General features: G+C 63.1%; 52 protein-coding genes and 1 tRNA gene (1 of these 53 running past the window's edge). 41 read left to right on the forward strand and 12 right to left on the reverse strand.

The window, feature by feature from the left end:
• A partial coding sequence (locus Q8R81_RS09810; protein ID WP_305617318.1) for a twin-arginine translocase subunit TatC occupies nt 1-362 on the forward strand: 362 nt, incomplete at its 5' end.
• On the opposite strand, the gene Q8R81_RS09815 is transcribed toward Q8R81_RS09810, so the two are convergent.
• Both Q8R81_RS09815 and Q8R81_RS09820 read right to left on the reverse strand, forming a co-directional pair.
• Nucleotides 352-2,073, reverse strand: a complete 1,722-nt coding sequence (locus Q8R81_RS09815; RefSeq protein ID WP_305617320.1) for an amidohydrolase — start codon at nt 2,071-2,073, stop codon at nt 352-354. The genes Q8R81_RS09810 and Q8R81_RS09815 overlap by 11 nt on opposite strands.
• A complete protein-coding gene (locus Q8R81_RS09820) occupies nt 2,070-2,990 on the reverse strand; it encodes an NAD(P)-dependent oxidoreductase (RefSeq protein ID WP_305617322.1) in 921 nt (306 codons plus the stop codon). Before Q8R81_RS09820 ends, Q8R81_RS09815 begins: the two co-directional genes overlap by 4 nt.
• Nucleotides 2,991-3,075: 85 nt before the next feature.
• Here Q8R81_RS09820 and Q8R81_RS09825 point away from each other — a divergent pair, with 85 nt between their 5' ends.
• The 6 genes from Q8R81_RS09825 to Q8R81_RS09850 all read left to right on the forward strand — a co-directional run bounded on the left by Q8R81_RS09825 (nt 3,076) and on the right by Q8R81_RS09850 (nt 13,659).
• Nucleotides 3,076-3,453, forward strand: coding sequence for a hypothetical protein (locus Q8R81_RS09825; RefSeq protein ID WP_305617324.1), 378 nt, complete (start codon nt 3,076-3,078; stop codon nt 3,451-3,453).
• 62 nt (nt 3,454-3,515) lie between these two features.
• A complete protein-coding gene (locus Q8R81_RS09830) occupies nt 3,516-4,766 on the forward strand; it encodes a threonine ammonia-lyase (RefSeq protein ID WP_305617326.1) in 1,251 nt (416 codons plus the stop codon).
• 210 nt (nt 4,767-4,976) lie between these two features.
• Complete coding sequence (locus Q8R81_RS09835) at nt 4,977-5,834, forward strand: arginyltransferase (protein ID WP_305617328.1); 858 nt, start codon at nt 4,977-4,979, stop codon at nt 5,832-5,834.
• A gap of 31 nt (nt 5,835-5,865) precedes the next feature.
• Nucleotides 5,866-8,070, forward strand: a complete 2,205-nt coding sequence (locus Q8R81_RS09840; protein WP_305617330.1) for an autotransporter assembly complex family protein — start codon at nt 5,866-5,868, stop codon at nt 8,068-8,070.
• Nucleotides 8,070-12,302: a translocation/assembly module TamB domain-containing protein gene (locus Q8R81_RS09845; RefSeq protein WP_305617332.1), complete on the forward strand. Its 4,233-nt coding sequence runs from the start codon at nt 8,070-8,072 to the stop codon at nt 12,300-12,302. Before Q8R81_RS09840 ends, Q8R81_RS09845 begins: the two co-directional genes overlap by 1 nt.
• An 82-nt stretch (nt 12,303-12,384) precedes the next feature.
• Nucleotides 12,385-13,659, forward strand: a complete 1,275-nt coding sequence (locus Q8R81_RS09850; protein WP_305617334.1) for a glycosyltransferase — start codon at nt 12,385-12,387, stop codon at nt 13,657-13,659.
• Here Q8R81_RS09850 and Q8R81_RS09855 read toward each other — a convergent pair.
• Both Q8R81_RS09855 and Q8R81_RS09860 read right to left on the reverse strand, forming a co-directional pair.
• The gene (locus Q8R81_RS09855) at nt 13,648-15,072 is read right to left on the reverse strand and encodes an aldehyde dehydrogenase family protein (RefSeq protein WP_305617336.1); all 1,425 of its coding nucleotides are present in this window, start codon (nt 15,070-15,072) and stop codon (nt 13,648-13,650) included. The two genes, Q8R81_RS09850 and Q8R81_RS09855, sit on opposite strands and share 12 nt — an antisense overlap.
• Before the next feature lie 137 nt (nt 15,073-15,209).
• A complete protein-coding gene (locus Q8R81_RS09860) occupies nt 15,210-15,362 on the reverse strand; it encodes a lmo0937 family membrane protein (protein WP_371135351.1) in 153 nt (50 codons plus the stop codon).
• Nucleotides 15,363-15,516: 154 nt separating this feature from the next.
• Here Q8R81_RS09860 and Q8R81_RS09865 point away from each other — a divergent pair, with 154 nt between their 5' ends.
• On the forward strand, nt 15,517-17,805 hold the full coding sequence (locus tag Q8R81_RS09865; RefSeq protein ID WP_305617338.1) for a bifunctional diguanylate cyclase/phosphodiesterase: 2,289 nt from the start codon (nt 15,517-15,519) through the stop codon (nt 17,803-17,805).
• A 33-nt stretch (nt 17,806-17,838) separates the two neighbouring features.
• Here the strand turns inward: Q8R81_RS09865 and Q8R81_RS09870 are convergent, their stop codons facing one another.
• The 5 genes from Q8R81_RS09870 to Q8R81_RS09890 form a co-directional block, all read right to left on the reverse strand.
• Complete coding sequence (locus tag Q8R81_RS09870) at nt 17,839-18,330, reverse strand: CHAP domain-containing protein (protein WP_305617341.1); 492 nt, start codon at nt 18,328-18,330, stop codon at nt 17,839-17,841.
• A gap of 207 nt (nt 18,331-18,537) precedes the next feature.
• Nucleotides 18,538-19,947 carry a type I glutamate--ammonia ligase gene (gene glnA, locus Q8R81_RS09875; protein WP_305617343.1) on the reverse strand — a complete coding sequence of 470 codons (1,410 nt, stop codon included), beginning with the start codon at nt 19,945-19,947 and terminating at the stop codon, nt 18,538-18,540.
• 147 nt (nt 19,948-20,094) lie between these two features.
• Nucleotides 20,095-20,433: a P-II family nitrogen regulator gene (locus Q8R81_RS09880; RefSeq protein ID WP_305617346.1), complete on the reverse strand. Its 339-nt coding sequence runs from the start codon at nt 20,431-20,433 to the stop codon at nt 20,095-20,097.
• A 269-nt stretch (nt 20,434-20,702) separates the two neighbouring features.
• Nucleotides 20,703-21,527, reverse strand: a complete 825-nt coding sequence (map, locus tag Q8R81_RS09885) for a type I methionyl aminopeptidase (protein WP_305617348.1) — start codon at nt 21,525-21,527, stop codon at nt 20,703-20,705.
• A gap of 55 nt (nt 21,528-21,582) precedes the next feature.
• Complete coding sequence (locus Q8R81_RS09890) at nt 21,583-22,383, reverse strand: DUF4163 domain-containing protein (RefSeq protein WP_305617350.1); 801 nt, start codon at nt 22,381-22,383, stop codon at nt 21,583-21,585.
• A 53-nt stretch (nt 22,384-22,436) separates the two neighbouring features.
• On the opposite strand from Q8R81_RS09890, the gene Q8R81_RS09895 reads away from it, so the two are divergent.
• The 3 genes from Q8R81_RS09895 (at nt 22,437) to argC (ending at nt 25,194) form a co-directional block, all read left to right on the forward strand.
• Nucleotides 22,437-23,831: a M17 family metallopeptidase gene (locus tag Q8R81_RS09895; protein ID WP_305617426.1), complete on the forward strand. Its 1,395-nt coding sequence runs from the start codon at nt 22,437-22,439 to the stop codon at nt 23,829-23,831.
• A gap of 98 nt (nt 23,832-23,929) precedes the next feature.
• On the forward strand, nt 23,930-24,268 hold the full coding sequence (locus Q8R81_RS09900; RefSeq protein WP_305617352.1) for an SH3 domain-containing protein: 339 nt from the start codon (nt 23,930-23,932) through the stop codon (nt 24,266-24,268).
• Entirely contained in the window at nt 24,265-25,194 is a 930-nt protein-coding gene (argC, locus tag Q8R81_RS09905) for an N-acetyl-gamma-glutamyl-phosphate reductase (RefSeq protein WP_305617354.1), read from the forward strand. Before Q8R81_RS09900 ends, argC begins: the two co-directional genes overlap by 4 nt.
• 204 nt (nt 25,195-25,398) lie before the next feature.
• Here the strand turns inward: argC and Q8R81_RS09910 are convergent, their stop codons facing one another.
• The gene (locus Q8R81_RS09910) at nt 25,399-25,716 is read right to left on the reverse strand and encodes a 2Fe-2S iron-sulfur cluster-binding protein (RefSeq protein WP_305617356.1); all 318 of its coding nucleotides are present in this window, start codon (nt 25,714-25,716) and stop codon (nt 25,399-25,401) included.
• 138 nt (nt 25,717-25,854) lie between these two features.
• Here Q8R81_RS09910 and Q8R81_RS09915 point away from each other — a divergent pair, with 138 nt between their 5' ends.
• Both Q8R81_RS09915 and Q8R81_RS09920 read left to right on the forward strand, forming a co-directional pair.
• The gene (locus Q8R81_RS09915) at nt 25,855-26,472 is read left to right on the forward strand and encodes a DNA-3-methyladenine glycosylase (protein WP_305617357.1); all 618 of its coding nucleotides are present in this window, start codon (nt 25,855-25,857) and stop codon (nt 26,470-26,472) included.
• Between the two features lie 29 nt (nt 26,473-26,501).
• On the forward strand, nt 26,502-27,311 hold the full coding sequence (locus Q8R81_RS09920) for an SDR family oxidoreductase (protein WP_305617359.1): 810 nt from the start codon (nt 26,502-26,504) through the stop codon (nt 27,309-27,311).
• Between the two features lie 218 nt (nt 27,312-27,529).
• On the opposite strand, the gene Q8R81_RS09925 is transcribed toward Q8R81_RS09920, so the two are convergent.
• Nucleotides 27,530-28,204 (reverse strand): imm11 family protein, encoded by a 675-nt coding sequence (locus Q8R81_RS09925; protein WP_305617361.1) that lies wholly within the window; start codon nt 28,202-28,204, stop codon nt 27,530-27,532.
• 198 nt (nt 28,205-28,402) lie between these two features.
• On the reverse strand, nt 28,403-28,693 hold the full coding sequence (locus Q8R81_RS09930) for a 4a-hydroxytetrahydrobiopterin dehydratase (RefSeq protein ID WP_305617362.1): 291 nt from the start codon (nt 28,691-28,693) through the stop codon (nt 28,403-28,405).
• Between the two features lie 56 nt (nt 28,694-28,749).
• On the opposite strand from Q8R81_RS09930, the gene ccmA reads away from it, so the two are divergent.
• From ccmA to obgE, 28 genes are all read left to right on the forward strand, one after another.
• Entirely contained in the window at nt 28,750-29,325 is a 576-nt protein-coding gene (gene ccmA, locus Q8R81_RS09935) for a heme ABC exporter ATP-binding protein CcmA (protein WP_305617364.1), read from the forward strand.
• On the forward strand, nt 29,322-29,984 hold the full coding sequence (ccmB, locus tag Q8R81_RS09940; protein WP_292622378.1) for a heme exporter protein CcmB: 663 nt from the start codon (nt 29,322-29,324) through the stop codon (nt 29,982-29,984). Before ccmA ends, ccmB begins: the two co-directional genes overlap by 4 nt.
• A 67-nt stretch (nt 29,985-30,051) precedes the next feature.
• On the forward strand, nt 30,052-31,050 hold the full coding sequence (locus Q8R81_RS09945) for a cysteine synthase A (RefSeq protein ID WP_305617368.1): 999 nt from the start codon (nt 30,052-30,054) through the stop codon (nt 31,048-31,050).
• Between the two features lie 15 nt (nt 31,051-31,065).
• The gene (locus Q8R81_RS09950) at nt 31,066-31,476 is read left to right on the forward strand and encodes a hypothetical protein (RefSeq protein ID WP_305617370.1); all 411 of its coding nucleotides are present in this window, start codon (nt 31,066-31,068) and stop codon (nt 31,474-31,476) included.
• Between the two features lie 5 nt (nt 31,477-31,481).
• Complete coding sequence (locus Q8R81_RS09955) at nt 31,482-32,210, forward strand: DUF4350 domain-containing protein (protein ID WP_305617372.1); 729 nt, start codon at nt 31,482-31,484, stop codon at nt 32,208-32,210.
• A gap of 315 nt (nt 32,211-32,525) precedes the next feature.
• Nucleotides 32,526-33,032, forward strand: a complete 507-nt coding sequence (locus Q8R81_RS09960) for a division/cell wall cluster transcriptional repressor MraZ (RefSeq protein WP_305617374.1) — start codon at nt 32,526-32,528, stop codon at nt 33,030-33,032.
• Nucleotides 33,029-34,018: a 16S rRNA (cytosine(1402)-N(4))-methyltransferase RsmH gene (rsmH, locus tag Q8R81_RS09965; RefSeq protein WP_305617376.1), complete on the forward strand. Its 990-nt coding sequence runs from the start codon at nt 33,029-33,031 to the stop codon at nt 34,016-34,018. Before Q8R81_RS09960 ends, rsmH begins: the two co-directional genes overlap by 4 nt.
• On the forward strand, nt 34,015-34,716 hold the full coding sequence (locus Q8R81_RS09970) for a hypothetical protein (protein ID WP_305617378.1): 702 nt from the start codon (nt 34,015-34,017) through the stop codon (nt 34,714-34,716). Before rsmH ends, Q8R81_RS09970 begins: the two co-directional genes overlap by 4 nt.
• A complete protein-coding gene (locus Q8R81_RS09975; protein ID WP_305617380.1) occupies nt 34,713-36,458 on the forward strand; it encodes a penicillin-binding protein 2 in 1,746 nt (581 codons plus the stop codon). Before Q8R81_RS09970 ends, Q8R81_RS09975 begins: the two co-directional genes overlap by 4 nt.
• Nucleotides 36,455-37,903, forward strand: coding sequence for a UDP-N-acetylmuramoyl-L-alanyl-D-glutamate--2,6-diaminopimelate ligase (locus Q8R81_RS09980; protein ID WP_305617382.1), 1,449 nt, complete (start codon nt 36,455-36,457; stop codon nt 37,901-37,903). The genes Q8R81_RS09975 and Q8R81_RS09980 overlap by 4 nt, the downstream gene beginning before the upstream one ends.
• On the forward strand, nt 37,900-39,369 hold the full coding sequence (gene murF / locus Q8R81_RS09985; RefSeq protein ID WP_305617383.1) for a UDP-N-acetylmuramoyl-tripeptide--D-alanyl-D-alanine ligase: 1,470 nt from the start codon (nt 37,900-37,902) through the stop codon (nt 39,367-39,369). The genes Q8R81_RS09980 and murF overlap by 4 nt, the downstream gene beginning before the upstream one ends.
• Nucleotides 39,370-40,434: a phospho-N-acetylmuramoyl-pentapeptide-transferase gene (gene mraY, locus Q8R81_RS09990; RefSeq protein ID WP_305617385.1), complete on the forward strand. Its 1,065-nt coding sequence runs from the start codon at nt 39,370-39,372 to the stop codon at nt 40,432-40,434.
• A complete protein-coding gene (murD, locus tag Q8R81_RS09995) occupies nt 40,431-41,762 on the forward strand; it encodes a UDP-N-acetylmuramoyl-L-alanine--D-glutamate ligase (protein ID WP_305617387.1) in 1,332 nt (443 codons plus the stop codon). The genes mraY and murD overlap by 4 nt, the downstream gene beginning before the upstream one ends.
• Nucleotides 41,759-42,994 (forward strand): FtsW/RodA/SpoVE family cell cycle protein, encoded by a 1,236-nt coding sequence (locus Q8R81_RS10000; protein ID WP_305617389.1) that lies wholly within the window; start codon nt 41,759-41,761, stop codon nt 42,992-42,994. Before murD ends, Q8R81_RS10000 begins: the two co-directional genes overlap by 4 nt.
• Nucleotides 42,991-44,157 carry an undecaprenyldiphospho-muramoylpentapeptide beta-N-acetylglucosaminyltransferase gene (murG, locus tag Q8R81_RS10005; protein ID WP_305617391.1) on the forward strand — a complete coding sequence of 389 codons (1,167 nt, stop codon included), beginning with the start codon at nt 42,991-42,993 and terminating at the stop codon, nt 44,155-44,157. The genes Q8R81_RS10000 and murG overlap by 4 nt, the downstream gene beginning before the upstream one ends.
• Nucleotides 44,154-45,566, forward strand: coding sequence for a UDP-N-acetylmuramate--L-alanine ligase (murC, locus tag Q8R81_RS10010; RefSeq protein ID WP_305617393.1), 1,413 nt, complete (start codon nt 44,154-44,156; stop codon nt 45,564-45,566). Before murG ends, murC begins: the two co-directional genes overlap by 4 nt.
• A gap of 101 nt (nt 45,567-45,667) precedes the next feature.
• Entirely contained in the window at nt 45,668-46,537 is an 870-nt protein-coding gene (murB, locus tag Q8R81_RS10015) for a UDP-N-acetylmuramate dehydrogenase (protein WP_305617395.1), read from the forward strand.
• Nucleotides 46,534-47,475 (forward strand): D-alanine--D-alanine ligase, encoded by a 942-nt coding sequence (locus Q8R81_RS10020; RefSeq protein ID WP_305617397.1) that lies wholly within the window; start codon nt 46,534-46,536, stop codon nt 47,473-47,475. Before murB ends, Q8R81_RS10020 begins: the two co-directional genes overlap by 4 nt.
• Before the next feature lie 3 nt (nt 47,476-47,478).
• Complete coding sequence (locus Q8R81_RS10025) at nt 47,479-48,444, forward strand: cell division protein FtsQ/DivIB (protein WP_305617399.1); 966 nt, start codon at nt 47,479-47,481, stop codon at nt 48,442-48,444.
• Between the two features lie 9 nt (nt 48,445-48,453).
• Nucleotides 48,454-49,734, forward strand: a complete 1,281-nt coding sequence (ftsA, locus tag Q8R81_RS10030; protein ID WP_305617401.1) for a cell division protein FtsA — start codon at nt 48,454-48,456, stop codon at nt 49,732-49,734.
• A 195-nt stretch (nt 49,735-49,929) separates the two neighbouring features.
• Nucleotides 49,930-51,360, forward strand: a complete 1,431-nt coding sequence (gene ftsZ / locus Q8R81_RS10035; RefSeq protein WP_305617403.1) for a cell division protein FtsZ — start codon at nt 49,930-49,932, stop codon at nt 51,358-51,360.
• Nucleotides 51,361-51,424: 64 nt separating this feature from the next.
• Nucleotides 51,425-53,686 (forward strand): SPOR domain-containing protein, encoded by a 2,262-nt coding sequence (locus tag Q8R81_RS10040; protein ID WP_305617405.1) that lies wholly within the window; start codon nt 51,425-51,427, stop codon nt 53,684-53,686.
• Between the two features lie 201 nt (nt 53,687-53,887).
• Complete coding sequence (locus tag Q8R81_RS10045) at nt 53,888-54,391, forward strand: YbjN domain-containing protein (RefSeq protein ID WP_305617407.1); 504 nt, start codon at nt 53,888-53,890, stop codon at nt 54,389-54,391.
• Between the two features lie 185 nt (nt 54,392-54,576).
• Nucleotides 54,577-55,383, forward strand: coding sequence for a pyrroline-5-carboxylate reductase (gene proC, locus Q8R81_RS10050; RefSeq protein ID WP_305617409.1), 807 nt, complete (start codon nt 54,577-54,579; stop codon nt 55,381-55,383).
• A 123-nt stretch (nt 55,384-55,506) separates the two neighbouring features.
• On the forward strand, nt 55,507-56,250 hold the full coding sequence (locus Q8R81_RS10055; protein WP_305617410.1) for a Bax inhibitor-1/YccA family protein: 744 nt from the start codon (nt 55,507-55,509) through the stop codon (nt 56,248-56,250).
• A gap of 203 nt (nt 56,251-56,453) precedes the next feature.
• On the forward strand, nt 56,454-57,191 hold the full coding sequence (locus tag Q8R81_RS10060; RefSeq protein WP_305617412.1) for a hypothetical protein: 738 nt from the start codon (nt 56,454-56,456) through the stop codon (nt 57,189-57,191).
• A gap of 115 nt (nt 57,192-57,306) precedes the next feature.
• Nucleotides 57,307-57,382 (forward strand) — tRNA-Ala (locus tag Q8R81_RS10065).
• Nucleotides 57,383-57,520: 138 nt separating this feature from the next.
• A protein-coding gene (obgE, locus tag Q8R81_RS10070; protein WP_305617414.1) for a GTPase ObgE crosses the window boundary here: on the forward strand, nt 57,521-57,671 show its beginning. Its footprint extends 908 nt past the window's final position; only the first 151 of its 1,059 coding nucleotides appear in the window; it begins with the start codon at nt 57,521-57,523; the stop codon falls past the right edge of the window.

Consider the following 57,671-nt stretch of genomic DNA (forward strand, 5'->3'; position numbering starts at 1 on the left):
AGGCGCTGCCGGGCACGGGGGATTACCTCAGCCTGGTGATGCAGTTCATTCTGGCTTTCGGGATCAGCTTCCTTCTGCCGGTGCTGCTGATGCTGTTGAACCGCGCAGGCATTGTGACGCGTGATCAACTGGTTACGGCGCGGCGATATGTGATCGTGGGCATTTTTGCGGTGGCCACAGTGGCGACGCCGCCAGATGTGGTATCGCAGTTGATGCTGGCGATCCCGCTGCTGCTGCTGTTCGAAGGCACGCTGATCCTGATGCGATTTACCGAAAAGGCTGACGCAAAGCGGCGGGCCGCTGAGGAAGCGGCTGAAAAGGCGGCAGAGCTAACCGCTGCGGACACCCCGCTTATTCCGTAAGTCGCGCCGCGAAAAATGCCCCGTTCGTGGGCTTTCCGGCTGTGGTGCCTTCATCGGCTGACCACACGCGGCCGCCGCCGATCCATGTTTCGCTGACCTTGGTTGCGCGCAATTGCGCGGCGCTGGCAGCGAGTGGGTCAATGTCCACCAAGACAAAGTCGGCGCGCAGGCCGGGGGCGAGGCGGCCGAATTTGCTTTCAGCGAACCCGGCATAGGCAGCGCCAGCAGTGTAGGCGGCAAGTGCTTCTGCTGCGCTCAACCGCTCTTGTGGTTGCCAGCCACCGGCGGGCTGATCGTCCGGTCCCTGACGGCTGATGGCGGCGGCAAGGCCTGCCCACGGATCGGCCATTTCCACAGGCGCATCGGACCCGAAAGCGAGACGCACGCCCGCAGACTTGAGCGACTTCCACGGATAGGCTCCGGCAAGGCGATCCGGTCCAAGGCGGGCCTCGGCCATCAACCGGTCCGAGGTTTGGTGGATTGGCTGCATCGAGGCGATTGCACCGCTGCTGGCGAACTTCGCAAAGTCCTTGGGATCGACGATCTGGGCGTGTTCCACGCGCCAGCGGCGGTCACCCTTGTACGTGCCCGACAGATCGCTGATTGCGCCGATGACCGTGGCGTTGGCTTCATCCCCGATGGCGTGAACTGCCACCTGAAAGCCGTCCATCGCGGCGCGGCTCATGATATTGCCAAGCTGGGTTTGGTTCAGTTGCGGCAACCCGCGCGTGCCGGGTGCATCGGCATAGGGCGTTTTCAGCCACGCGCCGCGTGAGCCGAGTGCGCCATCAAGGTAAAGCTTCACGCCGTTCAGCCGCAGCCTGTCCTGATAGAGCCAAGGCGAAGGCCCGGGGCCGCCGATCAGCGTCATCTGATCTGGACCGGCGGCATAGGCCATGACGCGCACGTAGAGCCGGTTGGCATCGCCTGCGCGGCGGTAGGTCTGCCAATCCTCGATCCCGGTTCCCATGTCGGCGACGGCGGTGATACCACGTTTGAACAGGATCTGCTGGGCAGTGGCGAAGGCGACATCGCGGTCTTCGGCGCGGGGCGGTGGCACCTTGGCGTTGACGAGTTCCATCGCGGAATCGATCAGCACGCCCGCCGGAGTGCCATCTGCGCCGCGTTCGATGCTGCCACCTGCGGGGTCTTTCGTGGCAGCGCTGACGCCTGCGGCCTTGAGCGCCGCCGTGTTGGCCCACCCGGCGTGCCCATCGACGCGACCGAGCCATGCCGGGCGACCGCCCGTGACGGCATCAAGTTCAGCCGCCGTCGGAAAACGGCCAAGCTTCCACAGTTCCTGATTCCACCCGCGCCCGAAAATCCACGGACGATCAGGGTGTTCGGCGGCGAATTTGCCAATGCGGTTGAGGGCGTCGGCCAGCGAGGTCGTGTCCGAAAGGTCGAGGCTGAGCGCGGCAAAGCCGATGTCCATGACGTGCGCGTGCGCATCGATCATGCCGGGCAACATCACGCGGCCTTTGCCATCGATGTGGTACTGATATTCCTTGCGGGGCTTGGGCTTCTTGTCGCCGCTGCGGATCAGGCGCTTGATCGTGCCCGCATCGTCGAACAGCAGGCCGGTGAACTGTTCGACCTGACCGTTTGTGTTGATGGTGCGGCCAACGACATTGTCCACCAGCGTATCGGCAAGGACTGCAGGAGAAGCAGTGAGCAGGAGTGCGGCAAGTGTGGCGCGGAACATGGTCATGCCTTGCCCTTCCGATGCGGCAACCGCCGGATCAGGGCGCTCGTATCTTCGCGTCCGTATCCCATTGCCTGCACATCGACATAGAACTGATCGACCAGCGCGGTGACGGGGACGCTGGCCCCGAGGTTGCGCGCCTCGTCCATCGCCAATCCCAAGTCCTTGCGCATCCAGTCCACGGCAAAGCCGAAATCGAATTCGTCCTTCGCCATTGTGTGGAAGCGGTTGTCCATCTGCCACGATTGCGCCGCGCCGCCGGAGATTGCTTCGAACACCTTGTCGAGATCGAGGTGGGCTATCTGGGCAAAGCGGATGGCTTCGGACAGGCCCGCGATGGCACCTGCTATGCACATCTGGTTGGCCATCTTGGCGGTTTGCCCTGCGCCCGATTTGCCGACATGGACCACGCGCTTGGCATAAGCGGAAAGGATCAGGCGGGCCGCATCCACTGCCTTGGCACTGCCGCCGCACATGATGGCAAGCGTGCCGCCTTCTGCGCCGGACTGGCCACCGGTGACCGGAGCATCGACGCAGAGCAGTTCCTTGTCGCGCCCCTCAACCGCGATCTGGCGGGCGATGCGGGCCGAAACGGTGGTGTGATCGATATAGAGCGCGCCGCGCCGCAGCGTGGAAAATGCGCCGTTGGGGCTGAGCACGACATCGGCAAGATCATCGTCGTTGCCAACGCATGTGATGACCGCATCGGCACCATCTGCGGCTTCGGCAGGGCTGGTGGCGACGCGCACCTTGATGCCAGGGTTTGCCGCCTGCCACGCTTCGGCGCGGGCGGGGGAGCGGTTGTAGATGGTCAGATTGTGACCGGCATGGCCGAGGTGGCGGGCCATCGCGCCGCCCATCGTGCCAAGGCCAAGGAAGGAGACGTTCTGGGGCGGAGAGGCTGCTGCGGTTTCGTCGGTCATGCTGTGCTTCATATCGGGTTTACGGCGCGGGGAAAGCCCCGCACTGACTTGCCAGTCCTGCTGCGGCGCAGCATAAGCGGCGGCGATGCAAGGCTTTCTTCCCACCCTTTCGCGGCTGGCGCGGCTGTTGTTCTGGCCTGCGCTGCTGTTCGCGCTGACGATGGCGGTGCTGCCCAAGCCGCCGCAATTGCCGGGGCCGGAACTGGGCGACAAGGTGCAGCATATGCTGGCGTTCTTTACGCTTACTGTATTGGCGGGCGTGGGCTGGCCACGGCTGACGCTGGTGCGGGCCGTCCTTTGGCTTTCACTGGTGGGGGCGGGGATCGAGGTCGTGCAGGCGGTGCCAGCGCTCTACCGCGATTCGGACTGGCGTGACTGGGTGGCCGATACGGTGGCGATCATGGCGGCACTGGTGCCGGTGGCTTTGTTCCGGCGCATGATTGAGCCGAACGAGCAGACCTGACCGGCACTTTGGTGCAGACTCAGTGGTTTTCTTGATGGCCGCTTTCCGTTAGGGCGCAGCGCATGGAAAACACAGCGCTCAAGACCGCAACACAGGGCGACGCCCTGCTGACCCTCGCCGATGTCCGTGCGGCGGCGGAGCGGATTGCCGGACAGGTCGTGCGCACGCCGACGATGTATAGCAAGACGTTGAGCGCGATTACTGGAGCCGACATCTGGCTCAAGTTCGAAAATCAGCAGTTTACCGCCGCTTACAAAGAGCGTGGGGCGCTGAATGCGCTTTTACAGTTGGACGAGGAGCAGCGTTCGCGTGGGGTGATCGCAGCTTCGGCGGGCAACCATGCGCAGGGGCTGAGCTATCACGGCACGCGGCTGGGCATGCCGGTGACGATCGTGATGCCGAAGACCACGCCGACGGTGAAGATCATGCAGACCGAGGCCGTGGGCGGCAAGGTGGTGCTGGAGGGCGAGACCTTTGACGAGGCCTTTGCCCATGCGCGCAAGCTGGAGGGCGAACTGGGGCTGACCTTCGTCCACCCGTTCGATGATCCGCACGTGGCAGCAGGGCAGGGCACCGTGGCGCTGGAAATGCTGGAGGACGCGCCTGAAATCGAGACGCTGGTCGTGCCCATCGGCGGCGGCGGGCTTTTGACTGGAATGGGCACGGCGGCGCGTGGGATCAAGCCGGGCATTGGGCTGATTGGCGTGCAGGCGCAGCTGTTCCCTTCGATGTATGCGAAGTTGAAGCATCTTGATCTGCCTTGCGGTGGCGATACGCTGGCCGAGGGCATCGCGGTGAAGGAGCCGGGGCAGTTTACCTCACGCGTGCTGGCGCAGATCGTCGATGACATCGTGCTGGTGGGTGAACCGGCGCTGGAAAGCGCTGTGGCGCTGCTGCTGCAGATTGAAAAGACCGTAGTCGAAGGCGCTGGCGCGGCGGGGCTGGCGGCGGTGATGACGCATCGCAAGCGCTTTGCCGGGCGCAAGGTGGGGATCGTCCTGTGCGGCGGCAATATCGACACGCGGCTGCTGGCCAACGTGCTGCTGCGCGATCTGGCGCGGTCCGGGCGGCTGGGCCGTTTGCGCATCACGTTGCAGGATCGGCCGGGCGCGCTGTTCAAGGTGGTCGAGGAATTCAACCGCTATCAGGTGAACATCCTGGAGGTGTGGCACCAGCGCATCTTCACCTCGCTGCCGGCCAAGGGACTGACCGCCGAGATCGAGTGCGAGGCGCGCGATCGGGAGCAGATCGACCTGCTCGTCGCCGGGTTGCGGGCCAAGGGATATGATGTGGAACAGGTGGAACTGGGCTGAACCATGCCCGCGGGTCGTTAACTTCTTGAAACCGCAGTGTCCTGTATCCGGACTGGCGGCATATCCTGCCGTGTTATCGCCGTTTCGGCATGGTTTTCTGCCGTATTTGTGCGGGATTTGATGGTTAAGGGGCTTTTACGAATGCCCTTGCTGATGCATGTTCCTTACTGACAGGCAGGATAGTCCGGCCTCAGGAGCAATCGCAACGCCGTGACCGCGCCCGTCCGCTTTCCCCGCTTCTTCGTGACCAGCCCTTCGCCGTGCCCCTATTTGCCGGGGCGGCAGGAGCGAAAGGTGTTCACCGAGCTGAAGGGCCAGAACACCGATGAGCTGAACGACGCGCTGAGCCGCATAGGATTCCGGCGGAGTCAGACGGTGGCGTATCGCCCAAGCTGCATTGATTGCATGGCCTGTGTGTCGGTTCGCGTGGTGACAGAGGCGTTCAAACCATCGTCCACGCAGAAGCGCATATGGAAGCGCAACAGCGATCTTGTGGTCAATGTGTGCAAGGCCTGGTCCACGCCGGAACAATTTGAGCTGTTGCAGCGTTATCTTGCGGTGCGTCATCCCGGCGGGGGGATGGCAGCTATGGACGAGATGGACTTCGCGGACATGGTGGAGCACACGCCCGTCAAGAGTTATGTGATTGAATACAGAGAGCCAACCGTAGACGGCTCGCCGGGAAGACTGGTAGGAGCCTGTCTGACTGACGAGCAGGGCGACGGCCTCTCGATGATCTACAGCTTCTACGATCCACAACACGAGACACGGTCCGGGCTTGGCACTTTCATCATCCTTGACCACATCCAGCGCGCAGCCCGCGTCGGGCTGCCCTATGTCTATCTCGGCTATTGGGTCGAGGGTTCTGAGCGCATGCAATACAAAGTGCGCTTCCGGCCTATGGAGAAACTGGGTCGCGATGGCTGGGAACGGTTCGAACCCGCTGAACAGGCCGATGCAATCGAACGCGCTGTTGCTTTGCGGCGTGACCGCACTGGCGTTGAGCCGGTCGAAGGCAGCCTCAAGGACGGCGTCCACGGCGCGCAGGAGCGTTACGCCCACATCTGACCGTTCGCTGGCGCGGGTAATCGCCGCGCTGATGATCCTGGTCCTGCCGGCCCATGCGCTGGCGCAATCGATGAATGCGGACCAGGAGCTGGAGGCGCTGATCCCCGATTCGGCGATGCAGAACGCCGATGCTTGGGCACTGGATACCGAAGCAGCCCGGACTGGCGCGCCGTCTGACGCCGAAGTGGGCGCCATAGCCACTGATGTGGAGATGCCGGAACTTCCCGGCATGACCATCGCATGGCCCGATGGCAGCGAAATCCCCGACGTTCAGCCATTGTCACCCGATCCCGATATTGAAGTGGCCGAGCAGACAACTGATGCCGCCGTAGATGCGCTGCCGGGGCAGGAGCAGGCCGAGGTCGTCGAAAAGCTTGCCGACGCCGATATAGAACGGGTGGGCGATCAGGTGGAAGTGGCCTTCCCGCGTGGCGACGCCGCCGTGGCGGAGAAGGCCGATATCGTGGCCCGCTTTGCTGCGCTCTCCAGCCTCAAGACCAATCAGGACGATGACGACAACCTTGCGCAGATCGTCCGGCGTGGCCGCACCGACCGCGAGTTGCTGGTCGAGATCATGCGGGTGCACGGCTATTACGACGCCAGCGTGTTCCAGTCGCTTGGCGGGCTGGGTGAGCGTGCGGCCGGCGAGCGTGCAGAAGGCCAGCGTGCGGAAGGTGAGGCTGCAGGCCCACGGCGCGGGCCGATTGACGTGCAGAAGGTTGTAGTGCGCTTTGATGTGCAGCCGGGGCCACAGTACAAGTTCGGCACGCTGGCATTTGGTGATCTGCAGGCGGCCGGCGCGGACGCCGAGGCGTTGCGCGGGGCGTTCGAGCTGAATAGCGGCGACGCAATCAATTCCGACAAGATCGTGGCCGAGCGGCTGAACCTGCAAACGGCGCTGGGCGAAACCGGATACGCCTTTGCCAAGGTTGCCGAGCCGGACCTGCTGATCGACCATGAACGCCGCGAAGGTGATTTGACTGTGCCTGTGACGCCGGGCGGGGTCTATGCCTTCGGTAAAGTAACCTCCTCGCGCGAGGATTTCCTGAGCGGCAAGCACTTGCAGCGGATCGCCAAATTCGATCCCGGCGAGCGTTACAAGAAGTCAGACGTGGACGACCTGCGGCAGGCGATCCTTGCCACGGGTCTCGTCTCTTCGGTCACTGTCGAAACGCGTGAAGCGGCAAAGCCTGCGAACGGCGCGCCGGGCACGGTGGACGTGGAAGTGGCGCTTACGCCCGGCCCGCTGCGGACTCTGGCTGGGCTGGTCGGTTATTCCAGCGGCGAAGGATTCCGTGTTGAAGCAAGCTGGGAACATCGCAACTTCTTCCCGCCTGAAGGCATGGTGCGCGTGCGCGGCGTGGCGGGTACGCAGGAGCAATTGGCGGGCGCGACATTCCGCCGCAACAACTTCCTGACGCGCGATCTGGTGCTCAACGCCGACCTGTTTGCCCGCAATCAGGTGAGCAATGCTTTCCAGGCGCGCACGGTTTCGTTCACTGCCGGGTTGGAACGGCAGCAGACGCTGCTGTTCCAGAAGCCATTGGTCTTTGCCGCAGGTATCGAGATCCTTGCCACGGGTGAGCGCGATGCAGCGGCGATCCTCGCCAATCAGCCGCGCAAGACCTATTTCATCGGCGCGTTGCCAATGCGCGTGGCCTATGACGGCAGCGACAGCCTGCTTGATCCCAAGCGCGGCTTCCGCGTTGGCCTACGCGGTTCGCCCGAAGTTTCGGTGCAGGACGGTGCCCGGTCGAGCTATGGCAAGGTGCAGTTTGACGCCAGCTATTATCAGCCGCTGGGCGAAAAGCTGGTGGTGGCATCGCGCGTGCGCCTCGGCACGATTTTGGGCACCGACATCACCAACATCGCGCCTTCGCGGCGATTCTATGCCGGTGGCGGCGGATCGGTGCGTGGCTACGGCTTCCAGCTCATCGGCCCGCGTGACACAGCCGGTGAGCCGAGTGGCGGGCGTTCGCTCAGCGAGTTCTCATTGGAAGCGCGCGTCAAGACCGGCCTGCTCGGCGGTGCTGTCAGCCTTGTGCCGTTCGTGGATGCAGGTGCGGTTGACACCACCAGCACTCCGCGTCTGCGCGACATCAAGGTCGGGGCAGGCATCGGCCTGCGCTATGAAACCAACTTTGGCCCGATCCGCATTGATCTGGGCACGCCGTTGAACCCGTCGCCGGGTGACAGCCGCATTGGCGTTTATGTGGCGCTGGGGCAGGCATTCTGATGGCGGACGATCTGCCCCCAATGGCTGAATCAGACACGCCCGAAGCGGCACTGCCGGCTGCACCTGCCCGGTCCCGCAGCGCTGCCTTCCTGCGCGGTTTTACCCGGCGGGTCGCGATTCTGCTGGTGGCAGGCGTGGCGCTGCTGCTGGCAGCGCTGATGGTGCTGGATTCCTCGCTGGGGCATCGGCTGGTGGCTGACAGGATTGCAGCGATTACGCCCGGTTCTGGCCTGCGCATCGAGATCGGCCGGATTGATGGTTCGATCTATGGCGAGGCGAAGCTGCGTGATATTCGGGTGAGCGATCCCGAAGGCGTGTTTCTGACGATCCCCGAGGCAGAACTGGACTGGCGTCCGCTTTCATGGCTGCAGCGCGGGCTGGATGTGCGGTTGTTGGCGCTGCATCGCGGTATGTTGCGCCGTGCGCCGCGCCTGCGCCCCAGCGAAGATCCTGACGCGCCGATCCTGCCGGATTTTGACATTCGCGTGGACAAACTGGTGATCGATAACCTCACCGTGTCCGAAGCAATGGCTGGCCAGAAGCGCCGGGTGGACGTGCTGGCCAAGGCCGACATTCGCGGTGGGAATGCCATCGTCGATGTGGACGCCGTGTTTGGCGGAAAGGACAAGATCGCCTTCCGGCTTGATAGCGAGCCTGATCGCGACAAGTTTGACCTCCGGCTGGTCTATGACGCGCCAAAGGATGGCGTGATCGCCGCGATTGCAGGCGTAAAGTCTGACATCAAGGCGCGCGTGTTTGGTAGCGGCGGCTGGTCGCGCTGGGATGGCATTGCTTATGCCACGCAGGACGGGCGCAGGCTGGCCGCGTTCCAGCTGGGCAATCTTGCGGGCAATTACCGGCTTGCTGGACAGGCTTGGCCCGAAGACATGCTGACCGGCACGCCAGGGCAGGCCGTGGGTGAGGCGCTGTCGCTGCTCTATGACGGCACGTTTGCAGGCAACGCCTTCAACGGCACGTTTCGCACGGCAGGTGCCGCGTTCAAGGCGTCGGCTGAAGGCAGGCTGGACCTTGCGAACAACGAGGCCGATGCACTTCGGGTGAAGGCCAAGCTGCTGCGCCCCGCGCTTGTGTTGGCAACGCCGGACCTGACAGGCGTGGATATTGACGCCACTTTGAACGGCGCATTTTCTGACCTTGCGATTGAACACAAGGTTGCCGTGGAGCGCATGAAGCTCGGCACGCTGGATGCGCAAGGGTTGCAGACCGCGGGCACCGCGACGTGGGATGGCAAGCGCTTCATTCTCCCGCTGGCAGTGACGGCTCGGCGCGTTGTTACCGGCAACGCGATGATCGACCCTCGCTTCCCCGGCGCACGCCTTGGTGGCGAACTGGTGTTCGAAGGCAGTCGCCTTACATCCGATAACCTGATGCTGACCATGAAGGGCCTTGGCGCGCAGCTTTCGTTGCGGGGCGACATGGCGCGCGGCGGCTATGCGCTGGCCGGGCCAGTGGTGGCGCGGGGCTTTGCGGTGGAGAACCTCGGCGCAGTGGATGGCACGGCCAAGATCCTGTTCAAGGTGGGCAATGCCGTGCCGTGGACGTTGCAGGCAAACCTTGCCGGACGGATGACGCGGATCGACAATGGCACGTTGCAGACTTTGACCGGCGGCGGCGTGCGCTTTGCCGGCGGTATCGCGTTGGGTGAGCGGGTGCCTTTCACTTTCCGCAAGGCCACGATCAATTCGGCCAAGCTGCAGATGGCGCTGGATGGGCGTGTGCAGGCGGGCGGCGCAGCCTCGCTTACCGGCAGCGGACGCCATACCGAATACGGCGCCTTCACGGTTGAGGCGGCCATGACGGCCGATGCGCCGAACGCCGTGCTGGTGCTGGCCAGCCCGCTGCCTGCTGCAGGGCTGAAAGACGTGCGCGTGGCGTTGGCCCCGATTGCAGAAGGTTTCCGCATCGAAACCGAAGGTCAATCAGCGCTTGGGCCTTTCAACGGCACGTTCGGCCTGTTCATGCCGCCAAAGCAGGCAACCCGCGTTGATATTGAACGGTTCCGGGTGTGGCAGACCGATGTGACCGGCGGCGTTACGCTGGGCAATGACGGAGTTTCCGGCCAGATTGCGCTGGCGGGCGGCGGGTTGAACGGCACCGTGCAGCTTGCCCCGCGCGAAGGTGGGCAAGGCTTCGATGCCGATGTGACGGCGCGCAACGCGAAGTTTGGCGGCGCGAAGGCATTGTCCATTGGCAACGCAACCATCGATGCCAGCGGCCTGATCAAGGACGGCCATTCCACCATACAGGGCAACCTGCTCGCCGAAGGTATCGGCATGGGCAAGGTGTTCATCGGGCGATTGGCAGCGTCGGCCTATTTGCAGGACGGCAGTGGATCGGTCACCGCATCGGTTGCAGGCCGCCGCGGTACACGCTTTGCGCTTCAAGGCACGGCGGCATTTTCGCCGGAGCAGATCGTGACCTATGTATCAGGCGAATACGCGGGCAGGCAGGTGCGCATGCCCCGGCGTGCGGTGCTGACGCGCGAAGGCGAGGGCGAAAATCAGGGCTGGCGACTTGCGCCGACGCAGATCGGCTTTGGGCGCGGTATCGTGATTGCCGAAGGGCGCATGATGGGTGGACCCACACAATTGCGCCTGCAGCTTGCGCGGATGCCGCTTTCGGTCGTCGACATCGTGATTGCTGACCTCGGCCTTGGCGGTACGGCTTCGGGCATTGTCGAATACAGCAACGACGGGCAGGGCGCACCTTCAGGCAATGCGGCTCTGATGGTACGGGGCCTTTCGCGGTCCGGCCTGGTGCTGACATCGCGCCCGGTCGATGTGGCTTTGCTGGCGCGCCTTGATCCCGATGCCGTGCAGATGCGCACCGTGTTCCGCGAAAGTGGTGCAGTCCGGGGCCGTTTTCAGGCGCGAATCGGCGGTCTGCCACGTGGCGGCGCGTTCATGGACCGGCTTGAGGCTGGTCAGCTTGCCGGACAATTGCGCTATTCCGGCGCGGCCGAGGCGCTGTGGCGGCTGTCGGGCGTCGAGATTTTCGATCTTACCGGCCCGGTCGGGGTAAAGGCCGATATTTCCGGCACGATTTCTGCGCCGGTGTTGCGTGGTGCGGTTTCGTCCACCGGTCTGCGTGTGCAAAGCACGCTGACGGGCACTGACGTGCGCGATGTGACGATGGCCGGGACGTTCACTGATTCATCGTTGCAACTGGCTCGCTTCAGCGGCGTAACGCCGAACGGTGGCCGCGTTTCGGGCAGCGGGACGATTGGGCTGGCCGAGCTTTCGGAGCACGGTCCCACGATTGACCTCAGGCTTTCGGCGCAAAACGCACAGGTCGTCAATCGTGACGATATGGGCGCGACCGTGACCGGGCCGCTGCGTGTTGTCAGCAACGGGGTGGGCGGCACGATTGCCGGGCGCGTGCGGATCGAACAGGCGCGCTGGGCCTTGGGGCAGGCCGCTGCAGTCACCGAGCTTCCTACGATTGCCACGCGCGAGATCAACGCGCCCGCCGATGCAGCGCCGCCGCGCGCGGCTGCTGCGCCGTGGCGCTTCATGATCGATGCGGCCGGCATGAACCGCATAAACGTTCGCGGCTTGGGATTGGATAGCGAATGGGGCGCTGATATTCGCTTGCGCGGATCAACTGCCGCGCCGCAGATATTCGGGACGGCCGATCTGGTGCGCGGTGGCTACGAATTTGCAGGCAAGCGGTTTGAACTGACACGCGGGCGCATCCGCTTTGCCGGCGAAGTTCCCGTCGATCCGCAGCTTGATATCGTGGCCGAGGGCGATGCCAACAATATCAACGCCAAGATTTCGATTACCGGGAGCGGCACAAAGCCGATCATCGCGTTTTCTTCCATCCCGGCCCTGCCTGAAGAAGAGCTGCTGAGCCGCATTCTGTTTGGCAGTTCCATCACGCAGATTTCAGCGCCAGAGGCCGTGCAACTGGCTGCGGCACTGGCCAGCTTGCGCGGCGGCGGTGGTCTTGATCCGATCAACAAGCTGCGCGCAGCGATCGGTCTGGACCGGTTGCGCATCGTGGGTGCTGACCCAACCGTGGGTTCGGGCACAAGCATCGCGGTGGGCAAATACATCGGCCGGCGCGTGTTCGTTGAACTCATCACCGATGGGGCAGGGTACAATGCCACATCGGTGGAATTCCGGATCACGCGCTGGCTGGCGTTGCTGGGTACGGTTTCGACAATCGGCGACGCGGGCCTGAACCTGCGGGTCAGCAAGGACTACTGAAGGGCCACTGATTTGGCGCGGGTTGTAACCGTGGCTTAATGTCGTCCTTAAACTGACACGCTGGCGTGGCCTCTCGGCGGGTATGACGACACCCGCTGAACCCTTGCTGATCTGTGATCTCACCCAGAGCTACGCCCCACACGGCGGTGGCGGTATCGGCACGTATCTGCGCGAAAAGCGGCGATACGTGATTGATCACACGCCGCACCGGTTGCTTCAGATCGTGCCGGGGCGGGAGGACCGTATTGTCGAGGATGGACGACACATCTGGGTGGAAGTTGGGGCCGATCAGGTCCGGGGCAGCCCCAACTATCGCTTCATCATGCGCACGAAGGTGGTGCGCGAAGTGCTGGAGCGGTTCCGGCCTGATCTGATCGAATCGCAGTGCCCGTGGGTGCTGCCGTGGACCGCCATCAACTATCGCCGCGCTTTTCCGCATACCGCGCTGGTGGCGGGCTATCACACTGATTTTCCGAACGCGCACATCTACCGCGTTGGGTCAGAATTGTTCGGCGAATTTGTCGGGCGCGGGCTGCGCCGACTGGCGACGGGTTATGCGCAGGTTACCTACCGCGAATTTGATCGTGTTTACACACTGAGCGCGATGATGGCCGAAGTGCTGCGTGGCTATCGTGTGGATCATGTCGATGTGCTGTCACTGGGGGTCGACACAGCCCTGTTCAACCCGGAAAAGCGCGACCCGGCGTGGCGCAGGGAACTGGGGCTGACAGCGCAGGGACCACTGTTGGTCTATGCGGGGCGGATCGACAATGAAAAGCGCGCGGACCGCTTGCTCGCCATGTTTCGCCATTTGCCCGGTGAACTGGACGCTGCACTTGTCATGATTGGCGATGGCAAACTGCGCGAGGCGCTGTGCGACGAAGCGCGCGGGATGCAGGTGGCGTTTCCGGGCTTTATGGCCGACCGCGAGGCGCTGGCGCGCGCGCTGGCATCGGCGGATGTCTATGTCTCGGCGATGGCGGACGAAACGTTCGGCATTTCAATTGTCGAAGCGCAGGCCAGCGGGTTGCCCGTAGTTGGGGTATCTTCGGGGGCGATGCCTGAGAGGATCGTGCCTGGCACCGGGTTGCTGGTCGATGTGGACGACGCAGCGGCGATGGCGGCGGCGGTGATGCGGGTCTGGCAGGGTGAGCGCGAAGCGATGGCCCAGGCTGCGCGTGCCCACGTGGCTGGACGGTTTGAGTGGCACCAGACGTTCGAGCAGCTTTTTGGTGAGGTCTACCCTCGTGCGCTGGCCAGCGCACGGGCGCGCAATGAAAAGGGCCGCTTCAACATGGGAGCGGCCCTTTCGTTGTTGCCGGTCAGCAGGCTCAGGCGAGAGGGATCAGGCAGGTAGGCCGCTGATTGCCTTCATTTCCATGAAGTCCTTCAGACCATACAGCCCGCCTTCGCGGCCATTGCCCGACTGCTTGTAGCCGCCGAACGGCGCGCCCGGAGTTGGCCCCCAGTTGTTGATCGCAACCATGCCAGCGCGCAAGGCCGCAGCCACTTCGGCGGCCTTGGCAGGATCTCCGGTGATGCAGGCTGAAAGGCCATAGGCGGTGTCATTGGCGATCTCGATGGCCTGATCAAGGCTGTCATAAGCCATGATCGTGGCGACCGGGCCAAAGATTTCTTCCTGTGCGATGCGCATTTCAGGCGTCACGCCAGAGAACACGGTGGGCTTGATGTAGTAGCCACGGTTGACGTTGGCGGGCAGGTCCGGACCACCGGTTTCAAGCGTTGCGCCTTCATCGATGGCCGACTGGATCAGCCCGCGAATCTTGTCGAACTGCGCCTTGTTCACCACTGGGCCAAGGTGCTGGCCTTCCTGCAGCGGATCACCGACCGGGGTGGCCGAATACATCGCTGAAACGAACGCGGCAGCTTCGGCCTCGCGCTCACGCGGAACAAGAATGCGCGTAGGCGAAATGCACGATTGACCGGTGTTGATCAGCGGACCAGACGCGGTGGAGGGCAGGTGTGCCGCAAAATCGGCGTCGGGCAGGACGAGGTTGGGGGACTTGCCGCCTAGTTCCTGATGTACGCGCTTGACCGTGTCTGCGGCGGCCTTGGCCACGAGAATGCCAGCGCGGGTCGACCCGGTAAAGCTGACCATGTCGATGCCGGGGTGCGAACTGATCGCGGTGCCGACGCCGGGGCCATCGCCCTGCACCAGGTTGAACACGCCCGGCGGAACCCCTGCCGCATCAAGGATTTCGGCAAAGATTGCCGCGCAGGTGGGGCACTCTTCCGACGGCTTGAGGATCATGGTGTTGCCCGCTGCCAACGCGGGCGCGACCTTGAGTGCGATCTGGTTGAGCGGCCAGTTCCACGGCGTGATCATGCCGACGACACCGATGGGTTCGTAAGCGACCTTGTATGCGCCGTTGTCTTCCATGAAATTGAAGTTCTTGAGCGCAGCCATCGTCCCAAGAAAGCCGCCGATCCCGGCGCCCACTTGCGCGGTTCCGGCAAAGCTGACCGGTGCGCCCATTTCCTCGGCCATAGCAACGGCAAGGTCGCCCGCGCGCTTTTTGTATTCCGCCACGATGCGATCCATCAGCGCCAGACGCTCTTCACGCGTTGTCTTGCTGAAGGTTTTGAAAGCGCGCTGGGCGGCGGCTACGGCCTTGTCGACATCGGCCGACGTGCCAATCGTAATCGCGCAAACCGGTTCTTCAGTCGCGGGGTTGATCACTTCGTGACGCTTGCCACCGTCGCTATCGACCCATTTGCCGTCGATGTAGTTTTGCAGCCGTTCGCGCATCATGTTTCTCCCGGATCTGAATAAAGCCGTCGAAAATATGCACGGCCAGTTCACTTCGGGAAGCTAGGCAGCCACGTTGCATTCTGCAACCCGTCTGCCTTGGCAGATTCTGTCAATCGGCATGAAACGGTTCAGGGTCAGGCCCTGCGACCACGGAACAGCTGAACGAGGCCGACGACGAGCGCCACGACCAGCACCAGATGGATCACGCCAGCGGTGATTTTGAAAGCGAAGACGCCGAGTGCCCACAGCACGAACAGCACGAGCGCGATTGTCAAAAGCATTGTCATTTCTCCGGGAGTTTCTGTGCCCAATTACCGTTGCAATCCTCGAGCGGACGGAGGGTTCCGCGCCGAAGAACGAACCAACTCTTTCCATGCCGAAGTTTGCGGTGCGTATTCTTTGATAACCTTTTCTTTGCAACCAGTTGCTAACCGTCAAAGCATGGGGACCAAGCCCTTCGCAAACGCCGGTCGACGGCACGGTGCCGGTGCAGCAAATGCCGGTTGGATTGTCGTGTCGACATTCCTCGCACTGCTGGCGCTGACGGCGGCTTTGGTGGCAGCTTTCCGCAATTCTACAGACATTGCTGACCAGTTTGCCCGGGTTGAGGAGCAAAAGCTCGTCGAGCGGTTCGTCGAGCGGAGCGAGCGGCAGATCGTCGATGCCGCCAAGCTGCAACTTGTTTGGGACGATGCCGTAACCCGGCTCAATGCGCCCGATGCTGAAAAATGGTCACGCAATTTCATCGCAGGCTATTTTTGGGGCAGCCATCGCATAAACCGGATTTATCACGTGCGCTTTGGCGGCGGTCTGGTGCGGTGCTGGCAAGGGCCAAAAGTCACGCAAGATTGTCGCTATGACAAAATCGAGCGAACAGTGCGCGATCTCATTGCCACGTCCATGCGCCAGAGCACGCCGCCTGGAACTGTCAGCGAATGGCGGCGTCATGGCGAAGCGTTGTGGCCTTACGACGCTGCGGGCCTACCGGTTTCGCGCGGTGCCTCGCAGGTCATCAGCTTCGACGGGCGGCCGACAATCATCGCAGTCGCACCGGTGCTGCCAGACATGACGCCCTCTCTGCTCAAAGGCGCGCCCGATTACCTCGTGCTGGTGCGCAACTTTGATCAGCACATCATCGCAGACCTGCAATCTTCGCTGCTGCTGGATGACGTGCGCTTTGCGCTGGTTCCCGACCGTATCTCGGGGCGCAACGAACTTGCATTGGCAGATATGCGCGGCGGTGCCGTTGGCTGGCTTTCATGGCGATCAAAGCCCCCTGGCCCTGCTATCCTGAGGCAGACCGCGCCGCTGCTGGCGATCTATATTCTGTTCTTTGTTGGTGTGGTCGCAGGCGGGGCAATCATCGTGCGCCGGATGCGGCGGACCACCAGTGAACTGATGGCAAGTGAGGCGCAGGCGCAGCACAATGCCCTGCACGATGCCATGTCTGGCCTGCCCAACCGCGCCCACTTCATGCAGCGTCTGCGTCAGGAACTGGCAAACTGTGTTGTCCGGCGCGAGTTGGGCGATGTGTTCGTGGCCTATGTCGACATCGACCGGTTCAAGGTTGTGAACGATACGCTCGGCCACCACGTCGGCGACGAACTGGTGCGGCAGGTGGCTTTGCGGCTGAGGCGGTCATTGCCCCCCGGCGATTTCCTCTCGCGCTTTGGTGGTGATGAATTTGTGCTGCTGCGCCGCGGTACGGGGGGGCGCACTTCTGCCGACATGCTGGGCAACCAGATCATGGCCATCGCCCGCGAACCCTTCGTAATTTCCGGCCATAGCCTTGAAGTGAGCGTTTCGTGCGGGATCAGCTGGGGGCCGGAGCAGAGCGAAGACCCCGGAGAGTTGCTCCGCCGGGCGGATATTGCGCTTTATCGTGCAAAGCAGCGCGGGCGTGCGCGCTATCGCCGGTTCACGCGCGATATGGATGCGTCGGTAAAGCTGCGACGCGAGATGGAAATGGAACTGCGCCGTGCCATCGCACGCGATGAGCTGACGCTGGCCTACCAGCCCATCGTCAACGCAGCCGATGGCGCGATTGAAGGTTTTGAAGCGCTGTTGCGCTGGCCGCATCCCGAACGGGGATCAATCCGGCCAGGGTTGTTCGTGCCGGTTGCAGAACAGGCCGGTCTGATGATGCCGCTGGGAGCATGGGTGCTGCGCCGCGTGTTCACCGAATGTCAGGATTGGCCGAATTGCGACATCTCGGTCAACCTTTCGCCGTTGCAGATTATGGCCAGCAACTTCCTCCAGACGATCGACGATCTGCTTCGCGAAACAGGTGCCGATCCGCGCCGCTATGTGCTGGAAGTGACCGAGGGCGTAATGCTCGATCGTAGTGAGCATGTGGTCGAAGTGCTGAAGGGCTTGAAATATCGAGGTTTCCGCATCGCACTCGACGATTTCGGAATTGGCTATTCCTCGCTCAGCTATCTGCGGTCATTCCAGTTTGATCGGATCAAGATTGACCGTTCCTTCGTGCAGAACATCGAAGCTGACCTTGATGCCCACGCGATCCTGCGCGCTATTGTTTCGCTGGGACACACGCTGCGCATGAAAGTGGTGGCCGAAGGAGTGGAAACGCCGATGCAGCGGGCGCTGGTGCAGGCAGCAGGTTGCCAGATGATTCAGGGCCATCTGTTCTGGCAAGCGATGCCAGCCGAAGAGGCGCGGGCGCTTGTGTTCCCGCCGCTGCATGAAGTGACCCGCGCCGCGACCGCGTAAAGCGGCAAAATGATAATCAGCGCCGCAGGACAATCAGCTTTGGGCTTTCTTGTCCTCAGCCTTGGCGGTAACTGTGTGCGGATAGATGAAGCCCTTGGCAGGGCTGGCACGCAGGCCGACCGAGCGGGTCGGCGCATACCACACGCGCACTTCGCTCCAGTCACCGGCGGCAGAGACATCTACGGCCATAACGCCGCGTTCGACCATGCCGGGGCCTGACCAGTTTGCATGGTCGATCAGGATGTGCCGATCATCAACGATCTTGCGGACCACAGCGACGTGCCCATAAGGCATTGCGCGGGTGCCGCTGAACGCCAGCACTGCACCAGCCTTGGGTTCCTCGCCACGGTCGTAGCGGCCTTCTGCATTGCTCCACCAGTCCCGCGCATTGCCGCTGATCTGGACGTCCGAAATCTGGCGGGCATAAGTCACGCACTGCAGGCGGGCATGCGCTGCGGTGGGCAGGGCTGCGAAGGATACCAGTGCGATGAAGGCTGCGACCATGTTCTTTAGCATGTGCAGCATGACTAAAGATTTTGGCGGATTCCGGGAGTCCTGCACGGCTCCGTTCATCCTGCGGCAATCACCGTTCATCTCGGTTCGTCGCAAATTGTGGAAAAAATCACGGTTTCATGTGTTGTCCGTCATATACGGCGATTGTTTGTGATCCGGGAATCGAAAAGGGCGCCCGGTTTCCCGGACGCCCCTTTGCACTGTCGCTGATCGCGTGGATCAGAGCGAGTAGTACATGTCGAATTCGACGGCCGAAGGCGTGGTTTCCCAGCGCATCACTTCTGGCCACTTCAGTTCGATGTACGCTTCGATCTGGTCCTTGGTGAACACGCCGCCCTGAAGCAGGAATTCGTGGTCAGCTTGAAGGCTGTCGAGCGCTTCGCGCAAGCTGCCGCACACGGTCGGAACTTCGGCGAGTTCTGCCGGCGGCAGATCGTAGAGGTTCTTGTCCATGGCTTCGCCCGGGTGGATCTTGTTCTTGATCCCGTCGAGACCGGCCATCAACAGCGCGGCATAGCACAGGTAGGGGTTGGCCATCGCGTCGGGGAAACGGAATTCCACGCGCTTTGCCTTCGAACCGGCACCATAAGGAATGCGGCACGAAGCCGAACGGTTGCGGGCCGAATAGGCCAGCAGCACAGGCGCTTCATAGCCCGGCACCAGACGCTTGTAGCTGTTGGTGGTCGGGTTGGTGAATGCGTTCAGCGCCTTGGCATGCTTGATCACACCACCGATGAAGTACAGGCACATGTCCGACAGACCGGCATAGCCGTTACCGGCGAACAGCGGCTTGCCAGCTTCCCAGATCGAGATGTGGGTGTGCATGCCCGAGCCGTTGTCGCCCTTGATCGGCTTCGGCATGAACGTGGCCGACTTGCCATAGGCATGCGCAACCTGCTGCACGACGTACTTGTACACCTGCATACGGTCAGCGGTCTGAACCAGCGTACCGAAGGTGAGGCCGAGTTCGTGCTGGGCCGAGGCCACTTCGTGGTGGTGCTTGTCGCAAGGCAGGCCCATTTCGATCATGGTCGAAACCATCTCGCCACGGATGTCCACGCAGCTGTCGATCGGAGCAACCGGGAAGTAGCCGCCCTTCACGCCAGGACGGTGGCCCATGTTGCCACCTTCGTAGTCCTTGTTGCTGTTGGTTGGCAGTTCCACGTCATCGATGCGGAAGCCGTTGCCGTCATAGCCGTCATAGAACTTGACGTCGTCGAACAGGAAGAATTCGGCTTCCGGGCCAACGTAAACGGTGTCGCCCACGCCGGTCGACTTGACGAATGCTTCGGCACGCTTGGCGGTCGAGCGCGGATCGCGTGAGTAAAGTTCACCGGTCGAAGGTTCGACGATGTCGCAAACAATGATCATCATTGGCGAGGCGGAGAACGGATCGATGAAGACCGAGGTAAGATCGGGCTTGAGGATCATGTCCGATTCGTTGATGGCCTTCCAGCCTTCGATCGACGAACCGTCGAACATCAGGCCGTCTTCCAACTCGTCTTCGCCGATGAGACCGGCAACCATCGTCAGGTGCTGCCACTTGCCCTTGGGATCGGTAAAGCGCAGATCGACCCATTCGATTTCCTCGTCCTTGATCCGGGCGAGAATGTCCTTTGCACTTGCCATTGCTGGTCCTTCTTCATGCCCCCGTTGGAGAGGTCCGGGGGGTATCTGGGGTGGTTGTTTTCTGGAGGCTTGCCCGTCCACAGGCCCACCCCCGCTTTGACGCCCTATCCGACAACTGCCGGGCAGGGCCAAAACCAGTCGCGATTATCAGATCGCGTCGTCGTCACGCTCTCCGGTGCGGATGCGCAGCGCGCTTTCAACCGGGATCACGAAGATCTTGCCATCGCCGATGCGGCCAGTCTGTGCGGCCGCCGCAATCGCTTCGACCACGCGATCAGCCAAGGCGTCGGTCACGACGACCTCAAGCTTCACTTTCGGCAGGAAGTCGACGACGTATTCGGCACCGCGATAAAGTTCGGTGTGGCCCTTCTGCCTGCCAAAGCCCTTGGCCTCGGTGACGGTGATGCCGGACACGCCGATTTCATGCAGCGCTTCCTTAACTTCATCAAGCTTGAAGGGCTTGATGATCGCTTCGACCTTTTTCACGTCGTTCAGACCCCTGCTACGCGGGCCGGGACGCACGGATATGGCGAACCGGCAGATTGTTCATAGACGTGGACACGACGTTACAAGAATCGTGCCACCTGCTGTCACAATTCACTAGGCCATCGCGCTGCATCGCGAAAGCCGTAAATTCGGGGCCGGGGAAAGAATTGAATCGAAAGTGCGTGCGATCCATGCGCAAGATTGCGCACCCTTGTTCTAATAGTGCACAAAATTTGCGCAGGCAGTGCCCTTTTTTTGGGCAGGCCAGATCAGTACGGCGGCTTGTGCAGTCCCTTGGGGCTGGCCGTAAAGATCTCGCACCCGTCCGCCGTAATGCCGATTGAATGTTCGAACTGTGCCGACATCGAACGATCGCGCGTGACCGCTGTCCATCCGTCTTCAAGGATTTTCACCCCGGGCTTGCCGAGGTTGATCATTGGTTCGATGGTGAAGAACATGCCCGGCTTAAGCTCCGGTCCGGTCCCGGCGCGCGCAGCGTGGATCACTTCGGGCGAATCGTGGAACAGGCGGCCAAGGCCGTGGCCACAGAATTCACGGACCACGCCATAGCGCTGCTTTTCTGCATGGGCCTGGATCGCTGCGCCAACATCGCCCAGCCTTGCGCCGGGCTTTGCCTGCTCGATGCCCAGCATCATGCATTCATAAGTCACCTCGACCAGCCGCTTCGCCTTCAGCGGAACATCCCCAACGAGGTACATCCGGCTGCTGTCGCCATGCCAGCCGTCCAGCAGCGGGGTCACGTCGATGTTGACGATGTCTCCATCCTTCAGCACCTTTTCCGAAGGGATGCCGTGGCACACCACATGGTTGATCGAGATGCAGCACGAATGCGCATAGCCGCGATAGCCAAGCGTTGCCGGGATCGCGCCCGCATCCAGCGTCATCTGTCGCACCACGTCATCAAGGTGGTCCGTGCGTGCGCCGGGGACGACGAGCGGCGCGAGCGCGTCAAGAATCTCGGCTGCAAGGCGGCCTGCCTTGCGCATGCCTTCGAACCCCGCCGGGCCGTGGAGCTTGATCGTCCCGTCGCGCATCAGGACATCGTGGTCTTCAACGATCATGTATTCGGTCATAGGGCGCATGTAGCGAATGTTGCCGTGAAATGCGAGGTGTTCGCAGTGACGTTTCTCATCGCGCAACGAATGACGATTTGAACTCCGGCTTCACGGCGGCCAGCACCTTTGGCGTGACAGGCACGGTGACTTCGTAATCGCCTTCGACATACGGTCCTGCCGAATAGGGCGCGACCAGCACGCCGATCCGGTCAAACGCCTTGCCGTTGGAAGAGCCGAGAATCACTGCCTCTTCAACCGGATCGATGCATTTGCTGAACTCGGCGATTTCGCCCCCGTCCTGCCCTTCGCGCTTCTTTGCACGCTGAAGATCAAGCTCTTTGCAGAAGGGCGCGCGGATCGCTTCGGATAGCGCGGCCTTTGACACGAAAAGGTCAGAAGGTGCGCGTCGTTTGCCTGCAATGCGGTCCCACAGCAGCGTGTTGAATGCATAGTTGGGGTGCGCACCGCCGCTGTAGGTGCCGATCAGCGTTGACATGCTCAGCCACGCCGACAGGTCCGTCACCACCTGCCATTCCACATTGTAGCTATAGGGATTGAACGGAAAGCCGCTTTCCTTTGCCAGCTTCTGCCCCTCGGTGGCATCCACTTTCAGGTCAGTCCGCGTCTTTTCCAGATCGGAGTCCAGCAGGGCTTTGAGCGCCGGGATTGCTCCGGCACTGGCAGGATAGGAATAATCGAACTGATACAGGTCGTTGTCCTCATGCACCTCTCGCGCAGCTATTGGCGTTTGTGCAGGCATCTCCGGCGCGGCGGGCGGAGCGATTGCTGACCCGCTCGCCTCTGGTGCGGGAGCCTCCTCTTTCACCGAACACCCTGCCAACACCACCACCGCTCCCATAAGGACTAGACGCATGGGGCAATTTCCTCTCGCAAGTGGCCGCGCGGTGCGGCATGAACTTCATCAACATGACCGATAGAAACGCGCTGATCCAGCCAGATCGCGGCCAGCAGGCCATTGCCCTCCACTTGGTAGACAAGGCGACGCTGCCCGACTTCCTCAAAAGCCTCAACGGCGCACAGCGTTCCGCGCTGGCAGCACAGAAGTTTGAAGGCGGGGGCTATGAACACGCCATCGTGCCAGAAGGCGATGGCTGGTTTGCCGTGGCAGGCGTTGCCAATGTGAACGACCTGTCTTCATGGTGCATGGCCAAGCTGGCCGATGTGCTGCCCGGCGGCACCTATCGCCGCGCGGGGCCAAGTGCCGAAACCGGGCCGGGCAAGGCGATGCACGGCTGGGTGACGGGCCAATACCGCTTTGACCGCTACCGCAAGGATGCCAAGGACGCCGAACCGCGCATCCTGCTGACCAAGGACGTGGCGCTGATCGAGCCTGCGCTGGCAGAGGCCACGGCGGTGCTGATGGTGCGCGATCTGGTGAACACGCCGGCCGAGGACATGGGACCGCTTCAGCTTGAAGCCGAAGTGCGCGCGCTGGCCAAAGGCCACCATGCCGAGGTTCATGTCATCTCGGGGGACGCCCTGGAGCGCGACTATCCGATGGTTCATGCCGTGGGCCGTGCGGCGGCGCGCAGCCATGCGCCGCGCATGATCGAGATGGAGTGGGGCGATCCCAAGCACCCCCGCGTGGCGATTGTGGGTAAGGGCGTGTGCTTCGATTCGGGTGGGCTGGACATCAAGCCATCGTCCGGCATGGCGCTGATGAAGAAGGATATGGGCGGCGCGGCCCATGCCATTGCTCTGGCGGGCCTGATCATGGCGCTGGGCCTGAAGATCCGGCTGCATCTGCTTGTTCCAGCGGTGGAAAACGCGATTTCGGGCAATGCTTTCCGCCCCGGCGACATCCTGCGTTCGCGCGAGGGGCTGTCTGTCGAGATCACCAATACCGATGCCGAAGGGCGGCTCGTGCTGGGCGATGCTCTGACGCGTGCGAGCGAGTTGAAGCCTGAACTGGTGATCGATTTTGCCACCCTGACCGGTGCAGCCCGCGTTGCGCTCGGCCCCGATCTTCCCGCAATGTTTGCGCGGCGGGATGAAACGGCAGCAGAGCTGATGCATGCAGGGTTGGAGCGCGACGATGCCTGCTGGCGGTTGCCGCTGCACGAAGGTTACCGCGAATACCTCAAATCCGATGTCGCCGACCTGCAGAACTCGCCCGCAAACGGCTTTGCCGGGGCGAGCGTGGCGGCTCTATTCCTCGATAAGTTCGTGGGCGAAGGCCTTGATTGGGCACACTTTGATACGTTCGCGTGGCGGCCTGTGGCCAAGCCCGGGCGGCCCAAGGGCGGTGACGCACTGGGCCTGCGCGCGGCGTGGGGGCTGCTCAAGGCACGCTATGGCTGAGGAACGGCGCAATGCACCATAGCTTGCCTGAACGCGCCGAGGCCGCTAATCGCCCCGTTTTCCTGCTGCGGGGGCACCCAGAATTGACCGTTGAAGCCATGCCTCTTCCCGTTGACGTGCCGGTTGGCCAGCTAACGCTGATGCGCCCGGCTGATCGTTCGGACAAGCCGCACCTGCCGGTGCGCGGCGATCTTGCGCATATCGGCTTGGCCGGGCGATACTTCGTGCCGCACTATGCGGTGCCGATGCCGCACATGGTCAAGGCGGCAGGCACCTTACGCGGCGCGGGCAAGCCCGATGGCGCGGAATTGCGTGCGCTGGCGGCTGGCGAAGTGTTCGACGTGCTCGACATTGCGGGCGGCTGGGCCTGGGGGCAAGCCGGGGCGGATATGCTGGTGGGCTATGTGGAATTTGCGCAGCTGGAGCCTTCGGCATGACCATCTCGATCTTCATCGATGGCGCGGCAGGCACCACGGGACTCGAAATTGCCGACCGGCTGGCAGGCCGCAGCGAATTCACCCTGATTGCGCTCGACGATACGCGGCGCAAGGACGATGCAGCTCGGGCCGAAGCCATCAACGACGCCGACGTGGTGATCCTGTGTCTGCCCGATGACGCCGCGCGCGATGCCGTGGCAATGATCCGCAATGATCGCACCAAGGTGATCGACGCTTCGACCGCGCACCGCGTGGCCGATGGCTGGACATATGGCTTCCCCGAACTCGTCGGGCGCGAGATTGTGGCGCAGGCCAAGCGGGTTTCGAACCCCGGCTGCTATCCCACCGGCTTCCTCGCCCTGCTGGCACCACTGGTTCACAACGGGTTGCTGCCCGCCGCCTGGCCTTACACCTGCACCGGCGTGTCCGGCTATTCGGGCGGCGGCAAGGCGCTGATCAAGCGGTTCGAGGATGATCGCGACATCGCGTGGCGCGGCTATGGCCTGAGCTTCGGGCACAAGCATGTGCCCGAAATGCAGCGCTATGCAGGCCTTGCCATCGCGCCGCTGTTCAGCCCCGCCGTCGTGCCTGCGCATCGCGGCATGGTGGTCGAAGTGCTGCTGCCGCTGGGCGTGATGCCGGGCAACGTGCCTGCCGAACTGCTGCGCGCGGCGCTGACGCAGTTCTATGGCGAATCGAAGATCGTCACCGTGGCGCAGGATGCTCCGGTCGAGGGCGAAATGTTGCTGCGCGGTTCGATGGAACCGTGGGACGGGCTGAAGCTGCATGTGATGGGCAGCGAGGACGGCGAGCAAGCGCGGCTGGTCGCGGTGCTGGACAATCTCGGCAAGGGCGCGAGCGGCGCTGCGGTGCAGACGCTGAACCTGATGGCCGGGTTGGATGAGACGGCGGGGCTGCGGCTCTAAGGCTGGAATGCCCACCCCCGACCCCTCCCGCTTGCGGGAGGGGAGAAGCAAGCACTGCCTGTGCCCTCCCGCAGGCGGGAGGGCCGCGAGACTTGGCGAGCCGCAGGCGAGCCTAGTCGCAGCGGGGTGGGCACTGCGCTACTTATGAAAAAGGCCCGCACTCCATCCAGAGGCGGGCCTTTTCAACACGCAAAGCGCGAAAGATCAGTCTTCCGGCGCAATCGTCACGCGCAGACCGTCAAGGTCACCCGTGATCTGCACCTGGCACGAAAGGCGCGAGGTTTCGTTGCGGTGATCCGAACTGTCGAGCAGGTCGTTCTCGTCTTCGCTCATCGGCGCAACCTTGTCGGCAAAGGCCGGATCGACATAGACGTGGCACGTGGCGCACGAGCAGCAGCCGCCGCACAGCGCCAGCAGTTCGTCAAAACCGTTGTCGCGAATGGCTTCCATCACGGAAAGCCCGGCATCGGCTTCTACTGTTGTTTCTTCACCAGCACGATTGACAACCACGATCTTCGGCATCGCTTGTTCTCCAAATGCGGCGCAGGGTCAAACGCGCCCTGATCACGCCCCCTGTTCGCCTTTAGGCGGGGCTGCTATCGCGCCATTCCGGCTTTGGCAACTGCTGAACCGGCCAAAACTGTTTTGCGGAGAATTAGGGTGGGCTTGACGGCTGAAGCGATACGCGAAGGGCTGGACTTCATCGCCGCCCGCAATCCTTCCCTTGCCGGAGCGATCAAGCGCGTCGGCTATCCCGAACCGCGCATTCGCGCCACCGGCTATGGCACACTGCTGCGCACCATCGTGGGTCAGCAAGTAAGCGTTGCAGCAGCGGCATCTGTGTGGAACAAGCTGGAAGCACTGCTGGGCGAGGAGATGCCCCCGCACGATCTGCTCGCCGCCGATTTCGATTCGCTACGCGCCTGCGGCCTTTCGCGCCAGAAGCAGGGCTATGCGCGTTCGTTGTGCGAACTGGTCGTTTCGGGCGAACTCGATCTTGAGGCGCTGCCTGAAGATGACGAGGAGGCGATTGCCGAACTGGTCAAGATCAAGGGCATCGGGCGCTGGTCGGCCGAGATTTATCTGCTCTTTGCCGAAGGAAGGCCCGACATCTGGCCCGCAGGCGATCTGGCGGTGCAGGTGGGCCTGGGCAAACTGCTGGGCCTTGAAGAACGGCCAAGCGAGAAGGAAACGCGCGAACTTGCGGAAAGCTGGCGGCCCCATCGCGGTGCGGCAGCGATCTTCACATGGCATTGCTATAACAATCCGGCGCTGTAATCTGCTGCTAACAACAATGTGAGCAGGGGATGGCAGTGGCGGGAAAGACGATCTTCATTACCGGCGGCGCTTCGGGAATAGGCCGCGCGGTGGCGCAGCGCTTTGCGCAAGGTGGCTGGTTTGTGGGGCTGGCCGATGTTAACGAGGCCGGCATGGCGCAAACCGCAGCATCGCTGCCGCCTGCGCAAAGCTCCTGCCACAAACTCGACGTGCGCGACCGCGCGGCATGGGATCAGGCGCTGGCCGATTGCGCCAAGGCTTCGAGCGGGCGGATCGATGTGGTGTTCAATAACGCTGGCGTTCCGATTGGTGGCGCAATCGTCGATCTCACGGCTGAGGAAATCGAACGCACCCTCGACATAAACCTCAAGGGCGTGATCTTCGGCGCACAGGCGGCGCACCCTTGGCTGAAGGCAAGCGCGCCGGGATCGTGCCTGCTCAGCACCGCCAGTGCGGCGGGCATCTACGGCTCGCCCGGAGCCTCGGTCTATTCCGCCACCAAGTTCGGCGTGCGCGCCATCACCGAATCGCTCGACGGTGAATGGGCCGAGGACGGGATCGCCGTTCGAGACCTGATGCCCAGCTTCATCGAAACGCCGTTGCTCGACCACGCCCCCAACCGCGCCAGCAACGAAGACATCCGCACCCGCGTGCTTGGTGCAGGACTAGAACTCACGCCGGTGAGTGACGTGGCCGAGGCTGCGTGGGCAGCGGTGCACGGTAGCCGGTTGCACACCGTGGTCGGCAAGACCGCCCGCAAACTGGCCTTCGCCTCGCGCTGGATGCCGGGGGCTTTGCGGAAACAGATGCGCGGTTCGGCAAAGCCGCTGGGGAAGTAGGGCCGACCCCACCCATCCGTTACCCCGGATCAAGCCCGGGGTGACGTCCGGTTTCGGGATCGCGCGTGAAGAACTTGAGCGACGGGAATTGGTTGGATAGGCGAACGGCGGCTCTATATCTTCGTCGTCAGCGATCCGCGTCTGTCGACGTGTCCATGCAGCCAATCCGTCGGACGCGGGATCAAGTCGAATGCCATTTTTATACCCCCCGTGAACTTTTAAATTTGTTCATCTTTTGAGAGCGCAAAGCCGCTAAGCTTTGCATATTTGACTGCGTCACCAAAAGCATTCGAGCAATTGACGATTCCGCGGCCGAAATAAGGATCACGCCACAGGTGACGGTCGCCGATGTCTTTCAGACTGAACACGGCTTTCTGCGGAGGCTGAGCTTCGGCATTGATGTGCCATCGACCGCGCCGCAGTCCATCTTCCATTCGCTCGTCGTAGAAGCCTCGCCAGGGTATTGTGGTATGGTCGGGATACAGGCTGTCGATCAACTGACAGCAGACAAACCAGTAGAAAGTATCAAACGGCTTCTCGTCCTGCTTGCTGAAGTACATCCCAACAGGCAAAAACTGATGAATACCGGGCTCGAAACGCTCCACCAAGTCTCGAAATCGAGACGAAACGAGCATTATTTCGTTGTTGCCAAAGGCATAGTCGGGCGGGAGTTTGGTCTTGCTTTTCCACAGCACGGCCTTGGGCGCAGTGTCAGGCGCTATAGGATAGCCATAACCTAAGCGCCTGCTGTGATTCTCCTCGCCATTCGCATGCCTGTCCACTGCATCGGGGTTTAGGTATTCAACCTTGTCCCAGATGCCTTCCCGTGTGCCGACGACCTCGTTGTCCGGCTCGGTTTCATAGACGCTCACTTTGCCAATCGAGTAAACCATCACGCTATCTCCTGGCTGCAAGCGCCATGCGCTCGAATAGGCGGGTCCGGTTACGGTTTTCTCAATGGCGGGATAGATTACTGGACTTCGTTCGGAACTGTGCGTCGTTCGTAGTTACTGCAACGGGGTCGTATCCTGAACGGCAGCTTTCAACCAAAGACCTCGAAAATCCGCCATTCCTCCGCGCGCCTCAACGCCTCAAACAAACCCCTCCATCGCCCGCGCCATCGCCGCATCTCTTGCCGACAACCCATCAGCATCGTGCGTCGTCAGCGTCACTTCCACGCGGTTGTAGACGTTGAACCATTCCGGGTGATGATCGGCCTTTTCAGCGTAGAGGGCGACGCGGTTCATGAAGGCCCAGCTTTCCGAAAAATCGCCGAAGCGGAAAGTGCGGACCATCGCCAGACCATCTTCGCGCAATTGCCATTCGGGCAGTTCGGCCAGCAGGGCATCGCGTTCGGTATCGGTCAGGCGGGCTATGGTCATGCTTGGTCCTTTGGCATCCTTGGCAGGTGCGCTCGTTTCCCCTATCGCCCCATCCTATGCAAGAGTGCGGTCTCGTCGCCACGGATATTGCCTGCAGGCGCGGGGACCGGATTTTGTTCCGGGGCCTGTCGTTGTCCGTGCGTTCCGGCGGGATCGTGCACCTGGCTGGACCCAACGGCATTGGCAAATCGAGCCTCATCCGCATCCTCGCCGGATTGTTGCGGCCTTACGCAGGGATGGTCGAGCGCACCGGCGGCATCGCGCTGGCGGACGAGCGGCTTGCACTCGACGGGCACCAGCCCTTGGCGCAGGCGCTGGCCTTCTGGCAGCGCATCGACCGCGCCGAGCCGGAGCAAGCCGATTTCGGTCTGGCCGACCTGCTCGACGTGCCAGTGCGCTACTTGTCTACCGGCCAGCGCAAGCGTGCAGCACTCGCCCGCGTGGCGGCCAGTGGCGCGCCGCTGTGGCTGCTGGACGAGCCGCTCAACGGTCTGGACACCTATTGGACGGAGCAGGCGCAGGCCGCGATCGATGCGCATTGCCGGGCAGGCGGCGCCGTGGTGATCGCCTCGCACCAGCCGCTGGCGCTTGAAGCGGTGGACGAAATCAAGCTGCTGGACTTTCAGGTATGATCCGCAAGCTCTGGCCCATCTTCACCCGCGATCTCGCGCTGCTGACCCGCGGCGCGCAAGGGCGCGGCGGGGCGGTGCTGCCGCTGTTGTTCTTCCTCGCCGTGGCGATGCTGTTTCCCTTTGCGGTCGGGCCGGATGCGCGGTTGCTGGCGCGGACTGGGGCGGGGGTGATCTGGGTGGCGGCGCTGCTGGCGGCGATCCTGCCGCTCGACCGTCTGGTGGAACCTGACGTGGAAGCGGGGCTGTTCGACCAGTGGGCCTTGCGCGGCATTTCGGAAGAGGCATTGCTGGCGGTGCGCGTGCTGGCGCACTGGCTGAGTTTCGGCGTGCCGCTGATGCTGGCCGCGCCGCTGTCGGCCGGGCTGCTCTCGCTCGATGCGCAGCAGTTGTGGACGGTGGAACTTGGTCTGCTGCTGGGCACACCGGGGCTGGCAGCGATAGGCGTGACGATTGCCGCGCTGACAGCCGGAATGCGCGCAGGCGCAGCGCTGGGCGGTCTGCTGGCGATCCCGATGGCGGTGCCGCTGCTGATCTTCGGCGCAGGCTCGCTCCAGCCAGACGGGGAGGGCGGTTTGGCCCTGCTGGCCGCATGCAGTCTCGTGGCGCTGGCCGTTGCGCCCTTTGCAGGCGGCGCTGCTATCCGGGCGGGGCGCGAGTAATCGGGCTTCATCGCGGACAAGCGCAAATTCGTTGGCAATTGCGCAAACAGCCCCTAACTCCGGCGCTATGAACGCTCCACAGATTGCATCCGATACCATATCCCTCATCGGCAACACGCCGCTCGTCCTGCTCAAAGGGCCGAGCGAGGCGGCAGGGGCCGAGATTTACGGCAAGTGCGAATTTGCCAATCCCGGCGCTTCGGTGAAAGACCGGGCGGCGCTGTGGATCGTGCGCGATGCTGAAGAGCGCGGCCTGTTGCAGCCTGGCGGCACGATAGTTGAAGGCACCGCGGGCAACACCGGCATCGGCCTTGCGCTGGTGGCCAATGCGCGTGGCTACAAATCGGTCATCGTCATGCCCGAAACGCAATCGCGCGAAAAGATGGACACCTTGCGTGCGCTGCGGGCCGAACTGGTGCTTGTTCCCGCCGCGCCCTTTTCGAACCCCGGCCACTTCGTCCACACCTCACGCCGCATTGCTGAGGAGACCGAAGGCGCGGTCTGGGCCAACCAGTTCGACAATATCGCCAACCGCCGCGCCCATATCGAAAGCACCGCGCCTGAAATCTGGGAGCAGATGGAGCACCGTATCGACGGTTTTACTTGCGCGGCCGGCACTGGCGGCACCATCGCGGGCGTCGGGATGGGCCTCAAGGCCTTCGACGAGAACGTCACCATCGCGCTCACCGATCCGCATGGCGCAGCGCTCTACAACTACTACGCCAATGGCGAACTTAAGTCCGAAGGGTCTTCAGTCGCCGAAGGCATCGGGCAGGGGCGCATCACCGCCAACCTCGATGGCGCGCCGATTGACACCCAGTTCCGCATTTCGGACGAGGAAGGCCTCTACTGGGTAGAGCGCCTGCTGGCCGATGAAGGCCTGTGCCTTGGCCTTTCCAGCGGGATCAACGTGGCGGGAGCGGTGGCACTGGCCAAGCAACTCGGGCCGGGCAGCCGCGTGGCCACTATCCTGTGCGACACCGGGTTCCGCTATCTTTCCTCGCTCTACAATGCCGAGTGGTTGAAGAGCAAAAATCTGCCGGTGTTCCCTTGGCTGGAGCAATAGGCTAGAACAGCCGATATGGCGCTTTTCGGCATCCGATCGGCAAGGCAGGCTTCCGCACAATCGCTGGCGGAGCAGGCCGCTGCCGAACAGGCTTCTGCGGCGAGCATGCTGGCGCACGTCCCGCCCAGCCGCCGCGAATTGCGCGCGCAGGCGGTTCACCGCTTGCAGGTGGGCATGTTCGGCCTTGCGGGCATGTTGCTGCTTGTCAGCCTCGCCAATGTGATCATGGACCGCGCCAAGTTCATCGATGCCAGCGCGGTCAACACGGCGGACCCGGTGATCGAGGCGAGCGAGACGTCGGCCAAAGACCCGCTGGCCGACATGGGCGTTGCCCCGCAACTTCCCGTGACCGCCGGTGAAAAGCCGACGGTGGCGATTTCGCCCGCCCCGCCGCCGACACCTGCACCCACGGTGCGCGCGCCGTAGCCCTGATGCGTTTCAGCCGCCGCACGGCGCTGGCTTTGGCGGCGTTCGTTGTTGTCGCTCTGACCGGCTGGTTACTTTTCCCGCCTTCCGCCGCCAGGCAGGACCGCGTGGTTGGCTTATTTACCAGTCTGCCGATCTTGTGGAGCGAGACTGGCGATTTCAAGAAACTCGTCGATGCCCCGGCAAAGCCGCACTGGGCGCGAACTGTGCTCGAAGAGCGAGGGCGGCTGGTCCCGCTTGATACGCTGCTGGATCTGTCCGCTTTGCGCGACCTTGTCATCGCGCAGCCTCGGCCGCTTGCGCCCGAAGAAAACGTCGCTCTCGACGCATGGGTGCGCACAGGCGGGCATGTGCTGCTCTTTGCCGATCCGATGCTGACGCAGGACAGTGCCTTTGCGCTGGGAGACCGGCGGCGGCCGCAGGACGTGGTGCTGATCTCGCCGATTCTCGCGCGTTGGGGCCTTGGTCTGACCTTTGACGAAGATCAGCCTGCTGGGCTGCGGGAAAGTGCGGGCGAAGGCCTGCCCGTCAACCTTCCCGGCGCGTTCACGGTGGTCTCAGGCGGGCATGACGCGGTTTGCCGGATTGGCCAGAACGGTCTCGTCGCCCGGTGTGATGTGGGGAAAGGGCGGGCCGTGGTTGTTGCTGACGCTGCGTTGCTTGAAAGCGGTGAGGGGGGGACCGCACGTATTTCAGGGCTAAAACGCTTGCTGGATGATGCGTTTGCGCGTTGATTTGCGTCTGGGAGCGGGAAACTGCGGGACAGCCACGGGCCGGAGAATCATGTTCGATCAGGACGCAGGGGATTCCGGGGGTTATTCGTGCCACTATTTGCGGCATGCTATGGTTACTCGCGCGTCAATAAGTAGAAAAAATGCTACGGATTCATAGATAGTCCGCGTTTTCCCGCATTTTCCCCTTTTCGCCCGCGCTATCCCGCGTTAGTAGTTCCTTTCATCGGGACGAACTCCAGTCGCATCCACGGGGGATGAGTCGGCATTGCGCGAAGGCGTGTTGCCGAGCGAGGGAGCTTTTCGTCCGCGAGCGGGGTGTCACGCGTGACGGGAGGGCCGGTAAATCTGGTAGGACAGGGCTTTTCGCCACGCGGCGAAAAGGGCCGCTTTGTCCTGCCTGCCGACTTCCGCGCCGACATCTTCACAGCTTCTGCCAACGCCCGCGTCCTCTGCCTCGACAAGCATCCGCGCCTGCCGTGCCTCACCGGCTTTGGCCTTTCCCGCCTTGCCGATTTCGCCGCCGAAATTGACCGTGAGGAAGAGAAGAAGCTGCGGCTTGGCCAGGATTTTGACCGCGATGCTGCCGAGGGGCAGGTCTATGGCTTCTATCGCGCCAGCTATGACGACAGCGGTCGGTTCGTGCTGCCCGATTATCTGTCCGAGTTGGGTCAAGTGGAGGACGGCCTCTATTTCCACGGTGGTGGCCGCCAAATCACCATCTGGAACCCGCGCATCCTTTTCGAACAGGGCGAGGCATGGGCCATCGCCCAAGCCGGTTGCCGCGCAAAGATGGCCGAAGCTGCCAAGGGGAAGCGCAAGTGAGCGCCCCTGAATTGACGCGCGCGCCGCACATTCCCGTTTTGCTTGATGAAGTCGTTACCGCGCTGAACCCGCAGGCCGGTGACCTGATCGTCGACGCCACGTTCGGCGCGGGCGGCTACACCCGTCGCCTGCTGGAATCGGGCGCGACCGTTCATGCCTTTGACCGCGATCCCGATGCGATTGCGGCGGGACAACTCTGGGGAGAAACCGGTGGAGAAGAGCCACGCCTCATTCTCCATCCGCGCCGCTTTTCCGAATTGGCAGAAGGGCTTGCTGACGTAGGGATTGCGGGCGTGCACGGCGTCGTCTTCGATATTGGCGTCAGCTCGATGCAACTCGATCAGGCGGCGCGCGGCTTTGCCTTCTCCTCCGACGGTCCATTAGACATGAGGATGTCGCAGGACGGTCCGAGCGCGGCTGATTTCCTGAATGAAGCCAGTGAGGAAGATATAGCGGACGTCCTCTATCGCTACGGCGAGGAGCGCCAGTCGCGCCGTATTGCCCGCGCAGTCGTCGCTGCCCGCCCGCTCACCACCACCGGCCAGTTCGCCGCTGTCGTGCGCAAGGCCGTCGGCTATCGCCCCGACATAAAGGGGCCGAAGGCGCAGAAGGATCCTGCTACACGCAGCTTTCAGGCCGTGCGCATCCACGTGAACGGAGAGCTGGACGAACTGATCCAGGGCCTCGCCGCTGCTGAAAAGGTGCTGCTGCCCGGCGGTCGCATCGTGGTGGTCAGCTTCCACAGTCTTGAAGACCGCATCGTCAAGCAGTTCCTCCGCGAGGCGGCAGGCGCGCTTCCGGCAGGCTCACGCCATATGCCCCAGATTGCGACAAAGTCCGTTGCAGTGTTCGAAAAGCCGTCAGCGGCGATCCGCCCTTCGGCAGAGGAAGAAGCGCGCAATCCGCGTGCCCGCTCGGCCACGCTGCGCTGGGCCGTGCGCACCGCCGCACCTGCGCGGGAAACAATGGGGAGGGCAGCGGCATGATCGCATCGGCTAATCGTCTCCGCTCGGTCGGCTGGCTGGTCCTGCTCGGGCTATGCCTTGCGCTCGTCCTCGTGCTGGCATTCCGCGTCAACGCACTGCGCAGCCAGATTCACCAGACCGAATCCCGCATCGTCGCACTGAAGCAGGAAAAGCTGTATCTCGAAACCGAGTTCGAAACGCGCTCCAACCAGCAGCAGCTCAAGGTCTGGAACGATGTCGAGTTCGGCTATGCCGCGCCCGGCGCAGGCCAGTACCTTGAAGGCGAACGTCAACTCGCCGCCCTCAGCGTGCCCACCCTGGCCGATGCCCCCGCGCCGATCCGTGTGGCGAGCGTCGACGACAGCGTGATCGCGTCTGCCGCGTTCCCGGCGATGGTCTCCCCGTTGTCGGGCAAGCCACTGGACGCCAAGGCTGAGAAGATCGAGGCAAAAGCGGAGCCGCGCACTGCCAAGGTCGTCCATGACGAAGCTGTCGAAACGCTCAACGAACGGCTCGGCAAAGTCGTCGATTCGCGCCCGCGCAAGCCGGTGCTGAACGAGACTGCATCTGACAAGGACAAGCCAGCGGCGAAAAAGGCCAACAAGCCTGCCAAGGTGGAAAAGGCCGTCGCCGCTGCGGATAAGTCGAAGACCAAGGGCAGCAAGGCGGCACCTGCCCCTCGCGCAGCCAAGGGCAAGGAGGCTAAGGCAGCCAAGTGAACGCACTCACTGCTTCCGCCGCCATCGCCTCAGGCCGGGTCAAGCTCGCCAACGTCCGCCAGCGCTCGCTGGTAGAGGCGAAAGTGCGCGTGCTGGTCGTCGCGTTCCTGTTCCTGTTTGCAGGCTTCGCAGCCTTCGCCCGCATTCTCCAGCTCGGCTTCTTTGAAGAAGCACCGGAACGGCGCTCGCTCGCCGAAGCGCTGCTGCCCCCGCGCGGCGAGATTACTGACCGCAACGGCGTGCCGCTGGCGCGCGCGTTCCCAGCCTATGCGCTGTGGTACAATCCCAAGGCGTTCGGTGAAAAGGGCCAGCCACTGGTCAAATCGCCCGAGGAAGTTGCCACTGCGTTGATGCAGATTTTCCCCGATGCCGACCAAGCCGATCTGCTGCGTCGCCTGAAATCCGACAAGCCCAGCTACCTGATCCGCCGGGTCATGCCCGAAGAGGCCAACCGCATCTTCGCGCTTGGCGAACCCGCGCTCGAGTTCCCGCGTGAGAACCAGCGCTACTATCCACAAGGCTCGCTCGGCGCGCACGTGCTCGGCTATGTCGATGGCGAGGGCAAGGGCCACGTCGGTATGGAGCAGGTGCTGGAAAAGCAGTTGCTCGATCCTGCACAGCGTGGCCGCCCCGTCTCGCTGTCGATCGACATGCGCGCGCAAGGAGCGCTTGAGGACGAACTTGGCCGGGGCATGATGGAGACCGAGGCCAAGGGCGCGGCGGGTATCATTCTTGATGTGGATACCGGCGAAGTGGTTGCTTTGGCCTCGCTGCCTTCGTTCAATCCCAACCGTTCGGACATGGCCTACAACGATCTGGTGTTCAACAAGGTCACCAATCAGGTCTACGAACTCGGCTCCACCTTCAAGCCGCTGTCGGTCGCCGCAGCGATTGATGCAGGCGTGGTGACTGACCTTTCGGTCCGCTATCCCGCCAATCGCCCGCTGGAAATCGGCGGCTTCCGTATTCGTGACAGCCACCCCTTCGGTGCCTCGCTCAATGTGCCAGAGGCCCTGATCCACTCGTCCAACATCGTCACTGCGCAAGTGGCAGACAAGCTGGGCGGGCCTGCGTTGAAGAAGACAATGGCCGCGCTCGGCATGAACGAGCGGCCCTATATCGAACTGCCTGCACGCGGCTTCCCGCTTTGGCCGCGCGGGCATGAGAAGTCCGGCGAATGGGCGCGCATCACCACAATGACGGTCAGCTACGGCCACGGCATCGCGGTCACCCCGCTCCACCTTGCCGCCGCTTATGCCGCGATGGTCAATGGCGGCGTGTGGCGTCCTGCCACGCTGTTCAAGGTCGATCCGGCAAAGGCCCCCGAAGGCCGCCGCGTGTTCAAGGCCTCCACCAGTGCGCGCATGCGCCAGTTGCTGCGCATGATTGTGGTCGATGGCACCGGTAAATCCGCCAACGCTCCCGGCTTCCGCGTTGGCGGCAAGACGGGTTCTGCGGAAAAGCCCGGCGGCAAGGGCGGCTACAACCGCACGTCGCTCGTTGCTACCTTTGCCGCTGCATTCCCGATGGACAAACCGCGCTATGTCGTGATCGCCATGCTGGATGAGCCAAAGGGCACCGCGGCGACCTCGTTCCAGCGTACTGCCGCATGGAATGCCGGTCCCATCGTTGGTCGCGTAATCCCCCGCGTCGGCCCGTTCTTGGGCGTTGTGCCTGATGACACGCGCGACATCGACATCTCCGATCTTTCGCCGCTGGTCGGCAATGGAAATGGCGAATGAAGCTCGGGCCGATCCTTGAAGCTGCGGGCTTTCCGGCAGCAGGCGGTGATGCAAACGTAACCGGCTTTGCCATCGATCACCGCAAGGTCGCCCCTGGCACGGTATTCGGCGCATTCCCCGGCGCGCGCTTCAATGGTGAGGATTTCATTGCCGATGCGGTGAAGGCAGGCGCCGTCGCCGTGGTCGCGCGCCCTGAAGCAATGGTCGAAGGCGCCGTCCACGTTGCCGATGCCGAACCGCGCCGCGCCTTCGCGGCGCTGGCCTCGCGCTTTTTCCAGCCGGTGCCCGAAACCGTCGTCGCCGTCACTGGCACCAACGGCAAGACTTCCACGGTCGAGATGACACGCCAGATCTGGCGCATGGCGGGCCATTCAGCGGCCTCTATCGGCACGCTGGGCGTCACCACGGCGGATGAAAGCGTCTCCACCGGCCTCACCACGCCGGATATCGTCACATTCCTTTCGAACATGACCGGCCTTGCCCGCGAAGGCGTGACGCACGTTGCCTATGAAGCCTCCAGCCACGGCCTCTCGCAGTTCCGCAACGAAGGCCTGCTCGTTGTGGCAGGAGCCTTCACCAACCTCAGCCGCGACCATCTCGATTATCACGCGACGATGGAAGAGTACTTCGCCGCCAAGATGCGCCTGTTCGATCATGTGGTCGCCGATGGCGGCACAGCGGTGATCTGGGCGGACGATGAGTGGTCGAAACGTGCAATAGGTCACGCGCAGAAGCGCGGCTTGCAACTGTTCACCGTCGGCCGCAACGGAACCGCAATCCGCCTTGTCGGCCGCACTCCCACGCAACTGGGCCAGACGCTCGATATCGAATGGCAGGGCAAAGCGCGCAAGATCGCCCTGCCGCTGATCGGTGCCTATCAGGCCGCAAACGCGCTGGTTTCAGCGGGCCTCGCGCTTGCCTCGGGTGGCGATGCCGCCGCGGTGTTCGATGCGCTGACACGCCTTCAGCCCGTGCGCGGACGGCTTGAACGCGCCGCCATCAACCGCGCCGGCGCGCCGGTCTATGTCGACTACGCCCACACGCCCGACGCCATCGAAGCCGCTATCGACGCACTACGCCCGCACGTGCAGGGCCGCCTGATCACCGTGTTCGGCGCTGGCGGAGATCGCGATGGCGGCAAACGCCCGGAAATGGGCCGTGCCGCTTGTGCCGGGTCCGATGTGGTCATTGTCACGGACGACAATCCACGCGGCGAAGATCCTGCGGCCATCCGCGCCGCCGTGTTCGCCGGGTGTGATGGCAAAGCGCGCGAGATCGGTGACCGCCGCACCGCCATCGCCGCCGCCATTGCCGATGCAGGACGCGACGATATAGTGCTCGTCGCTGGCAAAGGGCACGAACAGGGACAGATCGTGGGCAGGGGCGATGCCATGCGCGTCCTGCCGTTCGATGATGTCGAGGTTGCCAGGGAGTGTACGACATGACCGCTCATCCCGCCTTGATAGCATGGCCTGAGGACCCGTCCGATGCGGCGGGTCTTGCGCTATGGACCAGCGACGAAATCGCAGCTGCCACCGGCGGGCGCGCCAGTGCCCCGTTCGCGGTCTCGGGTGTTGAAATTGACAGCCGGGATGTGGTGGACGGTGATCTGTTCTTCGCGCTGAAGGGTGAAACTTCCGACGGTCACCGCTATCTCGAAGGTGCCGCCGGTCGCGGCGCGCCCGGCGCAGTGGTGGAACACGCCACGTTCGCCCCGCACGTGCTGGTGCCCGATACGATGGCCGCACTCGAAGCGCTGGGGCGCCATGCCCGCGCGCGCGTCGACGCCGGGATCATCGGCGTCACCGGCTCTGCGGGCAAGACCGGCGTCAAGGAAGCGCTCTACGCTGCGCTGGATCGCGCAAGCCGGGGCCGCGCCCATCGTTCGGTCAAGAGTTACAACAATCATGTCGGCGTGCCGCTCAGCCTCGCCCGCATGCCCGCTTCCACCCGTTTCGGCGTGTTCGAGATGGGCATGAATCACGCTGGCGAACTTGCCGCGCTGACGCGGATGGTTCGCCCGCACGTGGCCATCGTTACCACCATTGCGCCAGCCCACATCGGCCATTTCGCCGGTGAGGAAGACATTGCCGATGCGAAAGGCGAAATCTTCGAAGGGCTTGAACCCGGTGGCATTGCCATCATCCCTGCCGACAGCCGCCACCGCGAACGCTTGCGCGCCAAAGCCTGCCAGCATGCCGCGCGCGTTGTCAGCTTCGGGATCGCGGCCGACGCGGATGTCCGCCTGCTTGATGCCGTGCCCGCACCCGGCGGCGGCACGCTGGTGACGGCAGACCTCGGCGGTCGCAAGGTTTGCTACACGATTGCGCAACCGGGCGAACACTGGGTTGCCAATTCACTGGCAATCATGGCGGCGGTTGATGCCATTGGCGGCGATCTCGGCGCGGCAGGTCTCGCCCTTGCGGAGATGGAAGGCCTTGCCGGTCGCGGCGCGCGCCACACCATCCCGGCGCAAGGTGGTGACGCTTCGGGCAAGGCGCTTCTGATCGACGAAAGCTACAACGCCAACCCTGCATCAATGGCGGTAACGCTGCGCCAACTTGGGCAAACCGTCGCTACGCGCCGCGTCGCCATCCTTGGCGCGATGCGTGAACTGGGGGCTGACGAAGCGCGCTACCACGCGGACCTCGTCGGCCCGATTGCTGAAGGGAAGGTCGACCGCCTGATCCTCGTCGGCCCCGAAATGGCGGCATTGGCGCAAGCCTTGGGGAAAAGCGGCAATGCCTCGCTTGCCGCCCGAATCGATGTGGCGCATGTGCAGACGGCGGCCGAAGCGGCAGAATGTCTCGCGGCCGATGGCGTGCGTGGCGGTGATGCCTTGCTCGTCAAGGGGTCGAATTCGGTAGGTTTGGGCGCGATCGTGCGTTCGCTTGCCGCCAAGGAACAGTGAATGCTCTACCAGCTGGCCGAATGGCTGAATTTTGAAGGTTTCAGCAACCTCATCCGCTACCAGACGTTCCGTGCCGGCATCACGCTGCTGACCGCGCTCGTCATTGGCCTGATCATCGGGCCGCGCTTCATTAACATGCTGCGCGTGCGGCAGGGCAAAGGCCAGCCGATCCGCGAGGACGGCCCCCAATCCCACCTCGCCAAGCGCGGCACGCCCACGATGGGCGGGTTGATGATCGTGACTGCGCTTTTGCTGTCGCTGCTATTGTGGATGGACGTAACCAGCCACCTGTTGTGGGCCTGCATCGTCGTCACGCTCGGCTTCGGGCTGATCGGCTTTCTGGATGACTATGACAAGGTCACCAAGTATGCGCACAAGGGCGTGCCTGCCAAAGTGCGCCTTGCCGGTGAATTCGTCGTCGCCGCTGTTGCGGCGTGGCTCGCTGTAGGTGAAACGAACCTCTATGTGCCGGTGTTCAGCAACCTCTACGTGCCGCTCGGGCCTTTCTATTACCTTTTCGCGATCTTCGTGATCGTGGGCGCGGGCAATGCCGTCAACCTGACTGACGGGCTTGATGGTCTGGCGATTATGCCCGTGATCATTGCTGCAGGCACTTTCGCGATCATTGCCTACCTTGCTGGCCGCGTGGACTATTCCTCGTATCTCGGCATTCCGCACGTGAAGGGTGCAGGCGAACTGGCGATCTTCTGTGCAGCGATGATGGGGGCGGGGCTGGCGTTCCTGTGGTTCAACGCGCCGCCTGCCGCCGTGTTCATGGGCGATACCGGCAGTCTCGCGCTTGGCGGCGCACTCGGTGTCATCGCCGTTGCCGCCCATCACGAAATCGTGCTGGCCATTGTCGGCGGGCTGTTCGTGATGGAAGCCGTGTCGGTGATCGTGCAGGTTGCGGTCTACAAACGCACCGGCAAGCGGGTGTTCCGTATGGCTCCGATCCACCACCACTTCGAACAGCTCGGCTGGAAGGAATCGACCGTCGTGATCCGCTTCTGGATCGTGTCGATCGTGCTCGCACTGATCGGCCTTGCCACGCTGAAGGTGCGATGATCGTCTCGTCTGCCTTTTCCGGCAAACGCTTTGCGGTGCTCGGCCTTGCCCGTTCGGGGCAGGCCAGCGTCGAAGCGCTGCTGGCGGGCGGGGCAGACGTTACCGTGTGGGATGCCCGCGAAGAACCGCGCGCAGCCTATGAAGGGCGCTGCCAGATTGCCGATCCGCTGACGATTGACCTCACCGGCTTTGCGGGCGTGGTCGTCAGCCCCGGCGTGCCGCTCAACCGTCATCCCATCGCCGCCCATGCTGCATCCTTCGGTGTGCCGGTGATTGGCGATATTGAACTGTTCGCACAGGCCCGCGCCGATCTTCCGACACATCGCGTGGTTGGCATCACTGGCACCAACGGCAAATCGACCACCACGATGCTGGTCCACCACATCTGCCATGCCGCAGGGCTGGAAGCACGATTGGGCGGTAACATCGGCCTGCCGATCCTCGGGCAAGAACCACTCCCGGCAGGCGGTGTTTATGTGTTGGAACTGTCGAGCTACCAGATCGACCTGACGCAAAGCCTCGATTGCGATGTCGCTGCGCTGATCAACCTCAGCCCCGATCACCTTGACCGCTACGAAGGTTTCGCTGGTTACGCAGCCGCCAAAGCCCGCCTGTTCCAGATGCAAGGCCCTCGCAACGATGCAGTATTCGGCTGCGGTGACGAACATACATTGGCCATCGCGCGCGAAACATCTGCACGCCACGATGTGGGCTATGTCCATGTGGTGCAGCCCGACGCGCTGGAAGGGCAGGGCGCTTGGCCCTCACTGCAGGGTCCGCACAACCTGCAGAACGCAGCCATCGCCGTGGAAATCGCGCAGCATCTTGGCATTGCCGAGGGGGTCTGGCGGCCCGCCCTTGCCAGCTTCGTCGGTCTGCCGCACCGCATGGAGCGGGTCGCTGAAGCGGATGGCGTGCTGTTCGTGAACGACAGCAAGGCCACCAACGCAGCCTCTACCGCGCCTGCGCTTGGCGCTTACCCACGCATCCACTGGATTTTGGGTGGCCTGCCGAAAAGCGACAATCTGGACGAATGCGCACCCTATTTCGGCAATGTGGTCGCGGCCTACACCATCGGTGAAGCCGGACCGATGTTCGCCGATATTCTCGATCCCCTGATGCCCGTCACCCGCAGCGAGATGATGTGCGATGCGGTGCGCCAGGCGATGGACGCATCGCAGCCCGGCGATGTCGTCATGCTGTCTCCGGCCTGTGCCAGCTTCGATCAATTCCGCGATTTTGAGGCGCGTGGCGACAGCTTCCGCCAGATCGTCGAGGCATTGATCGAAGATCGCGAAAGCCCCTGTCCTCCGGGAACCGGCAAATGAGTACCGCGCCCACGCCCACTCGCCTTGTCACCACCACCACACCCGATGGCGGTGTGCGCGTCACAGGCCACGGCGCGCGCTTCCGCCGCACCCGTCGCAGCGAATTGCTGATCTGGTGGCGCGAGATTGATCGCGTGCTGCTGACGTTGGTCTTCTCGCTCGTGGCCATCGGCTGCATTGCAGTTGCCGCTTCGTCGCCTGCCAGCGCGCATCGCCTTTCGACCACTGCAAAGAAGCTGGCCGACCTTTACTTCTTCTGGGCGCATTTGCGCTGGGTTGCGGTCGGCATGGTGGCAATGTTCTTCGCCTCGGTCCTGCCCAAGGAAGCGGCGCGGCGTGCGGCCATCCTTCTTGCCGCCGCTATGGTCATTGGTTTGATGCTCGTCCCGCTGGTCGGCAGCGAAGTGAAAGGCGCGCGCCGCTGGCTGTGGCTCGGTTTCAGCCTACAGCCTTCAGAGTTTCTCAAACCCGGTTTTGCCATTGCGATGGCCTGGGTGCTGTCGTGGCGCGTGCGCGATCCTAACCTACCGGTTATCCCTATCACCGTTGCCATGATGGCGCTGGTCGGCGCATTGCTGATGGCGCAGCCTGATTTTGGATCGACAGTGCTGTTCGGCGGCGTGTGGTTCGTGCTGGTGCTGCTCTCGGGCCTGTCGCTTACCAAGATCCTGTGGTCGATGGGCGCGGGCGTTGTCGGCGTGATTGCGGCCTATCTGTTCTATCCCAATGCCACCAATCGCATCGACAGCTTCCTGTCGGGCGGCAGCGAGTTCGATCAGGTTGATCTCGCCATGCGCACACTCACCAACGGTGGGTGGAGCGGCACTGGCCTCTGGCTCGGCAGCCGCAAGAACGCCTTGCCCGAAGCTCACACCGACTACATCTTTTCGGTGATCGGAGAGGAATTCGGGCTGATTGCCTGCGCGGTCATCGTGATGATCTATTGTGCAATCGCGCTGCGCGTGCTGATGCGCCTGCTTGACGAGGACGACCTGTTCACCATCCTTGCCGCTGCCGGGTTGACCGCGCAGTTGGTGGGGCAGGCGTTCATCAACATCCTCGTCAACCTGCAACTGTTCCCATCGAAAGGCATGACCTTGCCGCTGATCAGCTATGGCGGATCGTCAACCATCGCGCTTCTCCTTGGCGTCGGGCTGCTGCTCGCGATCACGCGGCGCAACCCCTATCTCTCGCGTGAGAAGTTCGACATTTCGGAACTGGTGCGCAAATGAGCGGCGCTTCACGGCACTACGTCCTCGCTGCAGGCGGCACCGGCGGGCACCTGATCCCGGCGTTTGCGCTGGCGGTAGAGCTAGAGCGGCGCGGCCATCACGTGGCTCTGGTCACGGACGACCGCGGCGCAAAGATCCCCGGCAAGCCCGATTTCATGCCCGCACACGTGCTTCCCGCCGGGCGTATGGCCAAGAACCCCGTCGCCATGCTCAAGGGCCTGCGCGCCATCTGGCAAGGCCGTGCGATGGCGCTGCGCCTGTTCGAAAGCTTCCAGCCCTCCTGCGTGATCGGCTTTGGCGGCTACCCCGCATTGCCCGCACTGCTGGCGGCGCGTGCGGCAAAGATCCCGACGGTGATCCACGAACAGAACGCCGTGCTGGGCCGCGTGAACCGCTACCTTGCAGGCCGCGTCGACGCCATCGCCACCGCCTATGCCGAGATCGACCGGCTCGATCCCAAGCTTTGGGGCAAGGTCCACCGCGTCGGCAATCCGGTGCGCCCCGAAGTGCTGGCCCTGCGTGGTGAGTCTTTCCCCGAATTCACCGACGACAGCCTGCTGCGCGTACTGGTGACCGGCGGTAGCCAAGGCGCATCGATCCTATCCGAAGTCGTGCCCGATGGCCTCGCCATGCTCCCGCCCGCGTTGCGCCACCGCCTGCAAGTGACGCAGCAGTGCCGCCCGGAAGACCTCGAAGCCGTCCGCGCACGCTATGCCAATCACGAAATCCCTGCCGAACTCGGCACCTATTTCGAAGACATGCAGGCGCGCCTTGCCGGAGCGCACCTGTTCATCGGCCGCGCCGGAGCCTCGACCATCGCCGAACTGACTGCCGTGGGCCGTCCCGCCATCCTGATCCCGCTGCCCATCGCCACCGATGATCACCAAGCCGCCAACACGCGTGAGATGGTGTCGGCAGGCGGCGCGCGGGCGATCCGCCAGTCCGGCTTCACCCCCAAGGAACTTGCCAAGCAGATTCAGGTCATGGCCCAGCATCCCCAAACCCTTGCCAATGCCGCCCACGCCGCGTGGAACTGTGGCCTGCCCAATGCCGTCAGCGATCTTGCCGATCTTGTAGAAAGCTTCGGCGGCGATCCAATCATGGACGTGATCCGCGTGGACAAGCGCAGCCCCGCCACCTCCGGGCAGGAGCAGCTGGCATGAAGGGCGTCGGCACCGAAATCGGCACGATCCACTTCGTCGGCATCGGCGGCATCGGCATGTCCGGCATTGCCGAAGTTATGCACAACATGGGCTATGCGGTGCAAGGGTCCGACATGGCCGAAAGCTATGTCGTTGATGGCCTGCGCAAGCGCGGCATCAAGGTCCTGATCGGTCAGAAGACCGAAAACGTCGATGGCGTGGCCGTGGTCGTAACCTCGACAGCTGTAAAGCGTGACAATCCCGAAGTCGTCGCTGCACTCGAAAACCGCATCCCGGTGGTCCGCCGCGCGGAAATGCTGGCCGAACTGATGCGGCTGAAAAGCACCGTTGCGGTCGCGGGCACGCACGGAAAGACGACCACCACCTCGATGATCGCATGCCTGCTCGATGCTGGCGGCGTTGACCCGACCGTGATCAACGGCGGCATCATCAACTCCTACGGCTCCAATGCCCGTCTGGGTGACAGCGACTGGATGGTGGTCGAGGCTGACGAGAGCGACGGCTCGTTCCTGCGGCTCGACGGCACGCTGGCGGTGGTCACCAACATCGATCCCGAGCACCTCGACCACTACGGCAGCTTCGACAAGGTGAAGTCCGCCTTCGTCGAATTCATTGAAAACGTGCCCTTCTATGGCGCGGCCATGCTGTGCATCGATCACCCCGAAGTCCAGGCGATCATCCCCAAAGTGCGCGACCGCCGCGTGGTAACCTATGGCTTCTCCGCCCAGGCTGACGTGCGCGGCGAGGCCGTGACACCGATCCCCGGCGGCAATCGCTTCGATGTCCTGCTGCGCCAGCGCGATGGCTCGTTCCGCCGGATCGAGGGTATCGAACTGCCCATGCCGGGCCGCCACAATGTCCAGAATGCACTCGCGGCCGTGGCCGTGGCAGCGGAAATGGGCGTGTCGGACGAACTGATCTGCACCGGCTTTGCGAAGTTCGGCGGCGTAAAGCGCCGCTTCACCAAGGTTGGCGAAGTAGCAGGCGCCACAGTCATCGACGATTACGGCCACCACCCGGTCGAAATCCGCGCCGTCCTCGCCGCCGCGCGTGAGGGCGTGCAGGGCAGGGTGATTGCCGTGGTGCAACCGCACCGCTTCACCCGTCTGCGCGATCACATGGAAGAGTTTCAGGGCGCATTCAACGATGCCGATGTGGTCTATGCCGCGCCGGTTTACCCTGCGGGCGAACAGCCGATCGAAGGCGTGGACAGCGCCGCAATGGTCGAAGGTGTCAAGGCGCGCGGCCACCGCAGCGCGCATCTCATCGCCGGGCCGGATGCATTGGCCAAGGAACTCGCTGCCACCGTGCAGCCGGGTGACATGGTTGTCTGCCTCGGCGCTGGCGACATTACGAAATGGGCCGCCGGGTTGGCCGATGCCATTGCGGCTGAGAGGGCTGCGGCGTGAGCGGACAACGTCCTTCGACAGGCTCAGGACGAGCGGATGTTGGGTTAAACGCCTTTCCTGAACCCGCTCGTGCTGAGCTTGTCGAAGCACCGCAGCGCAACGTGCGGGGCAAACTAACCCCCAACGCTCCGCTTGCCCCACTGGTCTGGTTCAAGTCCGGCGGCACTGCCGACTGGCTGTTCGAGCCGAAGGGCGTGGCCGACCTCCAAGACTTTCTGGCCAACCTCGCCCCGGACGTTCCGGTCATGGCGCTCGGCCTCGGCTCCAACCTTATCGTCCGCGATGGCGGGGTTCCGGGCGTGGTCATCCGCCTCGGCAAGGCCTTTGCCAAAGTGGAGAAAGTGGACGAAGTCACACTCAATTGCGGCGGCGGTGCCAGTGGCATCCTCGTTTCCTCAACGGCGCGCGACAACGGCATCGCTGGGCTGGAATTCCTCCGCTCGATCCCCGGCACGGTCGGCGGTTTCGTGCGCATGAATGGCGGTGCCTATGGCCGTGAGGTCAAGGACGTGCTGATCGATTGCGACGTGGTAATCCGCTCGGGCGAAATCGCCACGCTGCCGCTGTCGGAACTCGGCTACACTTACCGCCACTCAGACCTCACCGACGGCTGCATAGTTGTTGCCGCGCGCTTCCGTGGTGAACCCGGAGATCCGCAAGCGATCCAGACCGAAATGGACCGCATCAGCGCCGCGCGCGAGGCCTCGCAGCCGCTGCGCTCCAAGACTGGCGGCTCCACGTTCAAGAACCCTGATGGCAGGAAGGCCTGGGAACTGGTCGACAAGGCCGGTTGCCGAGGGCTGACCATCGGCGGCGCGCAAGTCAGTGAAAAGCACACCAACTTCCTCATCAACACCGGCACTGCCACCAGCGCCGAAATCGAGGAACTGGGTGAGGAAGTCCGCCGCCGCGTGAAGGACAGCGCAGGCGTGGACCTCGAATGGGAAATCAAAAGGATCGGCCGCAAGTGACTCTCCCCATACTCCACGTCGCCGTCCTCATGGGCGGCTGGTCGAGCGAACGCCCGGTAAGCCTGATGTCGGGCGAGGGCGTTGCCAAGGCTCTGGAATCAAAGGGCCACACGGTTACCCGTATCGACATGGACCGCGATGTCGCGCTGCGCCTGTCCGAAGCCAAGCCCGACGTCGTATTCAATGCGCTCCACGGGACGCCGGGCGAGGATGGCACGATCCAGGGCCTGATGGATATTATGGGCCTGACCTACACTCACTCGGGCCTTGCCACTTCGGTTATCGCAATCGACAAGGAACTGACCAAGCTGGCACTCGTCCCCCACGGCATCCCCATGCCGGGCGGGCGCATGGTCAAAACGGCGGACCTCTACAAGGCGGACCCGCTCCCGCGCCCTTACGTGCTCAAGCCTGTGAATGAAGGCTCCTCGGTCGGCGTCGCCATCGTCACGGCAGACGGCAACTACGGCAATCCGATCAGTGCAGAGAGCAAGGGGCCGTGGCAGGAATTCGACCAGCTTCTGGCCGAACCCTTCATCCGCGGCCTTGAACTGACCACAGCCGTCATCGGAGACCGCGCCCTCCTCGTCACCGAACTGCGGCCTAAATCCGGTTTCTACGATTTCGATGCCAAGTACACCGATGGCATGACCGACCATATCTGCCCGGCTGAAATCCCCGACGAGATTACCGACGCCTGCCGCCAGATTGCCTTGCGTGCGCACCAGTTGCTTGGCTGCAAGGGCACCAGCCGCTCCGACTTCCGCTGGGATGATGAACACGGCGTCGAAGGGCTGTTCCTGCTAGAGGTGAACACGCAGCCCGGTATGACCCCGCTCAGCCTCGTGCCCGAACAGGCGCGTGCACTGGGCATGGACTATCCCGATCTGGTCGAGGCGATCATCGCCGAGGCCCTTAAGGACGCAGGAAAGGCCTGAATCATGGCGCAGACGATCAAGCGAGGCGGAAAGGGTGTGCGGCGTGCAGCAGCGGCGCGCACAACGCAGCGCAAGGTCCAGACTGCGCGCAAGCAGACCGGATCGCTGCTCGACAGCGTGATGGTGTGGATGCCGTTCAGCGAAGAGACGCTGCACCGCGTCGCGATGGCGCTCATCCTTGCGGCCACTGTGGCCATAGTCTGGACCGTCGCGGTCATGGCAGGCGTTCCCGCGCTCGCTTCGGAACAGGCCGCGCTGATTGCGTCGGATGCCGGGTTCAAGGTCAGCCACCTCGAAGTGCGCGGCGTCAACCGCATGAACGAACAGAAGATCTACGAAAAGATCCTCGGCCAGAATGACCGTGCGATGACCACGCTGAATCTTGCCGCGCTGCGCGATGAATTGAACGACATTTCATGGGTCAAGGATGCGCGCGTCTCGCGCAAGTTGCCCGATACCCTGGTGATCGACATTGTCGAACGCAGTCCCCACGCGGTGCTGCGCAAGCCTGACCGGCTGGTGCTGATCGACGATACCGGGGCTGAACTTGAAACGGTCAAGCCTGATCGCGCCAAAGGTATGCTGATCCTTACGGGCATGGCTGTGGGCCAGCGGGTGCAGGATCTCACCCATCTGCTCGATGCTGCCCCCGCGCTGAAGCCGCAAGTGGCCGAGGCCGAATGGGTGGGTAACCGCCGCTGGAACCTGACCTTCAAGACCGGGCAAGTCCTCGTCCTTCCCGAAGGTGACGAGAAGTCGGCAGGCGCGCTGCTCAGCTTTGCGCGCATGGATGGCGTCAATCGCCTGCTCGGCGGCAAGGTTGCCGCGTTCGATATGCGCGCAGCAGACCGCATCTACATGCGCGTGCCGGGCCATGCCGAGGAACAGGCCGAAGAAAAACGCGCCGCCGCCCAGGCCAAGGCCGAAGCCAAACGCATCGCCGCCGCCGCCCGCGCTGACGAGGGCTGATCGTACCAGATGGCCACCCCGCGCATCACCAAGGTTTTTGCTGCCGTAAACATCGGCTCTTTCCGCGTGTCCGCAATGATTGCAGGCCTTTCGGAAACGGGCGAGATGGTCGTGCTCGGTTCTGGCCATCGCGCGGCGCAGGGGATCAAGCGCGGCTATATCACCGATATGCAGGCCGCGACGCACTCGGTCCGCGATGCGATCGAACGTGCCGAGAAGATGGCCAATATCGGCATCCAGAAAGTGTGGATCGGCTGCTCGGGCGCAGGCCTTGGCAGCACCACCGCCAAGGTTGAAGTCGACATCGGTGGCCGCCGCATCGAACAGGACGATATTGAACACCTGCTCGTGGCCGGGCGCGAAGTGATAGAGCCCGATGGCCGCACCGTTCTCCACGCTCAGCCCGCGCACTACACGCTCGATGGCGCACACGGCGTGCCCAATCCCAAGGGCCTCCATGCTGAACGGCTGGCCGTCGACATCCACGTCATGCTCGCCGATGGCGCGCCCATCCGCAACATCCGTGAAGCGGTGCAGAACGCGCATCTCGATGTGGAAGCCGTGGTTGGCTCGCCCATTGCCGCTGGCCACGCTTGCCTCACGCCAGAGGAGCGCGAACTCGGCGTCGCGCTGGTCGAATTCGGCGCTGAAGTGACAACTGTGTCCGTCCATGCCGCAGGCATGCTGTTGGGCATGCAGGTCATCCAATACGGGTCGGGCGACATTACCGATGCCATCGCCTCAGCCTTCGGCATCCGCCGCTATCAGGCAGAGCGCCTCAAATGCATGTCCGGCTCGGCCATCGCCAGCCCCGCCGACCATCGTGAGATGATTCCGGTCAACGCGCCTGGCGATCCCGAAGGCGGTCCGGTCGCGCGCCATGCCGATGACAAGAACCGCATTCCGCGCGCCGAACTGATTTCGGTCATCACCCAGCAACTCGGGTTCTTCACCGAGGAAGTATCAAAGTCTCTCAAAGCGATGGGCTTCGTCGGTCAGACCGGCCAACAGGTCGTCCTAACGGGCGGCGGTGCGCAGTTGCCTGGCCTTGCCGACTATGCGCAAGCGGCGCTTGGTCGCCCGGTCCGCATCGGCTCTCCGCCAACGATGGTAGGCCTGCCTCCCGGCCATGCGACTCCAAGTTCCACGACTCTGGTCGGCCTCGTGCTCTTCGCGGCGGCTGATCCGGTCGATATCCGAAGCATCGGCCCCGCCTACACGCCTGACGGCACTTACAAGGGCGTAGGTCTGCTCAATCGGCTCGCACGCGCGGTAAAAGATTACTTCTGAACGGCGTTTTCCACCGTTCCGGCCCAGAATAGCCGGAAACATTAGCCGTCATAGTGCTGCAACCTGTGGAAAAGGTTGTGGAGCCTTTGATTCGACAAGCCTGCTTGTGCAACAGGTTAATGTGAAATTGTCCAATCGCGCCAAAGACCGGAAACGGCCCACGGCGATAGCACTGACCCGCTTGGGAGACCGACTATGAGCATCAACATCGGACCGCCGGCCATCGACGAGCTTCGGCCCCGCATCACGGTGATCGGGGTCGGCGGTGCAGGCGGCAACGCCATCGCCAACATGATCAACGCGCAGATCGAAGGCGTCGAATTCATCGTCGTCAACACCGATGCGCAGGCGCTGAACAACGCCATCGCTGAAACCCGCATCCAGTTGGGGCCTGACATCACGCAGGGGCTTGGCGCAGGCGCACGTCCCGAAGTGGGCCGCGCCGCTGCCGAAGAAACGCTTGAGGAAATTGAGCGCGCGCTTGATGGCGTCCACATGGTGTTTATCGCGGCTGGAATGGGCGGCGGCACCGGCACTGGAGCCGCTCCCGTCATCGCCGAAGCGGCGCGCCGCAAGGGTGTGCTGACCGTCGGTGTCGTTACCAAGCCGTTCCTGTTCGAAGGCACGCGCCGCATGCGCGCTGCGGATTCGGGCATCGAGGAACTGCAGAAGCACGTCGATACGCTGATCGTCATTCCCAATCAGAACCTGTTCCTGATTGCCAAGGCGGAAACGACCTTCAAGGAAGCGTTCCAGCTGGCCGACGAAGTTCTGCAGCAGGGCGTCCGCTCCATCACCGATCTCATGGTCATGCCGGGCCTCATCAACCTCGACTTTGCCGACGTCCGCTCGGTCATGGGTGAAATGGGCAAGGCGATGATGGGGACGGGTGAGGGCGAAGGCCCCAACCGCGCACTCGCAGCCGCCGAACGCGCCATTGCCAACCCGCTGCTCGATGGCGTGTCGATGGCCGGTGCCAAGGGCGTGATCATCTCGATCATCGGTGGCGATGATATGAAGCTGCTTGAGGTTGACGAAGCCGCCAACCACATCCGCGAACTGGTTGATCCCAACGCCAACATCATCTGGGGTTCGGCTTTCAATCCCGATCTCGATGGCAAGATCCGCGTTTCCGTGGTCGCCACGGGCATCGAACAGAGCAACGAACAGGCCGAAATCGCCTCGCGCCCGGTCTCGATCCCCGGCACCTCGCGCGGCCCTGCCGTGCCTTCGGCGGCACCGGCCGCGCCGGCCTACACCCCGCCGCCTGCGCCAGAGCCTGCGCCTGTGCCTGCGCCTGCTGCCTTTGCCGCCCCGGCGGCACCTGCACCCGCGCCGGAACCGGAAGCATTCGATCTTACACTCGATCTGACGTCTTCTCAGGAAGAGCCTGTCGCACCGTCTTCGGACGAACTGTTGCTTGGTGATCCTCAGGCAGCGCCAGAGCCAGCGATGCCGCGTCTCAGCCGCAGCGAAGAACCAGCCCCGGCAAAGCCTGCTGGCGGCAGCACCCTGTTTGAACGCATGGCCAATCTTTCGCGCGGAAATCGGCCGGAAGATGAAGACAGCGATGAGGGCGGCTCGCTCAACATCCCGCGCTTCCTTGGGCGGCAGAACAACCAGTAAATGCGATGAGCGGCGGCACCGGTTGCCGCCGCTTCATCTGCAATGATGTATTGAGCGCGGCTGGATGACAAATCGCTTCCCCTTCGCGCAAGGCTCACGCCTCGCCGCATCGCTGCTGCTCGCCGCAGTTTCTTCGCACGCGCTCGCCCCGCAAGCACTCGCGCAGGCCGGTCCTGCAACCGTCTCGCGCCCGGTTGTTCAATCCACTGCGCCAAGCCCGAGCCGCGAACTGAACGCCGCGCTCGCGCTCCTCGCTACTGATCCGCGCAATGTTGCCGCGCTGTCCGATGCTGCCGAAGCTGCGCTCAAGCTGGGTGACAGCGATGCCGCAATTGGCTTCCTCACGCGGGCTGATGAAGTGCAGCCCGGCAATGCGCGCACCAAGGCGCTGATCGGCAAGGCGCACCTGGCCGCTGAAAGTCCGGTCGACGCCATCCGCGCCTTCGATGAGGCCGAGCGTGCCGGTGCCGAAACATTCAGCATGGCCGCCGAGCGCGCGCTTGCCTACGACTTGGTGGGCGACAATGGCCGTGCCCAGCGCTGGTATCAGGTCGCTCTCAGCCGTGGCCCGAATGATGAGATAACGCGCCGTTTTGCCATGAGTCTCGCCATATCCGGGGACCGGCGCGGGGCGGAAACCCTGCTCGCTCCGCTGATCGAGAAGCAGGACCGTGCCGCCTGGCGCACCCGCACCTTCGCAATGGCCGTCACCAATGGCGCGGACGAGGCTGTGGCCATTGCCTATGCTTCAATGCCGCAGGATCTGGCTTCTGGCATCGCGCCCTATCTGCGCTTCATGCCGCGCCTTACCCCTTCACAGCAGGCCGCCGCCGCCAATTTCGGCCGCTTTCCGCGCGCGGCTGAAATGGGCCGCGATGATCCGCGCGTGGTGCAGTACGCCGCGCTCAATCCTCGTGCCCCGCGCGGTGCCGAAGCGGGCCTGATCCCCGCAGGTGCGCCGCTTGGCCCATCCAAAGCGTCGGCGTCAGAAAAGCCCAGCCGCGAAAAGCGCCGTCGCCCGGGCCGTAGCGATGAAAAGACCGTGCTTGCGCAAGCCGCCCCGCGCACCACCGTCCCAGCGTCTGCAGCTTCGCAGCCTGTAACCGCCCAGCCCGTTACGCCACCGCGCGCCACCACGCCACAGCGGCCTCCGGTGCTATCAGCTCTTGATGTGCCACCCGGCACGCAGCGTCCGCCGGTCCCGCCGATTCGTCCTAGCGGCAGCGCGGCTGCTCCGGTCCAGTCTGTCGCCTTGCCTCAAGCTGTCCCACCGGCCACGGTTCCGCCAGTCCGCACCGCCGCGGCCGCCACACCGCCGCCCTTACCGGCACAGGCACGGGCACAGGCACCCGCAACGCCGCCAGTCAGACAGGCTGCGGAGCCTCCCGTTGCCACGCGGCCAACCGCGCCAACATCGGGCAGCTTCAATCTCGCACAGATTGGCAGCACCACCGTCACAACCTCGCCACCTGCCGCGCCTGCAGCGGTTACGCCAATCGCACCTGCGCCAACAAAGCTTGCGGCAACGGCGCTCCCGGCCACGAACCTCGCGCCTGGCACACCTGATCCGGTCCCACCTGCGTCGGCGTCTGCTTCATCCGTGCCTGCATATACCTCGGCCGGGGCTTCATTTGCCCAACCGGTTGCACCAAGCCCTGTACCAGCGCCAGCTTCGGCACCCGCCGCGCCCCAGCTTTCTGGCTCCGCGCTTGCCCAAACCGGCGCAGCAACGGCGTCACCAACGCCCGAGCCAGCGCGCCCCGTCGATTTTGCGTCCTTGTTCAAGACCTTCGAGCCGCCAGCTGAGGAGCGGGCAGCTACAGTCGCTGCTGTCGATATCACGCGCCTGCCGCCCAAGCCTGCACCCAAGGCCGATCCGCGCGGCGAACGTCCCGATGGACCGACCGACGTCTCGCGCACGCCAGCCAAGGAAGCTGAAAAGCCCGCCGCCAAGGATGCCAAAACTTCGGCCAAGGACGCTAAGGCAGCCAAGGACGCTAAGGCAGCCAAGGATGCCAAGGACGCCAAGGCTAAGAAAGCTCAGCCCAGCCACCCCAGCCGCATATGGGTGCAAGTGCTGACCGGCGCGAACAAGGGTGTGATGGACAGCGAATGGCGTCGTCTCGTGAAGGAAGCGCCTGCACTGCTACGCAGCCGAAAGCCGTACCTTTCACCGTGGCGCAGCAATTTCCGTCTGCTCACCGGCCCGTTCGAAAGCGAGGCAGCGGCGCAGGAATTCGTCACCAAACTTGGCAAAGCCGGCGTTTCCAGCTTCCAATGGACCAGTCCTGCGGGGCAGGCTGTCGATACGCTGGCCCTCAAGTGATGGCCTTGTTCTCAGACAGTTGTTCACCCCTTGTCCACAGCTTTCCCACAAGCTTGTCGAGTTTTGCCCAACCGCCTGTTAACCCGTGATTGTCGGGGCGGGGTGTTACCCCCATTGACGGTTTGAGCAGCAGGCAGGACATTTCGTCCCGCCCGGGCCAACCAGCCGAGGAGGCCCGATCACGTGTTCAGGGGACGGACGATGCGGACCGGTCATGACGAGAACGAGCGCGAGGAGGCAGCGCCCGTCGACATGATCGCGTCGCTGTTCGAAGCGCGCGGCTGGCCGTGCGAATTCGTGTCAGACGATGAAGTTACCGGGGAAATTCAAGGATCTTGGGCGAATTATCAGCTGCGTGCCATCTGGCGGGTTGAAGATCACGTCCTGCAGATTCTCTGCCTGCCCGATATTCGCATTCCCGATGACAAGAAGGCGGCCGTTTACGAACTGATGGCGCTGATCAATGAACAGGTGTGGATTGGCCATTTCGATATCTGGTCAAACGGCGCGGTCCTGCTTTATCGTCACGGCCTGATGCTGGGCGACGAAGGCCTGCTCAGCATCGGTCAGGCCCAGTCCGCTATTGAGGCGGCGGTGGACGAATGCGACCGTTTCTACCCGGCGTTCCAGTTCATCCTGTGGGGTGACAAGTCCCCCGCCGAAGCCCTCGCCAGCGCAATGGTGGACGCTGCCGGAGAGGCGTGAACGCCTAGAACCAAGGTATTGCGCCCCCGCGCAGGCGGGGGCCTCAGGCGTATCACGAAGCATCAGCGTAAACCTTCTGAGGCCCCCGCCTTCGCGGGGGCGCGCGGCGTCTGGCAAGTTTTGACATTGCGATGGACCGTCCACAGCGCCAATGAGCGCCCATAAGCGACTCAAGGAACCCGCCCATGACCAAGACCTTCCTCCAGTTCGGCTGCGGCAACATGGGCGGAGCCATGCTCCAGGGCTGGCTCGCTGGCGGCATCGCGCCTGAAACCTTCACCATCGTCGATCCGTACCTGAACGCCGCACCGGACGGTGTCCGCTTGCTCAAAGCTGCACCGCAGGGCGAAGGAGCGTTCGACGTGGTCCTGCTCGGCTTCAAGCCGCAGCAATTGCCCGATGCCGCCTCATCGGTGCGCCCTTTCGTCGGCACCAACACGCTCCTGCTGTCGATCCTGGCAGGTGTCGATCTCGCCACCCTGCGCAGCGCTTTTCCCGAAGCGCGCGCCGTCGTGCGGGTGATGCCAAACCTTGCCGCCGCGCTCGGCAAATCACCCATCGCTCTGGTTGGCGATCGCGATGAGGCCGCCCGCGCACAAGTCGATGCACTTATGGCACCCCTAGGTCAGGCCGAATGGTTGAGCGCGGAGGACCAGATGGATCTTGTCACCGCACTTGCCGGGTCCGGCCCCGCCTTCGTCTATCGCGTGATCGACGCTTTGGCACAGGGTGCCGCTGCCCTTGGCCTGCCGCGCGATCAGGCAGACCGGCTGGCACTGTCGATGGTCGAAGGCGCAAGCATGCTCGCAGCAGCGTCCGAACACAGTCCCGGAGAACTCGCTCGCCGCGTCGCAAGCCCCGGCGGCGTGACGCAAGTTGGCATCGATGTGCTCGACAAGGACGCCCGTCTGGTCTCGCTGATGACCGACACTTTGCGCGGCGCAAGGGATCGCAGCGCCGAGATGACAGAGCAGGCGCGGGCCTCCGCGTAAGCCTCGCAACAATTCGTTACAAATGATTGGTCGTCTCTGGCACCGGTTTCGCTTGAAAGCGGAACCCAAAGCGCCGATATTCCGTTTACGTGGCCATTGGGGCCATCTTACGGAGCTTTGAAAATGGCAAATTGGAACGACCCTCGGCCCAACGGGACGGGTTTCGGCGCGTCTCCGAGCCTTTCTGGCGCTTCCACACGCGGCGAAGTGTTCGACGCGGGTCTGCGCCGTCACATGCTGTCGATCTATAACTACATGGCTTCGGGCGTGATGCTCTCGGGCATCGTCGCGTTGCTGTTCGCTACGTCGGGCGCAACGCAGGCCGTGATGGGCACGCCGTTGAAGTGGCTGATCATGCTGGCGCCGCTGGCGTTCGTCATGTTCATGAGCTTTGGCGCGAACAAGTTCTCGACCACCGCACTTCAGGGCATGTTCTGGGGCTTCGCTGTTGCAATGGGCCTGTCGATGTCGACCATCTTTCTGGTCTACACCGGCACCTCGATCGCGGTGACGTTCTTCGCCACGGCAGGGGCGTTCGCCGGTCTCAGCCTGTTCGGGTACACCACCAAGAAGGATCTGTCCGGCATGGGCAGCTTCCTGATCATGGGTGTGGTCGGCCTGCTGATTGCTTCGGTCATCAACATGTTCCTGCAGTCGACCGGCCTTGCCTGGGCTGTCAGCTTCCTTGGCGTGCTGATCTTCGCGGGTCTCACCGCCTACGATACGCAGCGCCTGAAGGAACAGTATGCCTATGTCGCGGGCACGGATTTCGCGGGCAAGGCCGTCGTGCTCGGCGCGTTGAGCCTCTACCTCGACTTCATCAACATGTTCCAGTTCCTGCTGCAGTTCATGGGTGAACGCCGCTGATCTGCTGAAACAGCCGAACTGAACAAGATTGCCCGGCGAGCTGCAACGGTTCGCCGGGTTTTCTTTGCGTGGGGGATTCTCATTGCTGCGCAGCCGCGCTAGGTGTGGCTTCATCTTGCAGCAAGGTTTCCGGGTTCACACTTGGTTGGTGGGAATTTCAGGGCCGTCTGCCAATATGGTTGCCAATCGAATTCCTTGGGGGAATGCCGATGTTCGAATTCCGGCGCACTGTCGCGCCAACTGCCCTGATCGCTGCACTGGCCTTTGGCCTTGCCTCCTGCGCGCCCAAGGCTCCGCCACCACCGCCTCCACCACCGCCGCCGCCCAAGGTCGTGGTGATCCCGCCCAAGCCGCGTCCGCCAAACAACGCGTCCGATAATCTGTCGATCCCACCGGCAGATGCCAATGGCCTGCGCTATTCGATCAACCGCGACATTAGCCCCGCGCAGATGCTGTGGAACTTGCGTTCGGCCTACAATGTGGCCGCTCTCAACTGCAGCAAGCCGCAGCACGCCGATATTCTGCCGCGCTACAAGACGTTCCTGACTGCGCATGCCAAGACGCTGACGGCCACGAACAAAAAGGTCGATGCCGAATTCAGGGCCAAGCATGGCGCGAAGTTCATCGCCCCGCGCGAATCCTATATGACGTCGGTCTACAACCATTTCGCTTTGCCGCCGACGCTTACCGATTTCTGCGATGCGGTGGGTGCAGTCACACGCGATGGTGCGGCAGTAAAGTCTGCCGAACTTGAAGCCTTCGCGGCCCGCAGTCTGCCAAGCATCGAGGTCGTGTTCGACGATTTCTACCGTCGCTACGAAGTCTATCGCAATGATCTGGCGATCTGGCAGGCCCAATATGGCCAGCCCGTGACCACGGCCCAGCCTGCCATCAGTCTGCCGGGATCGGGCACCCAGATGACAGGTGGCGCAGGCAGCTGAGCGCCAGCTTGCGGTAAAAAATGCACAAGGGGTCTTTGCAGGCCGGGAGCGCTGCGCTAATGGCGGCGCTTCCGTTGGCGTGCCTCGTGTGCGTTCAGCGGGCGATACCGGGAACGGGGCCGTAGCTCAGATGGGACAGCGCGTCGTTCGCAATGACGAGGTCAGGGGTTCGATCCCCCTAGGCTCCACCACTAGGTATCATCGAACCGCCTGATCAGGCAGGCGCCTTGCGGTTCGAGGTTACAAGCTCTCCATGAACGGGTAAAAGGCTCGCTCCGGGGCGCGAAGTTGCATTTGCTCCGGGCCTGCCATTGGAATTGGTTACCCGCATGCATTTTCTCGATCAGGCCAAAATTTTCATCCGCTCAGGACAGGGCGGCGGCGGTGCTGTCAGCTTTAGGCGTGAGAAGTACGAAGAGTACGGCGGTCCCAACGGCGGCAACGGCGGCAAGGGCGGCGATATCATCTTCGAAGCGGTCG

The organism is Novosphingobium sp., from assembly GCF_030696665.1.
Classification (GTDB): domain Bacteria; phylum Pseudomonadota; class Alphaproteobacteria; order Sphingomonadales; family Sphingomonadaceae; genus Novosphingobium.

Coding starts and splice junctions, on each gene's coding strand:
- Q8R81_RS09815 (WP_305617320.1), bottom strand. CDS start 2,073: ATGACCATGTTCCGCGCCACACTTGCCGCACTCCTGCTCACTGCTTCT.
- Q8R81_RS09820 (WP_305617322.1), bottom strand. CDS start 2,990: ATGACCGACGAAACCGCAGCAGCCTCTCCGCCCCAGAACGTCTCCTTC.
- Q8R81_RS09825 (WP_305617324.1), top strand. CDS start 3,076: ATGCAAGGCTTTCTTCCCACCCTTTCGCGGCTGGCGCGGCTGTTGTTC.
- Q8R81_RS09830 (WP_305617326.1), top strand. CDS start 3,516: ATGGAAAACACAGCGCTCAAGACCGCAACACAGGGCGACGCCCTGCTG.
- Q8R81_RS09840 (WP_305617330.1), top strand. CDS start 5,866: ATGATCCTGGTCCTGCCGGCCCATGCGCTGGCGCAATCGATGAATGCG.
- Q8R81_RS09845 (WP_305617332.1), top strand. CDS start 8,070: ATGGCGGACGATCTGCCCCCAATGGCTGAATCAGACACGCCCGAAGCG.
- Q8R81_RS09850 (WP_305617334.1), top strand. CDS start 12,385: ATGACGACACCCGCTGAACCCTTGCTGATCTGTGATCTCACCCAGAGC.
- Q8R81_RS09855 (WP_305617336.1), bottom strand. CDS start 15,072: ATGCGCGAACGGCTGCAAAACTACATCGACGGCAAATGGGTCGATAGC.
- Q8R81_RS09860 (WP_371135351.1), bottom strand. CDS start 15,362: ATGACAATGCTTTTGACAATCGCGCTCGTGCTGTTCGTGCTGTGGGCA.
- Q8R81_RS09865 (WP_305617338.1), top strand. CDS start 15,517: ATGGGGACCAAGCCCTTCGCAAACGCCGGTCGACGGCACGGTGCCGGT.
- Q8R81_RS09870 (WP_305617341.1), bottom strand. CDS start 18,330: ATGCTGCACATGCTAAAGAACATGGTCGCAGCCTTCATCGCACTGGTA.
- glnA (WP_305617343.1), bottom strand. CDS start 19,947: ATGGCAAGTGCAAAGGACATTCTCGCCCGGATCAAGGACGAGGAAATC.
- map (WP_305617348.1), bottom strand. CDS start 21,527: ATGACCGAATACATGATCGTTGAAGACCACGATGTCCTGATGCGCGAC.
- Q8R81_RS09890 (WP_305617350.1), bottom strand. CDS start 22,383: ATGCGTCTAGTCCTTATGGGAGCGGTGGTGGTGTTGGCAGGGTGTTCG.
- Q8R81_RS09895 (WP_305617426.1), top strand. CDS start 22,437: ATGACCGATAGAAACGCGCTGATCCAGCCAGATCGCGGCCAGCAGGCC.
- Q8R81_RS09900 (WP_305617352.1), top strand. CDS start 23,930: ATGCCTCTTCCCGTTGACGTGCCGGTTGGCCAGCTAACGCTGATGCGC.
- argC (WP_305617354.1), top strand. CDS start 24,265: ATGACCATCTCGATCTTCATCGATGGCGCGGCAGGCACCACGGGACTC.
- Q8R81_RS09910 (WP_305617356.1), bottom strand. CDS start 25,716: ATGCCGAAGATCGTGGTTGTCAATCGTGCTGGTGAAGAAACAACAGTA.
- Q8R81_RS09920 (WP_305617359.1), top strand. CDS start 26,502: ATGGCAGTGGCGGGAAAGACGATCTTCATTACCGGCGGCGCTTCGGGA.
- Q8R81_RS09925 (WP_305617361.1), bottom strand. CDS start 28,204: ATGGTTTACTCGATTGGCAAAGTGAGCGTCTATGAAACCGAGCCGGAC.
- Q8R81_RS09930 (WP_305617362.1), bottom strand. CDS start 28,693: ATGACCATAGCCCGCCTGACCGATACCGAACGCGATGCCCTGCTGGCC.
- ccmA (WP_305617364.1), top strand. CDS start 28,750: ATGCAAGAGTGCGGTCTCGTCGCCACGGATATTGCCTGCAGGCGCGGG.
- ccmB (WP_292622378.1), top strand. CDS start 29,322: ATGATCCGCAAGCTCTGGCCCATCTTCACCCGCGATCTCGCGCTGCTG.
- Q8R81_RS09945 (WP_305617368.1), top strand. CDS start 30,052: ATGAACGCTCCACAGATTGCATCCGATACCATATCCCTCATCGGCAAC.
- Q8R81_RS09950 (WP_305617370.1), top strand. CDS start 31,066: ATGGCGCTTTTCGGCATCCGATCGGCAAGGCAGGCTTCCGCACAATCG.
- Q8R81_RS09955 (WP_305617372.1), top strand. CDS start 31,482: ATGCGTTTCAGCCGCCGCACGGCGCTGGCTTTGGCGGCGTTCGTTGTT.
- Q8R81_RS09970 (WP_305617378.1), top strand. CDS start 34,015: ATGATCGCATCGGCTAATCGTCTCCGCTCGGTCGGCTGGCTGGTCCTG.
- Q8R81_RS09980 (WP_305617382.1), top strand. CDS start 36,455: ATGAAGCTCGGGCCGATCCTTGAAGCTGCGGGCTTTCCGGCAGCAGGC.
- murF (WP_305617383.1), top strand. CDS start 37,900: ATGACCGCTCATCCCGCCTTGATAGCATGGCCTGAGGACCCGTCCGAT.
- mraY (WP_305617385.1), top strand. CDS start 39,370: ATGCTCTACCAGCTGGCCGAATGGCTGAATTTTGAAGGTTTCAGCAAC.
- murD (WP_305617387.1), top strand. CDS start 40,431: ATGATCGTCTCGTCTGCCTTTTCCGGCAAACGCTTTGCGGTGCTCGGC.
- Q8R81_RS10000 (WP_305617389.1), top strand. CDS start 41,759: ATGAGTACCGCGCCCACGCCCACTCGCCTTGTCACCACCACCACACCC.
- murG (WP_305617391.1), top strand. CDS start 42,991: ATGAGCGGCGCTTCACGGCACTACGTCCTCGCTGCAGGCGGCACCGGC.
- murC (WP_305617393.1), top strand. CDS start 44,154: ATGAAGGGCGTCGGCACCGAAATCGGCACGATCCACTTCGTCGGCATC.
- Q8R81_RS10025 (WP_305617399.1), top strand. CDS start 47,479: ATGGCGCAGACGATCAAGCGAGGCGGAAAGGGTGTGCGGCGTGCAGCA.
- ftsA (WP_305617401.1), top strand. CDS start 48,454: ATGGCCACCCCGCGCATCACCAAGGTTTTTGCTGCCGTAAACATCGGC.
- ftsZ (WP_305617403.1), top strand. CDS start 49,930: ATGAGCATCAACATCGGACCGCCGGCCATCGACGAGCTTCGGCCCCGC.
- Q8R81_RS10040 (WP_305617405.1), top strand. CDS start 51,425: ATGACAAATCGCTTCCCCTTCGCGCAAGGCTCACGCCTCGCCGCATCG.
- Q8R81_RS10045 (WP_305617407.1), top strand. CDS start 53,888: ATGCGGACCGGTCATGACGAGAACGAGCGCGAGGAGGCAGCGCCCGTC.
- proC (WP_305617409.1), top strand. CDS start 54,577: ATGACCAAGACCTTCCTCCAGTTCGGCTGCGGCAACATGGGCGGAGCC.
- Q8R81_RS10055 (WP_305617410.1), top strand. CDS start 55,507: ATGGCAAATTGGAACGACCCTCGGCCCAACGGGACGGGTTTCGGCGCG.
- Q8R81_RS10060 (WP_305617412.1), top strand. CDS start 56,454: ATGCCGATGTTCGAATTCCGGCGCACTGTCGCGCCAACTGCCCTGATC.